This window comes from Pseudarthrobacter cremeus, assembly GCF_051857465.1.
Classification (GTDB): Bacteria; Actinomycetota; Actinomycetes; order Actinomycetales; family Micrococcaceae; genus Arthrobacter.
Genome location: NZ_JBPZHC010000001.1, coordinates 1 through 57,671 on the forward strand (window position 1 = coordinate 1; position 57,671 = coordinate 57,671).

43 protein-coding genes and 2 pseudogenes (1 of these 45 running past the window's edge) are annotated in these 57,671 nt (G+C 66.6%); 21 read left to right on the plus strand and 24 right to left on the minus strand.

The window, feature by feature from the left end:
- Positions 1-205 precede the first annotated feature (205 nt).
- Together ACS5PJ_RS00005 and ACS5PJ_RS00010 are read right to left on the minus strand one after the other, a co-directional pair.
- A complete protein-coding gene (locus ACS5PJ_RS00005) occupies positions 206-1,279 on the minus strand; it encodes a DNA polymerase IV (RefSeq protein WP_500690887.1) in 1,074 nt (357 codons plus the stop codon).
- A gap of 84 nt (positions 1,280-1,363) precedes the next feature.
- Entirely contained in the window at positions 1,364-2,044 is a 681-nt protein-coding gene (locus ACS5PJ_RS00010; protein WP_439432897.1) for a VOC family protein, read from the minus strand.
- 54 nt (positions 2,045-2,098) lie between these two features.
- On the opposite strand from ACS5PJ_RS00010, the gene ACS5PJ_RS00015 reads away from it, so the two are divergent.
- Both ACS5PJ_RS00015 and ACS5PJ_RS00020 read left to right on the plus strand, forming a co-directional pair.
- Complete coding sequence (locus tag ACS5PJ_RS00015) at positions 2,099-2,407, plus strand: hypothetical protein (protein WP_439432898.1); 309 nt, start codon at positions 2,099-2,101, stop codon at positions 2,405-2,407.
- A complete protein-coding gene (locus ACS5PJ_RS00020) occupies positions 2,404-3,093 on the plus strand; it encodes an NAD(P)/FAD-dependent oxidoreductase (protein ID WP_439432899.1) in 690 nt (229 codons plus the stop codon). Before ACS5PJ_RS00015 ends, ACS5PJ_RS00020 begins: the two co-directional genes overlap by 4 nt.
- A gap of 94 nt (positions 3,094-3,187) precedes the next feature.
- Here ACS5PJ_RS00020 and ACS5PJ_RS00025 read toward each other — a convergent pair whose 3' ends face one another.
- Both ACS5PJ_RS00025 and ACS5PJ_RS00030 read right to left on the minus strand, forming a co-directional pair.
- Positions 3,188-4,048 carry a hypothetical protein gene (locus tag ACS5PJ_RS00025; protein ID WP_439432900.1) on the minus strand — a complete coding sequence of 287 codons (861 nt, stop codon included), beginning with the start codon at positions 4,046-4,048 and terminating at the stop codon, positions 3,188-3,190.
- 134 nt (positions 4,049-4,182) lie between these two features.
- A pseudogene (locus ACS5PJ_RS00030) lies at positions 4,183-4,548 on the minus strand (3-hydroxyacyl-CoA dehydrogenase family protein); the annotation flags it as partial.
- 17 nt (positions 4,549-4,565) lie between these two features.
- Between ACS5PJ_RS00030 and ACS5PJ_RS00035 the strand changes: the two are divergent.
- The 3 genes and pseudogenes from ACS5PJ_RS00035 to pntB form a co-directional block, all read left to right on the plus strand.
- Positions 4,566-4,994: pseudogene (locus tag ACS5PJ_RS00035) on the plus strand (3-oxoadipyl-CoA thiolase); the annotation flags it as partial.
- 153 nt (positions 4,995-5,147) lie between these two features.
- Entirely contained in the window at positions 5,148-6,704 is a 1,557-nt protein-coding gene (locus ACS5PJ_RS00040; RefSeq protein WP_439432901.1) for a Re/Si-specific NAD(P)(+) transhydrogenase subunit alpha, read from the plus strand.
- Entirely contained in the window at positions 6,701-8,176 is a 1,476-nt protein-coding gene (gene pntB, locus ACS5PJ_RS00045) for a Re/Si-specific NAD(P)(+) transhydrogenase subunit beta (protein ID WP_439432902.1), read from the plus strand. The genes ACS5PJ_RS00040 and pntB overlap by 4 nt, the downstream gene beginning before the upstream one ends.
- A gap of 81 nt (positions 8,177-8,257) precedes the next feature.
- Here pntB and ACS5PJ_RS00050 read toward each other — a convergent pair whose 3' ends face one another.
- From ACS5PJ_RS00050 to ACS5PJ_RS00060, 3 genes are all read right to left on the minus strand, one after another.
- On the minus strand, positions 8,258-10,786 hold the full coding sequence (locus tag ACS5PJ_RS00050; protein WP_439432903.1) for a glycoside hydrolase family 2 TIM barrel-domain containing protein: 2,529 nt from the start codon (positions 10,784-10,786) through the stop codon (positions 8,258-8,260).
- 94 nt (positions 10,787-10,880) lie between these two features.
- The gene (locus ACS5PJ_RS00055; RefSeq protein WP_439432904.1) at positions 10,881-11,879 is read right to left on the minus strand and encodes a LacI family DNA-binding transcriptional regulator; all 999 of its coding nucleotides are present in this window, start codon (positions 11,877-11,879) and stop codon (positions 10,881-10,883) included.
- 117 nt (positions 11,880-11,996) lie between these two features.
- The gene (locus ACS5PJ_RS00060) at positions 11,997-13,031 is read right to left on the minus strand and encodes an AAA family ATPase (RefSeq protein WP_439432905.1); all 1,035 of its coding nucleotides are present in this window, start codon (positions 13,029-13,031) and stop codon (positions 11,997-11,999) included.
- Positions 13,032-13,387: 356 nt separating this feature from the next.
- Here ACS5PJ_RS00060 and ACS5PJ_RS00065 point away from each other — a divergent pair, with 356 nt between their 5' ends.
- The gene (locus ACS5PJ_RS00065) at positions 13,388-14,095 is read left to right on the plus strand and encodes a P-loop nucleotide/nucleoside kinase family protein (protein WP_439432906.1); all 708 of its coding nucleotides are present in this window, start codon (positions 13,388-13,390) and stop codon (positions 14,093-14,095) included.
- 565 nt (positions 14,096-14,660) lie between these two features.
- Here ACS5PJ_RS00065 and ACS5PJ_RS00070 read toward each other — a convergent pair.
- The 10 genes from ACS5PJ_RS00070 to ACS5PJ_RS00115 form a co-directional block, all read right to left on the minus strand.
- A complete protein-coding gene (locus ACS5PJ_RS00070; RefSeq protein WP_439432907.1) occupies positions 14,661-15,593 on the minus strand; it encodes an aminoglycoside phosphotransferase family protein in 933 nt (310 codons plus the stop codon).
- A gap of 159 nt (positions 15,594-15,752) precedes the next feature.
- Positions 15,753-16,946, minus strand: a complete 1,194-nt coding sequence (locus tag ACS5PJ_RS00075; RefSeq protein WP_439432908.1) for a VWA domain-containing protein — start codon at positions 16,944-16,946, stop codon at positions 15,753-15,755.
- Positions 16,943-19,291: a DUF5682 family protein gene (locus ACS5PJ_RS00080; protein ID WP_439432909.1), complete on the minus strand. Its 2,349-nt coding sequence runs from the start codon at positions 19,289-19,291 to the stop codon at positions 16,943-16,945. Before ACS5PJ_RS00080 ends, ACS5PJ_RS00075 begins: the two co-directional genes overlap by 4 nt.
- A 4-nt stretch (positions 19,292-19,295) precedes the next feature.
- Positions 19,296-20,402 carry an ATP-binding protein gene (locus tag ACS5PJ_RS00085; protein ID WP_439432910.1) on the minus strand — a complete coding sequence of 369 codons (1,107 nt, stop codon included), beginning with the start codon at positions 20,400-20,402 and terminating at the stop codon, positions 19,296-19,298.
- On the minus strand, positions 20,399-21,850 hold the full coding sequence (locus tag ACS5PJ_RS00090; RefSeq protein ID WP_439432911.1) for a DUF5691 domain-containing protein: 1,452 nt from the start codon (positions 21,848-21,850) through the stop codon (positions 20,399-20,401). Before ACS5PJ_RS00090 ends, ACS5PJ_RS00085 begins: the two co-directional genes overlap by 4 nt.
- Positions 21,847-23,145 (minus strand): SWIM zinc finger family protein, encoded by a 1,299-nt coding sequence (locus tag ACS5PJ_RS00095; RefSeq protein WP_439432912.1) that lies wholly within the window; start codon positions 23,143-23,145, stop codon positions 21,847-21,849. Before ACS5PJ_RS00095 ends, ACS5PJ_RS00090 begins: the two co-directional genes overlap by 4 nt.
- 59 nt (positions 23,146-23,204) lie before the next feature.
- On the minus strand, positions 23,205-24,455 hold the full coding sequence (locus tag ACS5PJ_RS00100; protein WP_439432913.1) for an ABC transporter permease: 1,251 nt from the start codon (positions 24,453-24,455) through the stop codon (positions 23,205-23,207).
- Position 24,456: 1 nt separating this feature from the next.
- Positions 24,457-25,392 carry an ABC transporter ATP-binding protein gene (locus tag ACS5PJ_RS00105; RefSeq protein WP_439432914.1) on the minus strand — a complete coding sequence of 312 codons (936 nt, stop codon included), beginning with the start codon at positions 25,390-25,392 and terminating at the stop codon, positions 24,457-24,459.
- Between the two features lie 125 nt (positions 25,393-25,517).
- Entirely contained in the window at positions 25,518-25,940 is a 423-nt protein-coding gene (gene arfB / locus ACS5PJ_RS00110; protein WP_439432915.1) for an alternative ribosome rescue aminoacyl-tRNA hydrolase ArfB, read from the minus strand.
- A gap of 30 nt (positions 25,941-25,970) precedes the next feature.
- A complete protein-coding gene (locus ACS5PJ_RS00115) occupies positions 25,971-26,975 on the minus strand; it encodes a hypothetical protein (RefSeq protein WP_439432916.1) in 1,005 nt (334 codons plus the stop codon).
- A 124-nt stretch (positions 26,976-27,099) separates the two neighbouring features.
- Here ACS5PJ_RS00115 and ACS5PJ_RS00120 point away from each other — a divergent pair, with 124 nt between their 5' ends.
- The 5 genes from ACS5PJ_RS00120 to ACS5PJ_RS00140 all read left to right on the plus strand — a co-directional run bounded on the left by ACS5PJ_RS00120 (position 27,100) and on the right by ACS5PJ_RS00140 (position 35,697).
- The gene (locus ACS5PJ_RS00120) at positions 27,100-27,681 is read left to right on the plus strand and encodes a dihydrofolate reductase family protein (RefSeq protein ID WP_439432917.1); all 582 of its coding nucleotides are present in this window, start codon (positions 27,100-27,102) and stop codon (positions 27,679-27,681) included.
- 98 nt (positions 27,682-27,779) lie between these two features.
- Positions 27,780-31,109, plus strand: coding sequence for a DUF5107 domain-containing protein (locus ACS5PJ_RS00125; RefSeq protein ID WP_439432918.1), 3,330 nt, complete (start codon positions 27,780-27,782; stop codon positions 31,107-31,109).
- On the plus strand, positions 31,106-32,425 hold the full coding sequence (locus ACS5PJ_RS00130; RefSeq protein WP_439432919.1) for a cellulase-like family protein: 1,320 nt from the start codon (positions 31,106-31,108) through the stop codon (positions 32,423-32,425). Before ACS5PJ_RS00125 ends, ACS5PJ_RS00130 begins: the two co-directional genes overlap by 4 nt.
- 11 nt (positions 32,426-32,436) lie before the next feature.
- Positions 32,437-34,776: a beta-galactosidase gene (locus ACS5PJ_RS00135; RefSeq protein ID WP_439432920.1), complete on the plus strand. Its 2,340-nt coding sequence runs from the start codon at positions 32,437-32,439 to the stop codon at positions 34,774-34,776.
- 51 nt (positions 34,777-34,827) lie between these two features.
- Positions 34,828-35,697 carry a helix-turn-helix domain-containing protein gene (locus ACS5PJ_RS00140; protein WP_439432921.1) on the plus strand — a complete coding sequence of 290 codons (870 nt, stop codon included), beginning with the start codon at positions 34,828-34,830 and terminating at the stop codon, positions 35,695-35,697.
- A gap of 15 nt (positions 35,698-35,712) precedes the next feature.
- Here ACS5PJ_RS00140 and ACS5PJ_RS00145 read toward each other — a convergent pair whose 3' ends face one another.
- Positions 35,713-36,981, minus strand: coding sequence for a D-arabinono-1,4-lactone oxidase (locus ACS5PJ_RS00145; RefSeq protein ID WP_439432922.1), 1,269 nt, complete (start codon positions 36,979-36,981; stop codon positions 35,713-35,715).
- 175 nt (positions 36,982-37,156) lie between these two features.
- Between ACS5PJ_RS00145 and ACS5PJ_RS00150 the strand changes: the two genes are divergently transcribed.
- Positions 37,157-38,593 (plus strand): short-chain fatty acid transporter, encoded by a 1,437-nt coding sequence (locus ACS5PJ_RS00150; RefSeq protein ID WP_439432923.1) that lies wholly within the window; start codon positions 37,157-37,159, stop codon positions 38,591-38,593.
- Positions 38,594-38,998: 405 nt separating this feature from the next.
- Here the strand turns inward: ACS5PJ_RS00150 and rsgA are convergent, their stop codons facing one another.
- From rsgA to ACS5PJ_RS00165, 3 genes are all read right to left on the minus strand, one after another.
- Positions 38,999-40,177: a ribosome small subunit-dependent GTPase A gene (gene rsgA / locus ACS5PJ_RS00155; protein ID WP_439432924.1), complete on the minus strand. Its 1,179-nt coding sequence runs from the start codon at positions 40,175-40,177 to the stop codon at positions 38,999-39,001.
- Positions 40,178-40,505: 328 nt separating this feature from the next.
- Complete coding sequence (locus tag ACS5PJ_RS00160) at positions 40,506-41,090, minus strand: protein kinase family protein (RefSeq protein ID WP_439432925.1); 585 nt, start codon at positions 41,088-41,090, stop codon at positions 40,506-40,508.
- A gap of 13 nt (positions 41,091-41,103) precedes the next feature.
- Complete coding sequence (locus ACS5PJ_RS00165) at positions 41,104-41,787, minus strand: histidine phosphatase family protein (protein WP_439432926.1); 684 nt, start codon at positions 41,785-41,787, stop codon at positions 41,104-41,106.
- Positions 41,788-41,904: 117 nt separating this feature from the next.
- Between ACS5PJ_RS00165 and ACS5PJ_RS00170 the strand changes: the two genes are divergently transcribed.
- Positions 41,905-43,293 (plus strand): sigma 54-interacting transcriptional regulator, encoded by a 1,389-nt coding sequence (locus tag ACS5PJ_RS00170; protein ID WP_439432927.1) that lies wholly within the window; start codon positions 41,905-41,907, stop codon positions 43,291-43,293.
- Positions 43,294-43,321: 28 nt separating this feature from the next.
- On the plus strand, positions 43,322-45,325 hold the full coding sequence (locus ACS5PJ_RS00175) for a vWA domain-containing protein (RefSeq protein WP_439432928.1): 2,004 nt from the start codon (positions 43,322-43,324) through the stop codon (positions 45,323-45,325).
- On the opposite strand, the gene ACS5PJ_RS00180 is transcribed toward ACS5PJ_RS00175, so the two are convergent.
- Positions 45,322-45,942, minus strand: coding sequence for a TetR/AcrR family transcriptional regulator (locus ACS5PJ_RS00180; RefSeq protein ID WP_439432929.1), 621 nt, complete (start codon positions 45,940-45,942; stop codon positions 45,322-45,324). The genes ACS5PJ_RS00175 and ACS5PJ_RS00180 overlap by 4 nt on opposite strands.
- A gap of 178 nt (positions 45,943-46,120) precedes the next feature.
- Between ACS5PJ_RS00180 and ACS5PJ_RS00185 the strand changes: the two genes are divergently transcribed.
- Complete coding sequence (locus ACS5PJ_RS00185; protein ID WP_439432930.1) at positions 46,121-47,383, plus strand: glycoside hydrolase family 1 protein; 1,263 nt, start codon at positions 46,121-46,123, stop codon at positions 47,381-47,383.
- A 33-nt stretch (positions 47,384-47,416) separates the two neighbouring features.
- Here the strand turns inward: ACS5PJ_RS00185 and ACS5PJ_RS00190 are convergent, their stop codons facing one another.
- The gene (locus tag ACS5PJ_RS00190) at positions 47,417-48,256 is read right to left on the minus strand and encodes an SDR family NAD(P)-dependent oxidoreductase (RefSeq protein ID WP_439432931.1); all 840 of its coding nucleotides are present in this window, start codon (positions 48,254-48,256) and stop codon (positions 47,417-47,419) included.
- 147 nt (positions 48,257-48,403) lie between these two features.
- Between ACS5PJ_RS00190 and ACS5PJ_RS00195 the strand changes: the two genes are divergently transcribed.
- Entirely contained in the window at positions 48,404-49,309 is a 906-nt protein-coding gene (locus tag ACS5PJ_RS00195) for a helix-turn-helix transcriptional regulator (RefSeq protein ID WP_439432932.1), read from the plus strand.
- Between the two features lie 23 nt (positions 49,310-49,332).
- On the opposite strand, the gene ACS5PJ_RS00200 is transcribed toward ACS5PJ_RS00195, so the two are convergent.
- The gene (locus ACS5PJ_RS00200; protein WP_439432933.1) at positions 49,333-50,160 is read right to left on the minus strand and encodes an IclR family transcriptional regulator; all 828 of its coding nucleotides are present in this window, start codon (positions 50,158-50,160) and stop codon (positions 49,333-49,335) included.
- 231 nt (positions 50,161-50,391) lie between these two features.
- Between ACS5PJ_RS00200 and ACS5PJ_RS00205 the strand changes: the two genes are divergently transcribed.
- The 5 genes from ACS5PJ_RS00205 to ACS5PJ_RS00225 form a co-directional block, all read left to right on the plus strand.
- Complete coding sequence (locus ACS5PJ_RS00205; protein ID WP_439432934.1) at positions 50,392-51,948, plus strand: ABC transporter substrate-binding protein; 1,557 nt, start codon at positions 50,392-50,394, stop codon at positions 51,946-51,948.
- Positions 51,949-52,010: 62 nt separating this feature from the next.
- The gene (locus ACS5PJ_RS00210) at positions 52,011-52,964 is read left to right on the plus strand and encodes an ABC transporter permease (RefSeq protein WP_439432935.1); all 954 of its coding nucleotides are present in this window, start codon (positions 52,011-52,013) and stop codon (positions 52,962-52,964) included.
- Entirely contained in the window at positions 52,961-55,048 is a 2,088-nt protein-coding gene (locus ACS5PJ_RS00215; RefSeq protein WP_439432936.1) for a dipeptide/oligopeptide/nickel ABC transporter permease/ATP-binding protein, read from the plus strand. The genes ACS5PJ_RS00210 and ACS5PJ_RS00215 overlap by 4 nt, the downstream gene beginning before the upstream one ends.
- On the plus strand, positions 55,045-56,052 hold the full coding sequence (locus tag ACS5PJ_RS00220) for an oligopeptide/dipeptide ABC transporter ATP-binding protein (protein ID WP_439432937.1): 1,008 nt from the start codon (positions 55,045-55,047) through the stop codon (positions 56,050-56,052). The genes ACS5PJ_RS00215 and ACS5PJ_RS00220 overlap by 4 nt, the downstream gene beginning before the upstream one ends.
- 11 nt (positions 56,053-56,063) lie before the next feature.
- Positions 56,064-57,671, plus strand: partial view of an alpha-L-rhamnosidase gene (locus ACS5PJ_RS00225; protein ID WP_439432938.1) — the 5' portion only. It continues 1,080 nt past the right edge of the window; the window shows 1,608 of its 2,688 coding nt (coding positions 1-1,608); it begins with the start codon at positions 56,064-56,066; its stop codon lies beyond the right edge, outside the window.

Sequence of the window (57,671 nt, forward strand, 5' to 3'; positions counted from 1 at the left end):
TTCACCGACACCCCCTGCCGCAGAAGCGAAAAGAACTCATCCTTCAGCGCATCGGGCGCCCGAAAACCACTCGGCATGGCAACCTCCAGAAATCAGATGTTGCAACGACCGTATGATTCTGCCACGGTTTATCGGGCGCAGAGTGACCCCGCGTTGCTCTATTCTGGGCCTTCTCGGCGTCGGTGAAGTTGGAACGACGACGGCGTCACCAACCACCGCGCGTCGGCGTATGTCCCTTGCGGGCATCGTCGGGCATGGCCATTTCGGCGCGGAGGCCGAGGAGCCGGATGGGCCGGCCCGCCTCGATTCCGCCTGCGAGGTCCAGGGCCCGCGTGAGGATTTCGTTCCGGTCGAATGTCTCAGGAATCTTCTTTGCGTGGGTTTTGGTGAGGAAAGGCGCGTACCGGACCTTGAGGGTCAGCCCGATCACCGGCCGTCCTTCCGCGACGACATCCTCAAGGACACGGGCCGTCAGCTCCCTCACGGCGTCGTCCACCTGGGCGGGCTCGGTCAGGTCGCGCTGGAAGGTGGTTTCCCGGCTGTGCCCGCGGGCAACCCACGGGGTGTCGTCCACCACGCTGGCGCCGTCCCCGCGTCCGAGCTCCGCATACCAGGGACCCATCCGGGGGCCGAACTCCGGAACGAGGTCCTGCGGGTCCGAGGCGGCGAGCTCGGCCACCGTGTTGATACCGATCTTGGCCAGCCGGCCCGACACTTTGCTTCCGACGCCCCACAGGTCCTTGGTGGGCCGGCTGCCCATGACCTCGAGCCAGTTCCCGGCCGTGAGGCGGAAGACGCCGGCCGGCTTTCCGAAACCTGTGGCGACCTTGGCCCGGACCAAGGTGTCGCCGATGCCCACGCTGCAGTGCAGCCGCGTCCGCTCCAGGACGGCTGCCTGCAGCTGCCGGGCGTAGGCTTCCGGATTTTCTGTCTCGGTGCCGACAAATGCTTCATCCCAGCCCAGCACCTGGACGGTGGCTCCGGGCTGCGCGCGCAGGGTAGCCATGACAGTCTCTGAGGCCTCGAGGTAGGCCTCGTGATCGACGGGAAGGATCACAGCGTCCGGTACTTTCCGGGCCGCGATGCGTAAGGGCATTCCGGAACCTACGCCGAACGCCCTCGCTTCGTAGGAGGCGGTGGACACCACAGCCCGTTCGGTGGGGTCGCCACGGCCGCCGACAATAATCGGCTTGCCGGCAAGCTCCGGCCGCCGGAGCACTTCGACCGCCGCGATGAACTGGTCGAGATCGACGTGCAGCACCCACCGGATTCCGCTCACGCCACCAGTCTGCCCTAAACCCCGTCAACGTGGATCCGATAACTTCGACAGATGCCGATGCCGCCGGTTTTGGCCGGTCACGGCTCAGTCTTCGGTGCGCCAGGCATCGATTATTACTGTGCCGCGCGGCGAGTTCAGCGTGGCGCTCAGCGGCGCGGGGCGGGCAGGCCCGGCAGGGGCCGCCGTCACTTCGGGCAGCTTCAACACCTCGACCGCCTCCTGGGGCACCCCACGCAGCACCAGGCCCTGCAGCGCCAATGGCGTCTGCGGCAGGTGCACACATGGATGCGCTCCCGACCACTCGATGAGCGTCGGCAACGCGCCAGCGCACCCGGTACGGCCGTCGTCGCGTACTGTGATGCGCCACTTCAACAGGCCGTGCTCTGTCTCGCGTTCTGCTGCCAGCGGTACACCTGGGTCCAGGGCGCAGTTGGCCAGCATCTGCCGCAGCACTTCGATCGTGTCCGTCCGCGCGACTGCATGCACCAGCCGGGGCAGCTCACGCACGGCCTCGCGCAATGCCGGCTGGTCCAGCCCGAACCATCGGGGCCGGCCCGGCGCCTTTGCTTCAGGATCAATGGCGATGATCTCCAAATAGCACTGTGGGAAGCGCGCCGTGCTGATGTTCATCACGCGGTTATAGGTGCCCATGAACGCGTGTCTGCCGCCACTGGAGGGCTGGACTCCGAACGTGGCATCGCACCAGGCCGCGCCCTGTTCCAGCGAATCCGCGGCGATCACCAGGTGATCGATGCGCGCGTTCACAGCAACACTATAGCCCGGCACCACCCGGCCGGCACATGCAGAAAAACAGCGGAAATGCGCCCGCAGTACAGCATGCCGGTGGGCAACACGACGGTAACGCCGGAGTACGTGGCCGCGGTCAAGAAGGACTACGCCAAAATCTGGGAACAGGTCCGCGGTTCCGGCGTCGCCTTCGGGTTCGAGGAAAGCACCGTTCCGGCCATGAGCGTGTCCGAAGAGGAACGCCGGGCCGTGTTCCAGAAGGCCTGGGAAGAAGGCGGCGGGTTCCGCCTTATGTTCAACACCTTCGGCGACATCGCCATGGACCGGGAGTCAACGAAGCTGCTGCAGCCTTCGTCCGCGGCAAGATCGCCGAGATCGTGAAGGACCCGGAGACGGCACGCAAGCTCACTCCCACTGACCTCTACGCCAAGCGCCCCCTGTGCGACATCGGCTACTACGCAACCTTCAACCGGGACAACGTGGAGCCCGTGTCCATCAAAGAGACGCCCATCGTCGAAATCACGCCGCAGGGCATCCGGACGTCCGACGGCCTGGAGCACGAAATCGACGTCCTGATCTTCGCCACCGGCTTCGACGCCGTGGACGGCAACTACACCCGGATCGACCTCCGCGGCCGTGCCGGCCAGACCATCCAGGAACACTGGCAGGACGGACCCACCAGCTACCTCGGTGTCACCACCGCCGGCTTCCCGAACATGTTCATGATCCTGGGCCCCAACGGCCCCTTCACCAACCTGCCGCCGAGCATCGAGGCCCAGGTCGAGTGGATTTCCGGGCTGATCAAGGATGCAGAGGCCGGCAACGTGGCCTCGCTGGAGCCGACGGCAGAGGCGGAAGAAGCCTGGACCCGGACTTGCCAGGAGATCGCCGACATGACGCTCTTCCCGAAGGCTGACTCCTGGATCTTCGGCGCCAACATCCCGGGCAAGAAGAAGACGGTCATGTTCTACCTCGGCGGCCTCGGCAACTACCGGAACAAGCTCGCCGAAGTCCGCGAAGCGGGCTACGAGGGCTTCGAACTGAAGGTACTCGCTCCGGCGGAGTAACGAAAAGACGCGGACGACGGCGGCTGCCGCACCTTGGGGGTGTGGCAGCCGCCGTCGCTGTTCCTGGTTCGGGACGGCCCAACCGACAGCCGGGTCAGTCGCCCCCGTCAGTATGCTGGCTGGCCGGCGCGGCCCAGGCCTCCTGCGGGTCAGTGGCCAGATACAGCGGAAGTCCCCAGCCCGCGAAGAACCCCAGCGCTTCAACCCAGGACGTGTTTTCTGCAACCCCGGCCGGCGCCCCCTGATCGGTCATCGAAATCGTGAGGTGCCGCAGCCGGCTCCGCACATCGCCCAGCCGCGCAGCAACCTCGGTCCGGAGCCGCTGATGAACCGGGTGGCGGCGGGCCAGGTGGTAACGGCACAACAGCGCCGGGTCGCCGGTACCGTGCGGGACGGCGGGGTCACACTCCGGACAGACCCGGTCACGCCAGATCCCCACCGTTTCAAAACACCACGTTGTGGTGTGGATCAGGGCATTGGCTTCGGCGGTCAGGGCTTCGGTGTTGGAGTTGGCGTAGCCCATCCTCAGGCCGGACAGCTCTCCCGACGAGGTGTCCAGGCAGACCCGGCACGGCCCGACAGGAACAAGCACCTGGTCCGGATGGCGATGAAGCAGGGAAGTCCCGCGGTCCAGGCCCTCCGCGATGTGGCCCAGCAAATCCTCATACAGGATGCTCACGTCGAAGGGCTGATGGCCGCCGCGGGTGCCGGCACCGGCCTGCCACAGCTCGATCTCGACCACCGCATACGCCCAGGTGTGCCGGGGGCACAACCCGAGCGAGGACCGCAGCAAACGGCGGATGCTCCCGTGCATGATGTCCCCATGGATGAAGGACCACAGCTGGCGCACTTCCTCTGCGGACAGCTGCAGCGGGCCAACGGGTACCAGGACGCCGGTGAGCCTGTCCCGCAACGGCACGCCTGATCGACCGGGAGCGTGTGGAGTACCAGCCATGGGGGACCATCCGGGCCTTCGTGAAAAACCGTCGACATGACAAGGCTAGTCCCGCCTTAACGAATACTGGACCAGCCGACGTCGTTGTCAGCGGATCCAGAGTATTTTCGGCCGTTGAGCCGGGTCCGTGGAGTTCAGGAGTAGTCGTAGAAGCCCTTGCCGGACTTGCGTCCGAGCTCGCCGCGGGCCACCATGTCGCGGAGGATCTGCGGCGGGGCGAAGCGGTCGCCGAGGGTTTCGTGCAGGTATTCGGCGATGCCGAGGCGGACGTCCAGCCCCACGATGTCCGTGGTGCGAAGGGGGCCGGACGCGTGCCGGTAGCCCAGTTCCATGGCAGCATCGATGTCCCGGGCGCTGGCCACGCCTTCCTCCAGCATCCGCATGGCCTCCAGGGCGATGGCCACACCAAGCCGCGAGCTCGCGAAGCCGGGGGCATCGTGGACCACGATCGGTGTCTTGCCGAGCCCGCGCACCCATGCTGTGGCCGCGTCCGCGAGTTCACGAGCGGACCGTGGGCGGCGCCTCCGCGGCGTGGATCGGGTCCGAGAACGCGGCCGGGATCCTGGGCCTGGAGCCGCTGGCCCGGATCGCGGGCCGTGGCGCGCACGCCAATGACCCGCAGTTCTTCGGCTACGCCCCGGTGGAGGCGGCGAACAAGGCCCTGGCGAAGGCGGGCATCGGCTGGGACCAGGTGGGCGTCGTCGAACTTAACGAGGCGTTCGCCGCGCAGTCCCTGGCGTGCATCAACGCCTGGGGCATCGACCCGGGAATCGTGAACCGGCACGGCGGCGCGATCGCGATGGGCCACCCGCTGGGCGCGTCCGGGACCCGGATCCTGGGCACCCTCGCCCGGTCCCTGCAGGCGTCCGGCCAGCGCTGGGGCGTCGCCGCGATCTGCATCGGCGTCGGCCGGGGCCTCGCCGTCGTCATGGAGAACGTCACATAACGGCATTAGGGCATACTGAAAAAGAGTTTTAGGGACCCGTCGGCTTTTGGCTGACGGGTCCCTGCAATGTCCTTGAAGAAACGAACCAATGTGGGTTTGCCTGGCGGCGGTTTACGCGCGCCGGGCTTTTTGTATGGATAAAGGAGAGTGAACGTGACGCGTATTGGCATTGTGGCCGAGTTGGGTCGCGAGACACGGGTGGCGGCGACGCCTACCACGGTGAAGCAGTTGTTGGGGTTGGGCTACGAGGTTGTGGTGGAGAAGGGTGCGGGGGAGTCCGCGTCGTTCCGTGATGAGGCCTATGTTGAGGCGGGCGCCCTGATTGTGGGCGCCGATGAGGCGTGGGGGTCTGAGGTGGTGCTGCGGGTCAATCCGCCCACCGGGGAGGAGATCGACCGGCTGGCTGAGGGTGCGACGCTGATCGGGTCGTTGAGCCCGGGCCTGCGTCCGGAGCTGGTGGAGGCCCTGGCGGCGCGTCCGATCACAGCGTTGGCGCTGGATGCGGTGCCGCGTATTTCGCGGGCGCAGTCGATGGATGTGCTGAGTTCGATGGCGAATATTGCCGGGTACCGTGCGGTTATTGAGGCCGCGCACGAGTTCGGCCGGTTTTTCACCGGTCAGGTGACGGCGGCGGGCAAGGTCCCGCCGGCGAAGGTCCTGGTGGCCGGTGCCGGTGTTGCCGGGTTGGCGGCGATCGGTGCTGCGTCCAGTCTCGGCGCGATCGTGCGGGCGACGGATCCGCGTCCTGAGGTTGCCGACCAGGTGAAGTCGATCGGGGGGACCTACCTCAAGGTTGAGGTGGAGGAGGAGATGAAGTCTTCCGACGGGTACGCGAAGGCCACGTCCGAGGCGTACAACGCCCGGGCTGCGGAGATCTACACGGAGCAGGCGGCCGATGTGGACATCATCATCACCACCGCTTTGATCCCGGGCCGTCCGGCCCCGAAGCTGCTCACGGCCGAGGACGTCGCCGGGATGAAGTCCGGCAGCGTGATCGTGGACATGGCCGCGGGCCAGGGCGGGAACGTGGAAGGCTCGGTTGCCGGGGAACGGATCGTGACGGAGAACGGTGTGGTCATCCTGGGTTACACGGATCTGCCGGCACGGCTCCCGGCCCAGGCCTCCCAGCTGTATGGGACGAACATGCTGAACCTCCTCAAGCTCCTGACCAAGGACAAGGACGGGGTGCTGCGGATCGATTTTGATGATGTGGTGCAGCGTTCGGTGACCGTGGTCCGGGACGGGGAGAAGACGTGGCCGCCGCCCCCGGTCCAGGTCTCAGCCGCCCCCGCGGCCAAAACACAGGCCGCGGCCGCCGAAAGCACCGTGCCAAAGAGGAAGCAGGGACTCAGCACCTCCGCCAAGGCCGGGCTGTTCGCCGCGGGCATCGCTGCGCTGTTCCTGGTCAACGCGGTGGCGCCGGCGCCGTTGCCGCAGCATTTCACGGTGCTGATGCTCTCGGTTGTGGTGGGTTTCTACGTGATCGGGAAGGTCCACCACGCCCTCCACACCCCGCTGATGTCCGTCACGAACGCGATCTCCGGGATCATCGTGGTCGGCGCGCTGCTGCAGGTCACCTCGGAGAACGTGGTGATGCAGGTCCTTGCCGCCGTCGCGGTGCTGCTGGCCAGCATCAACATCTTCGGCGGGTTCGCTGTGACCCGGCGGATGCTCGCGATGTTCTCCCGTGGAGACGGGGCCCGTAAATGAGCGCCGTACCCGAAGCAGCAGCCCGAATCGTCTCGAGGAGCCTTACCGTGTCTGACACCGTCTCCGGTCCGTTGACCGCCGACACCATCGCCGGAGCCGCGTACATTGTCGCGGCCCTGCTGTTCATCCTCAGTCTCGCCGGGCTGAGCAAACACGAAAACGCCCGCGCCGGCGTCGTCTACGGCATCACCGGGATGGTCATCGCCCTCGCCGCCACGGTCTGGCTGACCGTGCAGGGCGCCTGGGGCACCGGCCACGGCCTCACCGGCCTGGTGCTGCTCTTGGCCGCGGTGATCGTGGGTGGGGCCATCGGGCTCTGGCGCGCCCGGGTGGTGGAAATGACCGGCATGCCCGAACTGATCGCGCTGCTGCACAGCTTCGTGGGCCTCGCCGCCGTGTTGGTGGGCTGGAACGGGCACCTTGAAGCCCCGGCCCTGTCAGCGGAGCTGATGGCCGTCCACCACGCCGAGGTGTTCATCGGCGTGTTCATCGGTGCGGTGACCTTCACCGGTTCGATCGTGGCGTTCCTGAAACTCTCCGCCCGGATGAAGTCCTCACCCCTGATGCTGCCGGGCAAGAACGCGATCAACCTCGGGGCGCTGGCCGCGTTCATCGCCCTGACCGTCTGGTACGTCAACGATTCCCAGCTCTGGCTGCTCATCGTCGTCACCGTCCTGGCCCTCGGGCTGGGCTGGCACCTGGTGGCCTCCATCGGCGGCGGCGACATGCCCGTGGTCGTGTCCATGCTCAACAGCTATTCCGGCTGGGCCGCGGCCGCCGCCGGGTTCCTGCTGAACAACGACCTGCTCATCATCACCGGCGCCCTCGTGGGTTCCTCCGGTGCGTACCTGTCCTACATCATGTGCAAAGCCATGAACCGGTCCTTCATCTCCGTGATCGCCGGCGGCTTCGGCATCGCCGCCCCCGCAGCGGCGGACGCCGAACACGGCGAGCACCGCGAAATCACCGCCCAGGCCACCGCCGAAATGCTGACCAACGCCTCAAGTGTGGTCATCACCCCCGGCTACGGCATGGCCGTTGCCCAGGCACAGTACCCCGTGGCCGAACTCGCCCACCAGCTCCGGGAAAAGGGCGTGAACGTCAGGTTCGGCATCCACCCGGTCGCCGGGCGCCTGCCCGGACACATGAACGTCCTCCTCGCCGAAGCCAAAGTCCCGTACGACATCGTGCTGGAAATGGACGAAATCAACGACGACCTCGGTGACACCTCCGTGGTCCTGGTCATCGGCGCGAACGACACCGTCAACCCCTCCGCCGCTGAAGATCCGGGAAGCCCCATCGCCGGGATGCCCGTCCTGCGCGTCTGGGAAGCCGAGAACGTCATCGTGTTCAAACGCTCCATGGCCGCCGGCTACGCAGGAGTCCAGAACCCCCTGTTCTACCGCGACAACTCCCAAATGCTCTTCGGCGACGCCAAAACCCGAGTCGAAGACATCCTCAAAGCGTTCTGACTGTCACTGCGCTGAAGACAGCGGGCGACGGCGGGAGATTCCCGCCGTCGCCCGCTGTTCCTTTTACGGGGGTACCGGTTATCAGGCGGGGACGGTGACCCCGGCCCGCTTTTCGGAGGTTTTGGGGGCTGTGGCAGTCAGGCTGACGGTGACGGGTTCGAAGCCGTCGGCGCTGACATGGACGGTGATCTCACCTTGCGCGGTGGGCCGGACGACGGCGAGCACGCGCCCGTCGAAGGACGTGTGGCTCTTCGACGTGTACAGCTCCTCGGTGTCGGGCCGGGCGCTGCCCAGGCCCTGGAGCACGCCAGCCCCTTGGACCGTCACGGTGACGCTGTGTTCGACATTCGAGGCCAGGGTGCCGCTTGCATCGCGGAACTCGATGGCCAGGTAGCTGAGGTCTGAGTGGTCGGCCACCAGTTCCGTGCGGTCTGCGCCGGCGGTGAGGTGGATAGCTCCCGTTGCCGTGCGGAGCGTGGTGCGGGCCTGCTCCACCCCGTTGATGTAGCCCACAGCCACCAGCTCACCGGGCTCATAGGTCAGCTCGAAGTGTGCGCGGAACCGGTGCGCGGCTCCGGCCGGAGCCCTGCCCACGGCGGAGCCGTTGAGGAGCAGTTCCACCTCATCCGCGTCACTGTAGACCTCAACCCTGACCGGGGAACCCTCGGCGACGTCCCAGCTCCAGCTGGAGATGCAGTCCGTCCAGGTCCACGGCCCCATCCCGTGTTCACGGGCGTAATTCTGCGGGCGCTGGACAGCGATGTACGGCTCGTGCCGCAGCCCGAAAACCGTCTCGCGGTAGTAGGAGGCGGGCCGGCGGTAACCGGTGATGTCGATGTCACCGCACCAGGCGAGCAGCCACGGGTACGGCGCCCCAAGAGCGGGTTTGCCGTCGGTCCCATCTGTGTACTGCACGCGGCCGATGCCTGCTTCGCCGAGGTAGTCCCAGCCTGTCCAGGTGTAATCGCCGATCACGTGCGGGTTTTCTTCCACAAGCTTCCAGAGGACGTCGATCCGGTCGGGGAACGTTTCGGTGCCGACGATGATCCTGTTGGGAAAGAGTTCCCTGTCCATCACATAGCGGCCGTCACCGTAGTTGATGCCGGCAACGTCCACCGCTGCGTGGGATTCGGCAGTCCGTTCCGAGACAAGCGGGGAGGCGCTGATCCGGCCCATCGCTTCGCCGGCCCCGCTCATCATGGCGTTGACGCCCTGGCTGTCGTTGCCGGCGCCGGCCTCTTTCATCATGGCGTTGACGCCCTGGCTGTCGTTGCCGGCGCCGGCCTCTTTCATCATGGCCGCAGCATCCGCGATCACGGAGACGAAACCGTTGATCCCGTTGGTGGTGTAGCGGGTGGAGTCCATGGACCGGATCTTCTCCGCGATCTGGCGCCCCCACCCGGAGCCGAGGCCGCTGCCGGTTTCCGGGATCTCGTTGCCGATGGAGTAGAGCACCACGGACGGGTGGTTGAAGTCCTTGGCCACCATGGCCTCAACATCGCGTTCCCACCATTCGGGGAAGGACAGGGAGTAGTCGAACGCGGATTTTCCTTCGGTCCACACATCGAAGGTTTCGTCCATGACCAGCATGCCGTGCTTGTCGCAGGCGTCCAGCATGGCTTGGCTGACCGGGTTGTGTGCGCTGCGGATGGAGTTGAAACCGGCTTCCTTCAGCAGCTGCACGCGGCGCTCGTCCGCGCGGGCAATGGTGGCTGCGCCGAGGATGCCGTTGTCGTGGTGGATGCAGGCGCCGCGGAGCTTGACGGTCTCGCCGTTGATCTGAAGGCCGTTGAAGGGGTCCAGCTGGAGGGACCGGATGCCGAAGGTGGTGCTGTCCGCCTGCAGCACCTCCAGTTCGTCGCGGAGCTCGGTCCGGGCCGAATAAAGGTGCGGGCGCTCCAGTCCCCACAGCAGGGGTTCGGTGACGTACAGGCGCTGGCGGACGACGGCGGTGCTGCCCGCCTTGAGCGTCACGGGGGCGGAGCCGACGGCGACAACCGCGCCGTCGCCGTCGTACAGTTCCGTTCCTACCGTCACCGTGGCGGTGGACAGGCCCTCGTTCTCCACCGTGGTGGCGACGTCCACGACGGCACGGCCGGCGGTGATGTCCGGCGTCGAGATCCGGACGCCGCTGGGCGCGAGGTGTACGGTCTCGGTGACGGTCAGGAACGTGTCGCGGTAGATGCCGGCGCCCGAGTACCAGCGGGAATCCTGGTGGACACGCGCATCAACGCGGATGGTGTTCTCCTGGCCGTACTTCAGGAACGGATCCAGCCGGATGGTGAAGGTGGAGTAGCCGAACGGGCGTTGGCCGGCGAAGTCCCCGTTGACGAAGACCATGGCATCCCGGTAGACGCCCTGGAACTCGAGGGAGACGCGCTTGCCCCGGTAATCTTCGGGCACCTCGAACGTCTTGGAGTATTCGAAGGTGCCATCGGGGGAGTAGCCGGCGTGTGAACCCTGGGCGGAATCGGCGGACCGCGGGAGGCCTATCAGTGCGTCGTGCGGCAGAGTGACTGGCTGCGGTGGACTAACCGGTCCGTCAAACTCGGCGAAGAGGCTGACCTTCGGCCGTACCGCCCATCCGGCATTGAAAGAAGTGCGCGTCATTGAGGTTCTCCCTGGATCTAGTATCACGTGTCACAACAAGGAGATCACGGTGAGGTGACACGTGTCAATGAACCGTTGGGTTCCGGCCGGAGGGCTAGGCCGTTTCTCCAGGCACAACGGCGACTTCGGGCAGGGAGGCGGGCTGCGGTGCGGAGGCCTCGGCGCGGCTGAGGGCGGCAAGTTCCGCGGCGATTCGCTCCATGAGCGGTGCATTGTGGATGCGGATGGTGGTGAGCCGGGGTGAGACAAGCTGCCCGATGGCCGTGGCATCGACACCCACCACTGAGAGGTCATCAGGGATCCTCAGCCCAAGCGCCCTGCCGGCGGCCACCACGGCGAGCGCGACGTCGTCGTTGTAGCAGCCCACAGCAAGCGGGGCGTCCTTGGTTTTGACGGCAGCGAGGGCTGCGGTGGCCCGTCCGAGCTCAAGGGGAACCTCAAGGCGTTCGGGTTCCGGCAGGCCTTCAGCGCGGGCCGCTGCCTTCATGCCCTCGTAGCGCCCCGGCCCAAAAGGGTCGAGCCGCTCATCCAGCAGGGCAGCATAGGCCAGTTGCCTCGGACCGTTCCGCAGCAGCGCCTTGGCCATGGTCCGGCCGATGACATGGTTGATGTCGTGGGCGGGGTCCTCAGCCGCATGGATCCGGGGAATGACCGCTGCCCCGGAATTCTGGAGGACCTCACGCTCGTCCGCCCCGAGGATTCCCATGTCCACTACGGCAACGGGCCGGAAGTGCAGGATGGCGGCGAGTGTTTCGCCGGGGTTGCTGCCGGCGAAGCGGACCACCACGCTCAGGCCGTGCGCGGATGCATGGCGTGTGACGTTGTCAACGAGATCCTGGAGGTTGCTGCCGAACGTGGTGTTGGGGACGAGGATCACCAGAATGTCACTCCGGCCGGTCACCAGCGCACGGCCGGCGGGGGAGGGCTGATAGTTCAGTTCCTCGGCGGCTTTCAGGACTTTGGCACGGGTCTCCTCGGGGAAGCGGGAACCCTGGCCGTTCAGGACATGGCTGACGGTTGCGCGGGATACACCAGCCCTCTTGGCAACATCAAAGCTGGTGGGGCGCTTGGTCGGTTTCGTTTCCGCTGTCACCTTTTGATCATCGCACAGGGTGGGTTGACACGTGATACTCATGCTGTGAACCGCCAGCAGGTGACCCTGTTCAGGATGTGTTGACTGAGGGGCAGAGCGACGCCGCGGTGACGCTGTTCAGACGAGCCAGCGCCACCAGCGTGGCCGCTCGGGTTCCGGCGACGGTTCCGGTTCCGGCTCCTCGCCCAAGGCCAGCGCGGCCTTGATGATGTCGTCCGCGGTGAGCGTCATGACAGCCTCACGATCGAGCGCGTCGAGACTTTGTTCCCCGTCGAGCGACAGCCGCAGCGCCTGACGGTTGAGCGCCTGCTCGAACAGTGTGCGCGCGAACCGTGCGTTGCCGGAGTCCTCGCCCGCGTGAAGCCCGGTGAAGATGCGACGCAGCATCTGGTCCGCATCCGGCTCCAGCCTGTACTCGTGCTGGGCCAGCATCCGGTGGAAGATCGTCTGGAGTGCGTCTACGGAGTAGTCGGGGAACGTGATTTCGCGGGCGAACCGGGAGCGCAGTCCGGGGTTCGAGAGCAAGAAGGACTCCATCAGCCGCGGGTACCCGGCCACGATCACCACCAGGCGGTGGCGGTGGTCCTCCATCCGCTTGAGCAGGACCTCGATCGCCTCGGGGCCGAAGTCCATCCGGCCGTCCTCCGGGGCCAGCGCGTAGGCCTCGTCGATGAACAGGACGCCGTCCAGCGCACGCCGGATCACCCGGTCCGTCTTGATGGCAGTCGTGCCCACGTACTGCCCCACCAGGCCCGAACGGTCCACCTCCACCAGGTGGCCTTTCTGCAGCAGACCGACCGCCCGGTACATCTCGGCCAGGAGCCTCGCCACGGTGGTCTTGCCCGTGCCCGGGTTTCCGAGGAACACCAGATGCTGTGACGTGGCCACCTCCGGCAGGCCGTGCGCCTTACGGCGGGCCTGGACCTGGAGCAGTGCGACGAGCGCCCGCACCTGTTCCTTCACTGTCTCCAGTCCGACCAACGCGTCGAGCTCGGCCTGCACCTCGGACAGCGGCCGGGCCGGCCCGGGCCTCGCAGCGACGAGATCGCCCACCAGGTCGTCGACGCGCTCCGAACCGGGCAGCTTGATCTGATCGGCCAGACGGCCGATGGTTTCGCGCAGGTCATCGAGCGGATTGCGGCTGGCAGCCATGCATCCACTGTAGTACTCGATTCCCGACCGGGATGGGGCTGGCCTTACCAGCACCAACTCCCTTTGAGAGTCGTACTCACGCGTACAAACTCGCTCGACGATCGGCAATCCGGTCAGCAGCAAAATCATGAGCAAAGCCAATGACTGCGACAACCACAACTCCGAATGTCGAAAGGGTGACACCGAGGAATAGCCGCAACTCATAGTCCAGCTCATCCGCGTCCCACTGGGTCCTGTGCGAACTACAACAGACTTGGTGTTTCGAAATGCCCGCGCCTCGAAACCCAAGCGTTTTGAGACGATTTGATGTGTAGCGTTTAGGGCACCTTCACCGGACAGTTTTGCGGGCGGGTCTTATGGGAATCATCGAGGGCCCGGATGCCGCTCTCCTCAAAGAAAATCACCTATCTGCCGAACTGACCCGGCTACGGACCGGCTTGCGGGCGGCGCGAGAGCGCCGGGTTACCCAGCCCGGATCATCTGCGCGTACGGCCATACTTCGTGGTGCTAAAGTAGCTCTTCACAGTCCAGGGAGTAGTCGGTCCGATTTGGATATATATATATATGGATTTCAGAAAAATATGATTCAACGACCGGTGCTTATGCTCTTTTGTGGTTTACCCGGTTCCGGCAAGACAACTTTTGCGCGCGAGCGAGAAAGAGAGACGGGTGCCATCCGGTTTAGTACCGATGAATGGATGGCAGATCTAGGCATCGACTTCTTTGATGAGATGCGCGACAAACTACAGGTACGACTAAATGAACTGTGGAAAGAACTGCTCGAACATGGGCAGAGTGTCATTTTAGAAGACGGAACCTGGAAACGAGAAGAACGTGATGCACTCCGCCGAGTCGCGAAGAGGCTCAACGCCATTACCGAGGTACACTATTTCGACGTTCCGTTCGCTGAACTTTGGCGACGCCTTGAACTCCGCAATGCTAATCCGACGTACGGAACAGTACCGATAACAAAAGAATTGCTAGAAGAATCGCTGCGTAGGCTCCAGAGACCTGATATGGGCGAGCTATCACTATTTGATCGATGTGTTGTACATAGTTGGTAACCCTTGGATGGCCCAGACGGGTGCTCACGGAGCCGGCGACGACACTCTGGATGGCTCGTCGGAGTTCTGGAGAAGTTCCCACCGCGGTCCAATCGGCGACGCACGTGACCCACCGGACGTTAGGCCCACCGGCAAGGTTTTCGGTAAAGGACCCCTCAGCGGACGCCAATAGGTTCAGCGCTGCGTTTCAAGGTCAGCGCGATAAGCACTTCGTCTCTATCGCCTCCGGGTAACCGGAGGGCTTCTGGCCATCGTCCGATTTCGCGCCACCCGCACGACTGGTAGAAGCCCTCGAGCCCCACCCTCGCACGCACTTCGGGGCGCAGCTGTTCCAGTGCGAGATTCCCGGTCACCGTCCGGCCACCTCCTCCATGAGCGCACGCCCGACGCCGCAGTTTCGGAAATCCAGGGGCTGCCGTGCTCGCGGGCTTCGGCCCTGGAGTCTGCACACATCTGTTTGATGGCGGGCGCGAGCTCCCCGCCGAGGTAATGGCGGTTGTCTGCTCATACTTTGTCGACGCAATCTCGTGAAAGCGCCTCTTTCCGGCGTCCGGTAGAGGATCGGCTAACGGGCACCTGGGCTAGCGGAGATAAACGCCGAAAGTACTGGGTCACTGAGGATACGCGCCAAGGTGGTCTTCCCGATCGTGCTCATCCCTGGGTTCGTCTCCCGGTAGTACCACACCAGGCCCATCGCCTGCTGGAATGCCCACGCGGCTCCACGCCACCACTCAACGTCACCGCAAGCCAGCTCACTGCGGAGGACTGACCTCCTTTCGTCATCGAGCATGTGCCATGCGGCGACAAGATCGAGTGATGGGTCAGCCGGAGCGAAACCCCCGCCATCCAGCACGCCAACCAATCGGTCGTCCTCGACGAGGAGATTGCCGGGAATTAGATCACCGTGCGTCATCACCTCGGGGGCAACCTTAGGCAAGCTCCGGAATTCCGCCCAGAGTGCGCGGAGCCGATCGACCGGCAGTAGTCCATCACTTTCTCGGAAACAGACTTCCATCCACCCCTCGGAGTCGTGAAGGTCTCCACCACGTCCAGAGCCGGCGAAGTGGCGTCCCTTCGTGCCGACAGCGCGAAGCGAGCGTACGAGGTTCACGAGGTCATGGGCAAACATTTCGGAGTGCGCTAAGCCCTGGGGTGTTGCAACAGCCCCCTGTATCCAGGTCTGAACAGTCCACGGCAAGGGATAGCCGTCACCCGGATCGCCCACGGCAACAGGCGCCGGTGTCGCGACCGGGCAATATGCGGCCAACTCGCGCATTGCCGCGGCTTCCCGGGAGAGCTCCGCCCTCATTTCGGTTGGATCGGCGGAGCGCAGCGGGAATCGTGCCGAGAGGTCGGCGCCGATTCGAAAGATAGCGTTCACTGTGCCGTCTGTTGTGATGCGACGGACACACTCAAGGCGCCATTCCGGAAACTGGTCGACGATCAGCCGACGAGCGACTTGCTCGTCAATGTGCAACTCATCGCTGTGCATAGCCATGCTGGCTACGTTAGCTGCTTTGCGCGGCTGTCCCAGTGGAGGTTCCCGGCTGAGCGGGTGACGGCTCTCTCTGACTGCAAGCGGATCCGCAACCGGGCAGTGCGGTCAGACGTGTGAAGGGCGGCTGAGTTTGGTCCGGTCCCTCGCGGGCAGCCGTGGCTACCCTTCGTGGGTCGTCGGAATGTCCTGGGACGCCGCCCATTCACCCACGTCGCGGCGCTCGATGGCGGCGGCCATAAGGTCCGGGAACAGGTCCGGCGTGCAGGCGAACGCCGGGACGCCGATTCCGGCCAGCGCCGCAGCATGGTCCGCATCGAACGATGGATGGCCGCTGTCGCTGAGGGCGAGGAGCGCGATCATGGTGGTCCCGGCTCCCACGATCGAGGCCGCCCGCCGCAGCATCTCCTCGGCAATCCCGCCCTCATAGAGGTCGCTGATCAGCACCAGAATGGTCTCGGTGGGCTGGGTGATCTGGTCCTGGCAGTACGCCAGGGCGCGGTTGATGTCCGTGCCGCCGCCCAGCTGGACGCCGAACAGCACGTCCACGGGATCGTCCAGCTCGTCCGTCAGGTCAACCACCGCAGTGTCGAAGACCACCAGACGGGTGCGCACCGACCGCAGCGAGCTGAGGACCGCCCCGAAGACGCTGGAGTACACCACGGACTCGGCCATCGAGCCGGACTGGTCGATGCACAGGATGATTTCCCGCTGGATCTCGGTGCTGCGCCGGGCGTGGCCCACCAAGCGCTCGGGCACGATGGTCCGGTACTCGGGCTGGTAGTGCTTGAGGTTGGCCGCGATGGTCCTGTTCCAGTCGATGTCCCGGTGCCGCGGCCTTCGTGTCCGCGCGGCCCGGTTTAGCGCTCCGGACACGGCCTGGATTGTCCGCGCCCGCAGTCGCTCTTCGAGCTCATTGGTCACCTGCCGGATGACGGCCCTGGCCGTCTCGCGTGACTGCTCGGGGATCACCCGGCCGAGGCCTATCAGCGTACTGACAAGGCCGACGTCGGGCTGTACCGTGCGCAGCATCTCCGGCTCGAGCAGCAATTGCCGCAGTCCGAGACGGTCCATGGCGTCGGCCTGCATCACCTGCACCACCGTGGACGGAAAGTAGCTGCGGATGTCGCCGAGCCAGCGGGCCACCCGCGGGCTGGAGGCGCCCAGGCCGCCGCGGCCGTTCTTGTCCTCCCCGTACAGGTCCTCCAGCGCCTGGTCACGGCGGGCATCCGCGGCGGAGAGCTCCACGCTGTTCCCGTCCGCCGTGATGCCGTCGGCCTCATTCCCGCCGAGCACCAGCCGCCAGCGGCCCAGCCGGCTGCGGCCGTTGCCGCTATCAGGGTACGTAGCACTCACGCGACCGCCTCCCATCCGAGGTACCGGGCCATGGTCCGGATGGCAGGGCGCGCGGCCGCCAGATCCAGGGTGGACTCGCCGGCTACTGGGGAGGCATCGCCGATGCGGCTGACCTGCTCGCCGATCTCCCGCCGCTCCGGCCGGCTGAACGCCGAGAAGGTCCTGCGCAGCAGAGGCAGGACGTCGTCAAAGATCTCGCTGGCCACGCCTGCGACCCACTCGTCGACGATCTCCAGGAGCCGCCGATCATAGACCAGCAGCGTGGCGTCGCCGGAGAGAAGTCCGTCCAGCCAGGCAGCGGCTTCCCGCGCCGGCGTGGCGATCGAGAGCCGGCGGCTGAGGCTGGCCGCGACGTCGTCCCCGTCAACCAGGCCGGCGTCCAGCAGCAGCCGGGTGGCCCGCCCCGCCACCGAGCCATGGATCCGGTCCGACCCCGCGACGGCGGCGAGCGCCCGGTGCCAGTCATCCAGCGGCAGGTCAGGCAGCAGGGACATCCCCTGCTGGGCGGAGTCGACCGCGCGCCGCATGGCCCCGGCGGCTTCATCGTCCAGTCCGGCGCAGGCCGTGGGCAGTCCCACGCAGGCCCGCACCACCGTGGTGTCCAGGATCTTCCGAACCCCCGTGACATCGACGCCGCGCACGTTGCCGTACCGGCAGGTCCGGGCGAGCGGCGCGATGGTTTCCAGCAGCGGCGCCACATCCTGCTGCAGCGCGGTGCGCTCGGCGAGGACCGAGACGACGGCGCCGATGCCGTCAGGAAGGTCCGCCAGAAGGCAGCCCGCCAGCAGCCCGCTGAGCTCCGTCAGGCTGTCCGCATCCTGTGCCTTTTCGGTGACGTAGGCAGCGGCCGCCGAGGCAACCGTGGTGCCGTAGCGGCTGGCCTCCACTAGGTCGAGGGCCAGCTCCGGCTGCCACTGGAGCGTCCACACCTCTTTGAAAGTGCCCGTGGTCCGGCCGGTTTCGGTCTGCGCCCCCCACCCCACTCCGAGCAGCACCAGCCGGTGCAGCAGGACCGAACGGGCCAGCTGGTTCGGCTTGCGCAGGTCCAGGGTAAGGACCTCTTCCATGGCACTGGGTTTCCAGCGGAGCCTGCGCTGGGTGGCGGCGAGGTCGGCGGCCAGGGGCAAGGTCGGCGCGGATTCGGGCACGTTCCCCAGCTCATGTCCGACCGTGAGTTCGCGGTGCACCAGGGCCAGCGGAAGGGGTGAGCCGTCGCACAGGACCGCCTGCGCGGCGTCGTCCAGTTCCGGCAATCCAGGGCTGGGCCGCCCCCTTACGGCCGCCAGGGCTGCTGCCATCCGGCTTGCCTCCACGATGGACGCCGTTGAGGCGTCGAGGTCTTCGCGGCGGAGGGCGTGGGCCACCCGGACCAGCCAGGTGGTGGCCACATCCGTGTCCGCATCCTGGGCCATCCAGTGGGCGAAAAGATGCTGGTACCAGCCGGGTGCCGTGACACCGGCGCCGTATCCGCTGCGCAGGCTGAGCCTGCCGGAGGTCCACGGGACCCAGGTGACGGCCACCTTGGCCTTCGGCAGGCCTGCAAGTACTTTGTTGTCGGCGGCCACCGACGGAAACGTGGAAGGCACCAGCGCGGGGGCGTGATAGGCACCGCACACCACGGCGATCCGTTCATGGCCCTCACGCATGGCCGCCCGGATCAGGCGCCGCATCCAGGCTTCCCTGCGGTTGTTCTCCAGGACATCAGGATGGTGGTCCGGCCTGTCATCAACTGCCCGGATCTCCGCAATGGCCTCGGTCAGCGCCGCGAAACGCTCCACCGGGTCCGTGTTCCGGTGCTCCACGGCGTCCTCCCACCACCGCTCCGCGTCGCTGTACCCTGCGGCGCCGGCCAGTTTCCCGATCGCGTCGGGCCGGTAGGGCTGCGGCGGCAGGGCGGGAGGTTCCATTCCCTCGGCGGGGGTGCCGCCGTCGGCGTCGGATTCTTCCCCTTCCGCGTCCGCTGTCGACGGACCGGACGACGACGGACCGGACGGCGGCGGCCCTGCAGTCGAGGCGGCCAGCTGAAGTCCCAGGGTGTGCGCTGCGGGCAGATCGATCGCCCGCACCTGGGCGCCCGTGGACAGCGCCCAGCGGATCGCCACCCACTCCGGTGAAAAGCCTGCCATCGGGTAGAAGGAAGCCAGCCGGGGTTCGTCCGCCGCGTAGATCAGCCCGGCGACGGGCGGAACCATCTCCGGATCGGACAGCAGCGGGATCACCTGGTCAAGTTCCGGCGGGCCCTCCACCAGCACCAGGTCCGGGCGGAGGAGTGCCAGGGCTTCGGCAACGGAGCGTGCCGAACCCGGGCCGTGGTGCCGGATCCCCAGGACGTGGACGTCGGTCATGGTCTCAGTTCGGGGATTCGAGGTCGCGGCAGGCCCGGTAGAGGTCCTTCCACTCCGGCCGGTTCCGGACCACGGTCTCCAGGTATTCCTGCCAGACCACCCGGTCCTGCACAGGATCCTTGACCACCGCTCCCACCAGGCTGGCCGCCACATCGTGGGCCCGGACCGTGCCGTCGCCGAAGTGGGCGGCCAGGGAAAGGCCGTTGGTCATCACCGAGATCGCCTCCGCAGTGGACAGGGTCGCCGAGGGCGATTTGATGGTGGTTCGCTGGTCCTGGGTCACGCCCGACCGCAGTTCGCGCATGACCGTGACCACCCGGCGGATCTCGGAGAGCGCGGCGAGGTCTGCCGGAAGTTCCAGGGCAGTTCCGAGGCTGCGTACCCGGGTGGTGACGATTTCGACTTCCTGTTCGATGCTGTCCGGAAGCGGCAGCACCACGGTGTTGAAGCGGCGGCGCAGTGCGGAGGAGAGATCGTTGACGCCCTTGTCCCGGTTGTTGGCCGTGGCAATGATATTGAAGCCCTTGCGCGCCTGCACTTCCTCATTGAGTTCCGGAATGGGCAGGGACTTCTCACTGAGGATGGTGATGAGCGAGTCCTGCACATCGGACGGGATCCTGGTGAGCTCTTCCACCCGGACCAGGCTTCCGGTCTCCATGGCGCGCATCACCGGGCCCGGCACCATGGCCGCCCGGGACGGGCCGTCGGCGAGCAGGCGGGCATAGTTCCAGCCGTACCGCAGCGCCTCCTCCGGGGTGCCGGCTGTGCCCTGCACCACCAGGGTGGAGGTACCGGACACGGCCGCGGCGAGGTGCTCTCCGAGCCAGGTTTTCGCCGTGCCCGGCACACCCAGCAACAGCAGGGCGCGGTCTGTGGCGAGCGATGCCACGGCGATTTCCACCAGCCGCTCGGAGCCCAGGTATTTGGGCGTGATCTGGACCCCGTTCGGCAGGGTGCCGCCGAGGATGTAGGTGGTCACCGCCCACGGGGACAGCCGCCAGCTGGGCGGGCGTGGCCTGTCATCCGCGGCGGCCAGGGCGCTGAGCTCGTCGGCGTAGGCGTTCTCGGCGTGGGCCCGCAGAACATCTGTGCCGGGCTGGGTATCGGTCATGGGAAAGCCTCCGTCAGGGATTGTCGGAATGAGTGGTATTGCACGGCATCGCGCAGGACACGGCGGCGCCCGGCGTCGGCGTCGGACTGTTCGAGCATGCGCCGTGCCTGTTCGGCAGCCTCGGGCGGCAGCGCGGCAGGAAGGACGTCGGCAAGCATGCCCGCCAGACTGCTGCCGTTCTTGGCGAAGAGTTGATCCAGCACTGTGCCCGCCAGGTGAAGACCCCAGGGCTTCGGCAGGGCACGTAGCGGTTCGACCAGGCTGAACGGGTGGTCCGTTCCGGCTTTGATGTGCCGGATCAGGATGTCTTCGCGCTCATTCCGGGGGAGGCAGTTCAGCAGCCGCAGGTCCGTGCGGATGTCGAGCAGCGCGCGCACCCAGTCAAGGTCGGCCCGCAGGGCAGCAGTGGAAAGGATCGTCTCGAGGACCCTGGTTTCGCCCTTGAGCAGGGCAAGGGTTGCCGCCGGGCTCCGGCCCGAGGCAGTGGTCCAGACCTCGAGCGGTGCACCGCGGACGACGGCGTCCAGCCGGGCCAGCCGGTCCGGTTCACCTGTGCGCCGGTCAGCCGGGATCCCGTCGCGCAGCGCAGCCCCGTCCGGTTCGGGCGGGAGGCCGATCTCGAATTGTTTGCGCAGCACACCCTTGAGGTGGAGCAGTGGACGCAGCCGCTCAGCCATCCGGCCTGCACGGGCGCTGGCCGGCAGGCTGTCGAGCAGGCCCGCGGCGACGTCCCGCACGCTCTTGGCCTTCTCATCCAGCGCACGCTCCAGCAGCTCCTCATCCTCGTCACCGAGGTTTGTGGCGAACGTGGCCAAATGCGCGGCGCGCTCCCGGGCGGCGAGGGTGTCCCAGTGCGAGGCAAGTTGTTCGCGGGCGGCTGCCGGATGTTCGCGGCGGAACCGTTCAAGCTCCGCGGTGGCGTCAGCGCTCTTCAGTGCGGTCCAGTCAGCGGATGCCGGGCTGTCCGGGGCGGGGACACCGGACTTCAGGTCCTCGAGCCAGCGGCCCCGGACACCGATGGCAGGATGCAGGTGCTCCGCCACGGCGGACCTGCTGTCTGCCAGCTCAAGCAGCTTCGGGAGCAGCCGGTGCGGAACCCGCTGTCCGGCCGCCTCCGCGAACCGGAGCCAGTCGGCCACCAGCTGGTTGCGCAGGTCCAGTCCAACAGACGGCTGGGTGAGCAGGAGGTCCAGCAGGCGTGCAGCGTCCCCGGAGGCCAGCGGAGCGTCGTCCGGTGGGGCCGGCTCCGGAATATCGGCAGGGTCCAGGGTGGTGGCGCGGCGGGCGGCCCGGGTGGCGGCGTCGGCAAGGGCCGCCTGTTCCAGCAGCGATTCCTCGCTGGAGAGTCCGTCCGGCGGGAGGACTCCCAGTTCCACGGGCGGCGCCGGTGCCGGATGCCGCGCGGTTCCGACGAGCGCGGCGGTTCTGAGCTCGCTCAGCCACGTCATGGCGTCACCACCGCCCCGCCGATGACCGCGGAGAGCGGCCGCACCCGTCCTTCTTCCAGCTCGCCGAACAGGTCAACGGGATGGCCACCGGTGAGGGCCAGCAGCGAGTCCAGGGGTGCGTCCACCAGGGGGAGGGCAGCGCCGGATCCATCGCGAAGCCAGCCCTGCCCGCCGGGGGAGACGCGCACGCCGCCGAGCAGGACCGGGTGGCGCTCCCGCCAGGGGGAGAGCGCAACAGCAGCCGATTCGGCTTCGAGTGCTTCCTGGATGCCGACGCCTTCGCCCAGGTCCGTTGCCATGCCGAGGGATGCCGCCGGACTGGTGAACAAGGCACGCTGAGGTGCGGAACCGGGGTACCGCGCGACGGTGGTGTCCAGCAGCACGCCTGCGAGCTGCGGCGTCGCCAGTGACTCACTCTGGGCGGCAAAGTCGAGGACGACGACGACCGTTCCGTCGGGTGCCCGCAGCCAGGTCCGCTGCTGCTGGAGCCGTCCGTCGTCGCTGCGGTGGGCGCCCAACACCAGCCACGGACCTGGCAGTGCCTCGGTGCCCTGGATCTCCGCCGTCGGGACTGCCCAACCGACGGCCACCCTGAGGTCGGCCAGCTCGGCCGGGGTCAGGGTGTCCCGCCTGCGCCAGGCCCTGGTCACCGCCCACCACCGGCCGGCCCGCAGCAGCAGGTGGTTGGCCCAATCCGTCCTGGCGTGCACCTCCGAGCCCATGGCACGCACCTGCTCGGCCAGGCCGGGAAGCTGTGCGTCAACCAGCCGGGCAGCGACGCCGTCCCACCAGGCATACGGCTGCGCGCGGGCGGCGGCCAGGCCGGTCCGCACCAGGTCCGTCAGCCACCGGGAAAAGTCGTCGATCCCGGCGTCCATCAACGCCATCCGGTCCGCGAGCCGCTTGGCCTGGGCCGCCGGATCAGCCGGCTGGTCACTCCGGCGCCGCTCCCGCACCGTGGCCCGTTCCGCCCGCTGCGCCGCCCATTCCCGGGCGAATCCGGCGGTCTCCGCACCGCCGTCGGCCGCTTCCCCCCGGGACCACAGCAGGAGCAGCGCGAGGGCGTGCTTGCAGGGAAACTTCCTGCTGGGGCAGGAACACCTGTAGGCGGGGACGGCCGTGTCCACGCTCACCTGGTAAGGGGTCTTTCCGCTGCCCTGGCACTTGCCCCAGACCAGGACGTCATTGCTGCCGGTATCGGACCACGGGCCCTGCCGTGCGAGCTTGCGGGCGGCCGCCAGGGAGGAGGCGTCGGGCGCAGCGCTGACCACCCGCTCCTCGCTCCAACGCCCCATGAAGCACATTGTGCCCGAGGTCTCAAAAACTGCCAAGGAGGCGGGGCGGTGTGGCGGCCTCAGCCGGCCTGCCCTCCGGCAGCCTTGACGCGGCGGCCGCTGCTGAGGGCCGTCCTGATGTTCACTTTCGAGGTGTAGGAGATGGACCCGTACTGGAAGAGCCGGACGGCAAGGTAGAACATCAGCACAGCCCCGATGTAAACGATGGCGATGACGACGGCTCCCTCGCCCACGGTGAGCGAGCCGAGCCCGTTACGAAGCAGCGCGGTGACCGGGGCGGTGAACGGGAAGTAGGTGAACACCTGCACGATCAGTGCCTGGGGGTTGGAGAAGATCAGGGTAACGGCGTAGAACGGCACGAAGATCATGATGATGACGACGGCCATGAAGTTTCCCGCTTCCTTGGCGGTCGGCATCACTGCTCCGATGGCCACCAGCGTGGTGGTGAACAACGCGAAGCCGCCAACGAGGATGAGGAAACCGGCGATCATGGGGAGCGGTTCAAAGACCAGGGCTGAAAGATCGACGTCGGGGATGTTGATCTGGTCCCGGAAGAACAGGTAGGCGATGAGGAGAGGGGATGCGAACACCACGATCTGCACCAGTCCGACGGCGAAGAGCGCCAGGACCTTGCCGCTGATCAGCGTGGTCGGTTTGAGCGTCGTCAGGATCATCTCGGTGACCCGGTTCTCCTTCTCCTCCAGGGTGGAGTTCAGCATCTGCCCCGACAACAGGATGACCAGGCCGTAGAAAATAACCACGTATGACAACGGCGGCACGGCGGACATGAACCCTGCGGTCTCCACTCCGCCACGGTAGGTCTTCGTATCGATGGTTGCGTCCGAACGGGCCAGCGCTGACAGCCCGGGGGAGCCGATGCGGGCGCTGACTGCCTGGGTCAGCATCGCCTGGGCCACGGCGGAGTACTTGTTGTTCTCGAACAGGCCCCGGTCCGCACCATAGACCTTCACTTTTTCGGTTGCCGGGTCGGCGGGGAAGTCGAAGAATGCGTCGATGGTTCCGGCCTGGACAGGGCGGATGCCCTCCTCCGGGGACGGCGCCCTGGTGGCCCTGAAAACCTTCGCCTGTTCCGGCGTGATGAGTCCGGACGCATCCGTATACGAGATGGTGAACTCGGCGCTTTTCTGGGCGTCCGCGGCGGTGTCGGTTGCAGACCTGGAGAGGTAGAGCAGGCCGAAGACGACCGCAAGCATGAGCGGCACGGCCAGGGTGGCCGCCCAAAAGCGTTTCTTGGTGACGGTGCGGATGAACTCGAAGCTGACGACGGTCCTGAGGTTATGCTGTGCCATTTTACGGCCCTGCCAGCTGGTAGGCGGCTGCGTCGGCCCTGTTCTGATCGCCGTAGACCCGGATGAAGATTTCCTCGAGGGAGATCTTGGTGGTGGTGAAGCTCCGGACGGCCACACCTGCGGCGACGAGTTCCCTGAGGATGTCTGCCTCGTCAGTGTCATCGGTGATGGACAGTTCGGAGTAGTTGGTTTCATTGAGCGTTGCGGTGTAGTGCGGTGAGGCAGGGATGGGACCGGTGTGCTTGAGCCGGATGATGCGGCCGCCGTACTGGTCCTGGACCTCGTCGATGGTTCCGTAAGCCTCTGAGGTCCCGTTCTTGAGCAGGATGACCCGGTCGCAGAGGCGTTCGACTTCCTCCATCTGGTGGGTGACCATGACCACCGTGGCGCCCTTGGTCTTCTGGCCGTCGATGATGTCCATCAGCAGGCGGCGGTTGACCGGGTCAAAGCCTTTGGTCGGCTCGTCCAGGATCAGGAGTTCGGGTTCGTTCATGATGGTGACGCCGAGCTGGACTTTCTGCTGCTCCCCGCCGGAGAGCTTATCCAGGAGCAGGCCCGCCTTGTTTGCCAGGGCCACGCGCTCCAGATAGGCGAGGGACCAGCGCTTGGCGGTGTTCCGGTCCATGCCCTTGAGGCGGCCGAAGTAGGTCATGACGTCGATGACCTTTTCCTTCTTGTACAGGCCGCGCTCCTCGGGAAGGTAGCCGAGGCGCTCGCCGGCTTCGGGACGGAAGGGTTTACCGTCGATATGCAGGATCCCGGCCGTGGGCTCGTAAATCCCGAGCAACGCCCTGATGGTGGTGGTCTTGCCGGATCCATTGCTGCCGAGGAACCCGAACGTCTCACCCTTGTGGACGTCGAAGGATAAATCCCGGATGACTGTGGTGTCCCCGAACTCCATCCGGAAGCCGTCAATGTGGACCAGTGCTTCGCTCATGGCCGTTCCCAAGAAATCTGTGAGCTGCTGACAGGTTTGAGCCTACCGACGCGATGCACGCTCACCTATGGCCTTAAGACCCCCGATTCTGGTGTCCGGGGTCCACCCTTCGGGCCGGCGCGGTGCTATTCGGCCGGCGGCCGCTGCCTTTGCTGTTTGGTGGCCGATCGCTGTTGCTTTGCGGCCAGGCGCCGCCGGTCCGAGCCGCGGGTGGGTTTTGTCGGACGGCGCCGTGGCGGGGCCGGAGCAAGGCCCTCGATAACGAGTTCGGCGAGTTTACCCAGGGCGATCTCGCGGTTGCGGAGCTGGGACCGGTGTTCGGAAGCGGTCACGGTAAGCATTCCGGTGATGAGGCGCTGTCCCAGACGGGTTTGCAGCAGCGTCCGTTGCTGGTCCGAGAGCACCGCCGAGCGGGCGATGTTCCACGAGAGTTCGACGCGGGTGTCTGTGGTGTTGACGTGCTGGCCGCCCGGGCCGGACGAGCGTGAGAACCTCCAGTGGAGTTCCGTGGCGGGAATCGTGAGCATTGGCGACACCTCAAGATCCATGAAACAAGTGTTGCACGTATGCCCCGATGGCTAACCTGCACTGCTTTTCTGGTCCCACCAGGACAGAACCCGGAGACAGCGCAGCGTGGCGATGCGGCTCCGACCGGGCGGTTCGAGCGGGAACCACTGCTTTCCGGGATACGGGGGATAGCGCTTCCAGGTTCCGTCCGGACCACGGGCTGAACGGACCCGGGCCACAGCGTCGGCGAGTTGTGGATCCTGGGCAGCCCCGCTGGCCCTGAAGTATTCGAGTCCGCGGAGGATATCGAAATGCCACTGTGGCGGGAAAGGGAAGCGGACGAAGTCCTGACGGGCGATCCGGCCGGTGGTGTGGGAGCGGTATAAGCGGTGGAGGAGGAAGAACGTCTTCCCCCTTTCGGCGGCCTCCCGGACATCGATACCACCACCAGCAAGGCCATAGGCGAGGAGGGCTTCAAGCACTGTGATGGTGGTGTGGAACGAGCCGTGGCAGGAGCCTGTCCTGATGGCGCGGCAGTTCCAGCCGCCGTCGGGTAGTTGGTCACGGAGCAGCCACGAAACCGCCTCGTCAATGCGGGAGTCCCTGTACCGGAGGTGGGAGCCGAGCAGGACGAGCATCCCCGTCACACACGTTTCCGGGGACCGATAGGCCAGATTGAGCCCGCCGTCGGTGTACGTGGCGCCGTCCCACAGGCAGCCGCAGGCGCGCAGGGCCTGGGGGTGTGCTGCCGGAAGCCCGAGCCAGCGGAGAAGCAGGAGGGTGTAGGTGGTCGACGTCCATTTGGGCAGGTACAGACCCTGAGCCCAGGTACCGGCCGCATCCTGGGCTGCCAGGAGTTGGGAGACCCATCCCTCCTCCGCCACGCGCTGCCGTTCAGCCGATACCTCGGCCGTGGACGCGGCCGTCAGGTCCTGAAGAACCTGCCACCGCAGGGCCGGGTCCCCCTCGAGCAGCCAGGCGATCACCTGTGGACCGGGCACAGGATCTCCCGGTCCTGCCGGGTCCAGCGGCGTGGAATGTTCTGTCATGGTGGTGCAGTTCTGAGTTGGTGCCATGGAGCGGTTCCCTGCCAACATTCCCAGCCGTGCTCCGTGCCCGTAAGGGACAAAGGTCCTTGACGCCGGCTGGTCCCGCCGCAAGGCTTGCTGCCATGGGCCCTGGACCCCGAAAGGACCGGAAATGGGCAAGGTAATCGTGATGAACCACGTGACACTGGACGGGGTCATACAGGCGCCCGGGCGTGCGGACGAGGACACCCGGGACGGCTTCGCGCACGGCGGCTGGGCCGTCCCGCGCAGCGATGAGTCCATCGGGGCGAAGATGGGCGGACTCATGGGCGCCGAACACGCGTTTCTGTTCGGCAGGCGCACGTATGAGCAGCTCCTGGCGTCGTGGAATGCCCAAGGCGGACCTTTCAAGGAAGCGCTGAACAGCACGGCCAAGTACGTGGCTTCCCGCAACCCTGAGGCGCAACTGCAGTGGCCAAACTCCACCCTCCTGGGCGGCGATGTTCCGGAAGCCGTGAAGGACCTCAAACGGGGCTCGGACACGACTTTGGTGGTCATGGGCAGCGGTGTCCTGATCGGCTCCTTGATGGCCGCCGGCCTGATCGACGAGTACTTGCTGATGATCCATCCGCTGGTGCTGGGCACCGGCCGCCGGCTGTTTGCCGGCGATACCCCCGCGTCCCTTCGGCTGGTGGACAGCTCCGCCACCGCTTCCGGGGTGTTGATGGCCACCTATGAGGCAGTCCGCGGATAGCTTCGCGCTGCCGGCGAGGCCCGGCATTACACAATCGTCCATATACTCGCGCTTTTCTGCCATGGGACCGGGGCCTCCTGGTTCCTAGACTTGCATGCGTGATCAACGCCGATGAGCCCCAGAGCCAAATCATCCTTCCCGACGCGCCGCCGGATCAGCAGGCCATCCTGGCCGGGGGCGGCGTTGCCTGCTGGAGCGAGCCAGTCTCCATCGATACCTATGCGCCGGGGGAGCCGGACCGGTATCCGCTGTTCCTGGACCGGCGTGTCTACCAGGGTTCCAGCGGCAAGGTGTATCCGATGCCGTTTATTGACAGCATTGCCTCCACCAAGGAGCCGCGCCTCTGGCAGGCCATCCACCTGGAGAACGAATATGTCCGGCTGATGCTGCTCCCTGAAATCGGCGGCCGAATCCACATCGGGTTTGATAAAACGGCGGGCTACGACTTCTTCTACCGCAACAACGTCATCAAGCCGGGCCTGGTGGGGCTGGCCGGGCCCTGGATTTCCGGTGGTGTCGAATTCAACTGGCCGCAGCACCACCGTCCGGCGACTTTCCTGCCGGTGGAAACGTCGGTGGAGCGCGATGATGACGGCCTGGTCACCGTGTGGCACAGCGACCTGGATCCGTTGCAGCGGATGCGGGGCACCCACGGCGTCCGGCTCCGGCCCGGCAGTTCGCTGGTGGAGGTCGAGGCGAGGCTCTACAACTGCACGGACGTACCGCAGACCTTCCTGTGGTGGGCCAACGTGGCGGCCCGCGCCCACGAGGGGTACCAGTCCTTCTTCCCCACTGATGTGCACTACGTGGCGGATCATGCCAGGCGGGCCATTACCGCTTTCCCGCAGGCTGACCGGCCCTACTACGGTGTGGACTATCCGGCGCTGGCCGGGCACGGAAACCCGGATGGTGACCGGCTCGATTTCTACGCCAACATTCCCGTCCCCACTTCCTACATGATCACCGACACGAAGGACAGCTTCTTCGGCGGCTACGACCATGAGGCACAGGCCGGGTTTGTCCACTGGGCGGACCGGTCAATCTCCCCGGGCAAAAAGCAGTGGACGTGGGGCAACGGACCCGTGGGCCACGCCTGGGACGAGCACCTGACGGACGACGACGGGCCCTATGTGGAGCTGATGTCCGGCGTCTTCACCGACAACCAGCCCGATTTCAGCTACCTGGCGCCGGGCGAGACTCGCACCTTCAGCGAGTTCTGGTACCCGATCCGGGCCATGGGCCCGGCCCACCAGGCGAACCCGGACGCCGCCGTGGCCGTGCAGCTGGATGGGGAAGGACGGACGGCAGTGGTGGGCGTAGCCAGCACGGCCGACCACGAAGGGGCAACCGTCCTGCTCAAGCTCAAGGGCACCACGGTCGGGTCGTGGACAGTCCGGATCTCGCCGGCCCACCCCTTCAACGAGGTCGTGGACCTCGGAGCCCCCGCGGAGGCACCTGACCTCACCCTGCAGGTGCTTCTTGGCACCGAGGAACTGATTTCGTGGACCCCGCGCGAACCTGTGGAAAGCAGCAAGGCGGAAGAACCCTGGGTGGCCACGGAGCCGGCCCTTCCGGAGGCAACTGGCAGCCAGGACGAGCTCTACGTCACGGGAACCCACCTGGCGCAGAACCGGCACCCCACCAGATCACCGCTTCCCTACTTCGAAGAGATGCTCCGCCGTGACCCGCAGGACTCACGCGCCGCCACTGCGCTGGCCTCGGCCAGGTATACCACCGGCCATTACAGCCAAGCGCGTGAGCTGCTGGAGAAGGCCCTGGCACGGCTGACCCGCCGCAACGTGAATCCGCCCACCGGGGAGGCCAGCTACCGGCTGGGCCTGGTGCTGGAGCGGACCGGGCAGATGGAGGAGGCCGCAGAACGGTTCGGGAAGGCAGCCTGGGACCGTGCGTGGGCGCAACCGGCACAACTTGCACTGGCACGGCTGGCCCTGAGGTCAGGCCGGCCCGCAGAGGCACTCCGGCATGCCGAAGCCGCAGCCGCGCTGGACGCGGCGAGTCCCGAGGCGAGGCATCTGCAGGTCGTGGCCCTGGCCACGCTCGGACACAAGGAGGAAAGCTTGCGGCTCCTGCAGAACATCCTGCTCGCGGACCCGCTCGATCCCGTGGCCTTGGCGCTGGACGGTTCGCTGCAGGCAAGGGATCCCAAGACAGCCCTCGCCGTAGGCTGCTGGCTTGCCCGGGCAGGCCAGTGGCAGCTTGCACTGGACCTCACGGAGCAACCCGCCCCGTCAGCCCCAGTGTTCGGAAACCCCGGGCCCCTCCGCCACTATCTCCGGGCCAGCTGGCTGGAGGAGCTGCTCGAGCCGGAGGCTGCCTCTGCGGAACGGTCCGCGGCTCGGCGCAGTGACACCACCTATGCCTTTCCTTATGGGCTTGACGATTACGACGCTCTCCGCCGTGCCCTCGAAGCTGACCCGCGCGACAAAGTGGCGCACGGGCTGCTCGGGTGCTGGCTGCTTGATGCCGGCCGTAAGGAGGATGCGTTGGGTCATCTGGAAAAATCAATGGCACACGGTTCCGAGGACCCCGTGGTGTGGCGGAACGCCGCCCTCGCCATGGTCAACACCGGCGGTGACACGGCCACCGCCGACTCGTACTTCGCACGTGCCCTCGAACTAAGCCCGGACGACGCCCGGCTGGTGTTCGAGCGTGCCGTTCTGGCCGCCGTGCGGGGGCTGCCGGTCCTGGACCGGATCGCCGGGATTGAGCGCCACAGCCGCTCCGTCCTGGGCCGCGACGACCTGACCCTCCTCTATGCCAACCTGCTGACCGACGCCGGGCGGGCCGGCGAGGCGCTGGACATCATGGCCACGCGCAGCTTCCAGCCCTTCGAAGGCGGCGAGGGGATGGTCCTAGCCGCCTATGACCGGGCGGCAGTCCAGTGCGCCCGAACCCTGATGGGGCAGGACCCGACGGCGGCCATCACCTTGCTGCGCAAAGGCATGGAAGCGCCCGCGAACCTGGGCGAAGGGCGGCACCCGGCAAACAGCATGGCCGAACGGCTGGTCGCGCTGGGGGACGCCCTCGAACTTGCCGGGGACGGCGCGGCAGCAAGCGGGGCCTGGGACCAGGCCTGCCAGGAAGTAAATCCCCTGGCAGTCCAGGCCGCACCTGCCGGGCCGTCCGACTACTGGCGGGGCATCGCCCACGTCCGGCTCGGACGGCATGCAGACGCCGAAGCCAAATGGCAAAACCTGGAAACCCGCGCCGCTGAGCTGGAATCTTCACCCGCAGCGCCGGACTATTTTGCAACGTCCAAGCCTGAACTACTGCTCTTTGACACTGATACCGCCGCGGCACGGACGGAAACCGCGAGGTCCCTCCGCGAACTGGCCATCAAAGGCCGCTCGGAACAACGACGTGCCCGCCAGCAAGCTGAACACCGGAAGGAAGAGGCAACCCTGTGACCGAATCACCGAGGTATCTCGGATCAGGGACAACCCAAGCGGACTCGGCCTCCCTGACCGGTGCGCCGCCATCGCACCTTCCCTCCCGGCTGACCATCACCCTGTGGGACTTCTCCTGGTACACCCGGGCCGAGGACGGCGGGCCGTACGCCGATCTGGACGCGGCCTGCGCGAAGGCCGCTGACCTGGGCTACAACACCATCCGGATCTGCGCTGCGCCGCTGCTCCTCTTCGGCAACCTAGGCCTCGACGACCTGGCGGTGGACCTGGACATTGAAGGGCTCGGAAAAGCCCCCGACGGCGGCATCTACGGCCGGGGGACGCGCTGGTACGACGCGCCCGGCGGTTACCGGTTGAACCTGAAGGCGAGGCTTCTTGAACTATTCGAGGCCGCCGCACGGCACGGGCTGGTCATCATCCTTGCCAGCTGGGAGTACCAGCAGTCCACGGTGTTCGCCGGTTCCCCGCGTTGGTTGGAAGCCATCGATGCTGTCCCGCTGGACCGCAGGTACCGGGTCCTCGCGGACTCCTGGAACCGACTCCTCGCGGCACTCACGGCTGCGGGCCACCGGAACCGCATCGCCATGGTTGAGCTGCACAACGAGGTGGATTTCTCCATCCTGCCCGCGCTGGCGGAGGGAGGCAGCGAACAACTGCACCGCCTGCGGGAGCATCACCCTGACCTGCTGGTCACCGCCAGCTACGGCAAACCGCCGCACCTGGCCATGCACACTGTTCCCGACGGTCCGGGGGCAGCGCAGTTCCACGTCTACAGCTACGGCGTCCTGGACGCACTGCAGCAGCAGATCGACATCCGTTCCGAGGGAACCTCGGACTTCCCCAACCCGGCACTCGCTGCACTGCTGCGGCCCGCCGCACCGTCAGTAGCTGAATACGGGCGTCTCGCAGACTGGAAATACCGGGCAACCGTGGTCACCGCCCAGATGTTCTTCGGCTACGACTGGATTGACCCGGACGCCTGGGACACGTGGCTCTGCAACGAATACGGCCCCTACCGGGAAGTCATGCGGCGGGAGATCGACTCCCGCGTGATCGCCATCGCTGCTTGGGCCCGCTCGAAGAAGATACCGGCTGTCGTGGGGGAAGGCTGGATCGGCTACACCCCGCTCCAGGGAACCTTCGAGGAGGGCCCCATCGGACGGGACCTGGCCGAGCGCGGCATCCGGACAGCGCTGGACCACGGCATCTGGGGGATGGTCCTCTGTTCCAATGCCGCTCCGCATCACCCCCTGTGGGCCAACGAAGCGTGGCAACGCCGCCTCAACCACTTCATCCTCGCCGCCCCCGCCAACTGAGAGACTTGCCCATGCGCCCGGAACCAACCACCCTCGAACTGCTCTCCGCGACCCACCGGCCACACGAGTCGGCCCTGCACTCCCCGCCCATGAGCAACGCGGTGGATCCGCACGGCAGGTGGCGGCTGACCAGCCACTACATCGAGTGCGCCGGCGTGCCCGCGGTACCCGTGTCGGGCGAAATCCATTTCAGCAGGCTGCCCCGGGCGCGCTGGGAGGAACGGCTGCGGTTGATGAAGGCCGGCGGCATCACCGTGGTGGCCTGCTATGTCTTCTGGATCCACCATGAACGGACCGAGGGCGGGGCCCGCTTCGATGGCAACCTGGACGTAGCCGCCTTTGTCCGGCTCTGCGCCTCCATCGGCCTGGACGTCGCCCTGCGCATCGGGCCCTGGGCCCACGGCGAGGTCCGCAACGGCGGCTTCCCGGACTGGGTGCAGGCTGCCGCCGTCGGACACCGGACCAACGACCCCGCCTACCTTGCCCTGGTGGAGCGGTGGTTCCACCGTATTGGGTCCGAATTGCAGGGCCTCACGGGTCCGGACAGCAACGTGGTGGGCATCCAGCTGGAGAACGAACTCTACGACCAGCCCGGGCACATCACTGAGCTCAAGAAGATGGCCCGGGCAGCGGGACTCAGCGCGCCGCTGTGGACGGCAACAGCCTGGGGCGGGGCAGATATCCCCGAGGATGAGGTCCTGCCCGTCTTCGGCGGCTACGGCGATGGTTTCTGGGTGGACGCGGCGGCCCCGTGGGACCCGACCTTCCGGCAGCATTACTTCTTCAGCCACCAGTGGGATGACCCCGGCATCGGCGCCGACCTGCGGGAACAGCTGTCCGGGATCGACGCACTACCGCCCCGTTCCCCTTCCGCCCTTTACCCGCCGGCCACCTGCGAGCTGACCGGCGGCATGGCCACGGCCTACCAGCGCCGGCCCTGGCCGGAGGGCAAGGATGTTGCCGCCGTGGCCCACAACAAGATCGGCAGCGGCTCAGGCTGGCAGGGCTACTACATGTTCGCCGGCGGGACGAACCCTCCTGGCGGACTTCAGGAATCCCAGGCGACGGGCTACCCGAACGATCTCCCTGTTTTCGACTACGACTTCCATGCCCCCATCGGCGCCGCCGGGAGGCTTACGTCCGGCTTCGCCCAGCTGCGCAAGCAACACGCCTTCCTCGCCGCCTTCGGTGACCGCCTGGCCCCCATGCCGTCAACACTTCCAGACCTGCTCCCCGCCGGAGTGGACGATTCCGAAACCCTTCGCTGGTCCCTGCGCAGCGATGGCCGGTCCGGCTTCGTGTTCATCACCTGGCACCAGCCGCACATCCCGTTGCCGGACTATCCCGCCGCGCAGTTCAGGCTCGCACTGGCAGAGGAGGCGGTCAGCTTCCCGCACACGCCGCTGGCCATTCCCGCCGGAACCATCGCCCGCTGGCCCGTCAATCTGGAGGTGGCCGGTGTGTGCCTGCGCTGGGCCACCGCTTCGCCACTGACCGTTCTGGGTCCGGAATCATCGCAGACCCTGGTCCTCACAACCGAAGAAGGGATCGAAGCGCAGCTGTGCGTGCCCGAAGGAACTTCCGTTGACGGGGCTGTCACCGCTCTGGGCGGAAACACGTACGCCGTGGATGTCCGGGAGCCGGTCACTCTGGCCGCGACGTCGCGAGGTGGTTCACTGACAATCCTTCTCCTGCCCCCTCAGCTCGCTGTTCAGTCATGGGTCCTGGAAACGCCGCATGGACGCGGCCTGGTCCTTTCCGGGGACCCGGTGTGGCTGGGAGCCGACGGCGGCCTGGCCGGCAGGTCAGTTGCGTCACCGGATGTCCGGCGCTACTCCACCGGCTCCCGGCGGTTCGAAAAGGTGGCGGCGGCAGCTGTGGATCCCGGCCTGCCGCGGATCCCAGTGGCTGCAGAGCTGATCCGGGCAGCTGAGCCAGTTCCCGCGTCCTTCGGGTCGTTGGCGGGCCGGGCGGCCGCACCCACCGATGACGTGATGGACGGGTTGGCGGCGGTTTACCGCCTGGACCTGGCTGCGGCATCCGGGTCCGGAGACGGACATACGGAGCTGGAAATAGCCTGGTCCGGCGATGTTGCCCGGCTGACGGTTGACGGCGCCCTGGTTGCTGACATGTTCTGGGACGGCTCACCGTGGGTGATTGAGACGCACGACGCCGGGATCAGCGCCGGCGCGGAGGTCCTGCTCCAGATCCTGCCGCTATCCAAAGCGGCCGAGGTGGGGCTCCCGGCGGCGGCCCAGAAAAGGAGAGACAGCGTAGCGGGCGACCTCGCGTCCCTGGACGCAGTAGAACTGATCCGGTGGACCCGCTGGACTGAAAAAGGCGCCGGATAGGCGGTCCGTCCGTGGCGTAATATGGACATTCCGTCATGGAGGGAGGGCCGCGTGGAGCTGGCAACAGGGTTCCCGAACCAGCGCCTGGTGGTGGTGCCGCGTCCCCTGGTCAGGGCCGCCCTGGCACGCCCGGTCACGCGCCGCCTGGTGGTCACCGACGCCGGGGTCTTTCCCGTGGCGAAGGCCCACGGGCGGCGCCGTCCCGAAGGCGCCGGCGAGACGATCATCATTCTCTGCGTCGCGGGAACAGGCTGGATTGAAGCAGGAGGTGCCCGGTTCGACGTCGGCAAATCCACCGCCGTCGTACTCCCCGGGGGAACGGGGGAGGCCCATGCCTACGGCGCCTCACCCGATGACCCATGGACAATCTGGTGGTGCCACGTCCTCGGCTCCGACGCTGCCGAACTCGTTCAGGAAGCCGGGGTGCGTCCTGATCGTCCACTCATCCCGCTCGTGGCGGTGGACCGGCTGACGGCCATGCTGGACGAGATCATCACCGCCCTGGAACAGGACCAGTCACCGGCCCGGTTGGTGGCCACGGCCGGAATGGCGTGGAAGCTGCTGACCTCCCTGGCAGTGGACCGCCGCCTTCCCGGGAAGGGAACGCCCCTGCAGCAGGCCATGAAGTTTCTTGAAGACCGGGCCGACGGCGCCGTCCGGCTGCCCGATCTGGCCAAGGTGGTGGGCGTCTCTTCGTCGCAATTGAGCAAGCTGTTCCGGGAGGCAACCGGCAGGGGAGTGCTCGCCCATCACACTGCCCTGAAGATGGCCAGGGCCAGGCTCCTGCTGGACACGACGGATCTCTCGATCGCCGAGGTGGGGCGGGAGATCGGGCTCCCCGACCAATTCTATTTCTCCCGCCAGTTCCGCCGGCTGCATGGGGTCAGCCCCAGCGCCTACCGGGCGGAACGGAAGGGCTGAGGATGTGCCGGCCGGTCAGGTACCGAAAACAGTCCGGTCAAGGAAGCTGTTGCGGAACTTACCGGTGGGATCCAGCCGGTCAGCGAGGGCAGTGAAGTCGCCGAATCGGGGGTACAGGGGTCTGATGTCGGCGGCGCCGGCACTGAACAGCTTCCCCCAATGGGGCCTGGCCGTAAACGGTGCCAGTTCCTTTTCCAGCAGGGGGAGGACCGCCTCCACTGCTCCCTGGTCCTGGCGCCAGGTGAAGTGCAGCCCGATGCCATCCCGGCCGTAGTTGGGACTCAGCCACAGGTTGTCAGCTGCCATGGTGCGGACTTCCGCCACGAGCAGCAGGGGTGTGACCAGGCTGGAGAGGCGGCGCATGGTGATCAGCGCGTCCACCGCGTGCTCGCGGGGAATGAGGTACTCGCTCTGCAGTTCATCGCCCTTGCTGGGGTTGAAGTCCATGCGGAAATGGGCCAGCCTGTCCGACCATGGACCGGGCACACCCATTTGCTGGGTGCAGTTGCTGCCCGGCACGCCAGGCAGCGGATGCCTTGCCTCGACGGCGGGCGTGCCGCCGAACCTCCTGAGGTCCGCAGCGGCGCTGTCGGCTGAATCCATCCTTCGCTTCAGCCATGCCTGGCCGATGGTCTCCCCGCTCCAGTCCGTAAACAGGCTCACGCTGTAGGCAGCCGAGGTGACCTCGTCAAAACTGTCCAGCACCTCGTCCCAGGCGAGGTTTTCGAAGACGTTTTGACTGACGTCGTAGCTGGGTTCGATGTCCAGGGTCAGGCGGCTGACGATCCCGAGGGCGCCCAATGCCACCACCATGCCCTCAAAGCCGGGGTCGCCGCGGCGGGAAACGAGGACGTCACCGTTGGCGGTGACCATTTCAAGGCCGGCGACGGCGGCGGCCAGGTTGGGGTTTGCGTCGCCGGAGCCGTGGGTGGCGGTGGCTACCGCACCGGCTATCGAGATGTGCGGCAGTGAGGCCAGGTTGTGCAGGGCGTAGCCCTGGCGTTCCAGCTCCGCGGCGAGGGTGCCGTAGCGTGTCCCCCCGCTGACGGTCACGGTCATGGTGTCCGGGTCCACGCTGGTCCCGGGGTCCATGAGGTCAAGGACGGCCAACGTGCCCGGACTGTCTGCGATGTCGTTGAAGGAATGGCGGGAACCGAGGGCCCGGACGTGTTCGGAGCCGGCAACGAGCTGCTGCAATTCCTCCATGCTGGCCGGCCGGACCAGGCGCGGAGCGCCGTAGCTGTAGTTACCGGCCCAGTTTCGTGCTGGTTGGAGCTGATCCACGGCTTGTCCTCTTCGTCGGTTCAGGGCGAAGTTCCATTACACGGCAAAAGTTGTCCGTGGTGCATCCGGCGCGCTGCGGCGCGGAGTTGTCCGGGTGCATTGAGCCCGGACTTTGGCTGATCGCGGCTAGGCTCCTTGCGGTACTAATTCGCACTCGATGGAGAGGTAATCCTCTGTGGCAAACACAGTCCTGACCAATAGCGGAACCGAAGAACGTGGTCTCGCCCGCATAGCCCAACGGATGGCGGCGTGGACGGAGAAGTGGTTTCCGGACGCTTACATTTTCGCCCTCGCCGGCGTCGTCATCATCGCCGTTGCGGCCCTGGCCATCGGCGCATCACCGCAGTCGATCGCCGACTCCTTCGGCAACGGATTCTGGGATCTGACGGCGTTCACACTGCAGATGGCCATGGTGGTGTTGACCGGCTACGTCGTGGCCACTTCGCCGCCGGTGGCAAAGCTGATCAACCGGCTGGCGCTCATCCCTGCCACCGCCCGCACGGCGGTCAGCTTCGTGGCCGTGATGTCGATGTCCGTGTCGTTCCTGAACTGGGGGTTGAGCCTGATTTTCGGCGGACTGCTGGCCAGGGCCATCGCCCGCCGCAAGGACCTGTCCGTGGATTACCGTGCACTCGGCGCGGCCGCGTTCATGGGCCTCGGCGCCGTCTGGGCACTGGGGCTGTCCTCCTCCGCCGCCCAACTGCAGGCCACCGCCGCCTCGCTGCCCCCGGCCCTGCTGAAGATCACCGGAATCCTCGATTTCGGCACCACCATCTTCACGTGGCAGTCGCTTGTCACCCTGGTCATCCTGATGGCCCTGACCACTGTGATCGCACATTTCTCCGCGCCCCAGGGCGGCGCGATCCGCACTGCCGAGGACCTCGGCGTCGACCTCGACGACGAACCCAGCGAACCTGCCCCGCGCTCCCGGCCAGGCGAATGGCTCGAATACAGCATGATCCTGCCGATCCTCGCGGGCATCCTGACGCTGGGCTGGCTGGTTTCGCAGTTCTTCACCAAGCCGTTCCTGACTGTTGTCAGCAGCCTCAACGGCTACCTGCTGGTCTTCCTGATCCTGGGCCTGGTCCTGCATGGAACACCGCGGAACTTCCTGCAGGCCGTCACCAAAGCTGTTCCGGCGACCGCCGGCATCCTGGTCCAGTTCCCGTTGTACGCCGCGATGGCCGCGATCCTGACCAAGGCCACGGGCAGTGGCGGGATGACCATCTCCGCCCACCTTGCCGGGTTCTTCTCGGACATCGGCGGAAGCGGCGCGTTCGCCGTCGTCATTGCGCTGTACACCGCGGTGCTTGGCCTGCTGGTCCCGTCCGGCGGCGGCAAGTGGCTCGTTGAGGCGCCCTACGTGATGCAGTCCGCCACCGATGTGCAGATGAACCTTGGCTGGACGGTACAGATCTACAACATCGCCGAGGCCCTGCCGAACCTGGTCAACCCGTTCTTTATGCTCCCGCTCCTCGCGGTGCTGAGGCTGCGGGCCAGGGACCTCGTCGGGTTCACGTTCCTGCAGTTCGTCTTCCACCTGCCCGTGGTGCTGCTGCTGGTTTGGCTGCTGGGGATGACGTTCGAGTTCGTCCCCCCGGTCATCCCGTAACCGGAGCAACCCGGAGCACTGAACCCGCAAGGGGCACCTGCCTGGATCCAGGCCGGTGCCCCTTTTTGGTGCATTCGGGGCCGCTGACCCACCGAAACAGCGCCAACATTGCCCCAATCTTGACCCAACGTGACACGCAGGGGTGCCGGGGGCCGTTTAGGGTGGGCCTAATGATTCATGCAGCCGGATCAAACCACCAGCGTTCGGAGTGCAACAACGTGGCTGAGAAAAACGAACACCCGCCTTCATCGCAAAGTGAAAAAGAGCACGACGGACCGGGCACTGCCGTGGAATACAGCGAGCCCCCGAAGCTGCCCGAGCCAAAGGATGAGCCCAGGCCCAGGCCCCGGCTCTATGGGTATGACAAGGACCTGTGGCCCTGAGCCCTCAGCCGAGTGGTTCTCCTTAGCGCCGCTTCCGTTTAGACCGCTGTTCCTCCTGCCGTTCTGAGTACTCACGCTCAGCGGATCGCTGCGATTTCCCTGCTACCGTCACCTTCTGGTGCCACTCGCGTTGGTAAGCCCGGCGGGCGGCAGCATCGGTGCGCCGGGCAAGTGCGGCCACTTCGCGCTGCAGTTTCCCGAAACTGAGCCACCGGCGTTCCTCCAGCGTCCCGTCCGCCAGGGCAGCCTGCACGGCGCAGCCCGGCTCGCCCTGATGGGTGCAATCGGTGAACCGGCAGAGGGCTGCCAGTTGCTCCACATCGCTGAACATTTCCGTCAGGCCCTCGTCGGCGTCGAACAGCCCGAATCCCCGGACGCCGGGGGTGTCCATCAGGACGGCCCCGTTGGGCAGGGGCACCAGTTCGCGGGAGGTGGTGGTGTGCTTGCCTTTGAAGTCACCCGAACGGACTTCTCCGGTGTGCTGCACCTCGCGGCCCACCAGCGCATTGATGAGGGTGGACTTTCCGGCGCCCGACGGCCCGAGGAGGACCAGGGTGCCGTGCGGCGGCAGATGGCCCAACAGCGCGTCAATTCCATCGCCGTTCTCGGCCGAGGTGGTGACCACCTCCACACCCGCCGCCTGCAGAATGACCTTCCCGACGACGTCGTCCGCTATGTCAGCCAGGTCGGCTTTGGTGATGATCACCAGCGGGACCGCGCCGGAGTCCCAGGCTGCCACCAGCGTACGTTCCAGGCGGTTGTGCGTAAGGGGGCGGTCCACGGGCACCACCACGCCCACCACATCTATGTTCGCGGCCAAAACCTGTGCCTCGGAAGAGTCCTCAAAGGCCCGTTTCCGGCTGAGTTCGGACCTTCGCGGGAGGATCCCCGTGATCTGGCGGGGTCCCGCGCGGTTTGGCCCGATCCAGACCCAGTCGCCGGTTACCGGCACGGCGGCATCGAGCGGATAGGGCAGGTGGAGCAGTTCATTGCCCACGGCCACGAGGACCAGGCTGCGGTCCACCCGGACCACCCGCCCGCGTTCCCTATGTTGGGACGCTGCCTGGCTGGTCTGGTGTTCGGCGTGGTCGGCGTCGAAATGTGCGGAGACGGCGGGGGAGTACCCGTACCTTGCAGGACCGTCGTTTCCGGAGGTGGGTGCGGTAAAGCTGTCCAGGCTGAAGCCTGACGAATTGTTCAAAGTGAGTCCTTAGGGGTGGTCCCCAGGCGCAGGATTCCGCGCAGACACGCGGCAGGTGGTCCTGCCGGCGGGCGCTGTCGGCGGCTAAGCCGGGCCGTTGCTGGAGACGGGGGTGATGTGTTTGATGTGTGCTGTGCAGTCCGGGCGCGCGGCTATGGCAGTCATCAAAACCACCTCCCTGCCTCTTCCGGTGTCCGGTTCCGTCACGGACTCTCGGTTTCCGAGTCTAGCCACGCGAACGCCGGATGTGTAGGGCTTCAGGGACAGCCGCTGTTGCCGTTTATGAGCGTTGCGGACGGAAGCGCGGTGAAGGTCTCCCTTGGCGTATCTATACGAGCGGCCAGGGGTAACGCATGCCCGTCCGGTCCACCGGCAGAACGCCTTCGCGCAGGACGCGCTTTACCCGGCGCTGCAGGGCGGTGACCCCGGTGTCATCGAGGAGCCCGGCGACGTCCGGGGGTATCGCCTCCGCGAGCGGCGTGATGTCCTCCATCAGCGCATCGGGGATGGGCAGCCCGGCGAAGTCCCAGATCACGGTGCGGAGTTTGAAGGCTGCCGAGAAGCACAGCCCGTGGTCGATGCCCCACACCCGTCCGTCGTCGCCGCGCAGCACATGCCCGCTTTTGCGGTCGGTGTTGCTCGCGACGTAATCGAAGAGGGCGATCTGCGACAGGATGCAATGGGTGTGCGGCGCTTCGGCATACAGCGTGAAGTAGGCTGCGACTTCGCGGCGGTACAGCCCGGGCTCGAAGTCGGACAGCGGACGTTCCCCGGCCTCGGGCTTGTAGACGGCGCGCGCACTGTCTGCCCCGCAGGAGATCCGGACGAGGAACGTCTCATTGCTGCTGCGGAGGATGCGTCCGAGGACTTCGATGCGGCCCCCGCTGAGCAGTGTCAGCCCCCGCGAAGACACCGTTCAGCCCTTCTTATGACGCCCTCAGGCCACTCAGGGCGTCCGACGTCGAATTCACCATCATCACGGCAGGTGCCTGGCCGTCAACGCAGGAGATGACCGAGACCGAGCCAGGACTGATGGTAATCCGCTGGAACCGGTCCAACTGGGTGCCGAGGGCGTGGGCCACGGCGGCCTTGATCGGGTCGGCATGGGAGAAGCACACCACCACGCCCCCGGCGTGGGCGGCACACAGTCCTTCGAGGGCGCGGACCATGCGTTCCTGCATCGCCACGAAGCTCTCACCGGCAGGGAAACTGAATGAGGCCGGGCTGTGCTGCACGGTGTGCCATTCCGGCAGGGCCACCAGGTCAGCGAGCGCCGCGCCGGTCCACTCACCGAAGTCGCACTCAATCAGGCCGGCGTCCGGGGTCACTTCCAGGCCGGTCCGTGCCGCCGTCGGCTCTGCTGTCTCGCACGTACGCTCCAGTGGTGAGGAGTAGATGCCGTCGACAGGAAGCCCCGCCAGGCGTTCCGCGATCCGTTCGGCCTGCGCCCGGCCGCGGTCGGAGAGGTGCAGTCCCGGCGCCCGCCCCGGCAGCAGCATGCCCGTTGTGGGCGTTTCACCGTGGCGCACCAGCAACAGCAGCGTCTGGTCCCGTCCCGCTGGAGGGGCCGCTGGTGGTGTCGCTGGTGCCGACGGCGATTCTGCAGTCATCGGGGTCAAGCGTATCGCTCACCACCTCCCCGGGGGGCTCCATTAGTTCGGCTCAAAGAGCAGGAATTCGTGACGGTTTGCTCGATTCCGCGCTCGTTGGGGGTCTACCGTAGAGGGGTGAGTGAGCGCCCCGATATCTTCACCATTGGCGAACTGCGTGCCGCCGGCCACGTCCACAAGGACCTGCGGCACGAAATCCGCGACAACCTGCTGGCCGCCCTCGCGGCGGGCCGCGATCCCTGGCCCGGGATGTACGGGTTCAGCAAGACCGTCATTCCCCAGCTGGAGCGAGCCCTGATCGCCGGCCACGACGTCGTCCTGCTCGGCGAACGGGGGCAGGGCAAGACGCGGCTCCTGCGCACCCTGGTGGGACTGCTGGACGAGTGGTCGCCGGTGATCGAGGACTCGGAACTGAACGAACACCCCTATGAGCCGATTACCGAACATTCCCGTGCCCGGGCCCTCACCGAAGGGGACCGGCTGCGCGTAGCATGGCGGCACCGCTCGGAACGGTACGTGGAGAAGCTCGCCACCCCGGACACGTCGGTCGCGGACCTCATTGGTGACGTTGACCCGATGCGGGTGGCCGAGGGGCGCCGGCTCGGGGACCCGGAAACCATCCACTACGGCCTGGTCCCGCGCTCCAACCGCGGGATCATCGCCATCAACGAACTGCCGGACCTTGCCGAGCGGATCCAGGTTTCCATGCTGAACGTCATGGAGGAGCGCGACATCCAGATCCGCGGGTACGTCCTCCGGCTCCCGCTCGACGTGCTCGTCGTCGCGTCCGCCAACCCTGAGGACTACACCAACCGCGGCCGGATCATCACGCCATTGAAGGACCGGTTCGGCGCCGAGATCCGTACCCACTACCCGATTGAGCTGGAGGACGAAGTCGCCGTCATCCAGCAGGAGGGGCAACTGGTTGCCGACGTTCCGCCGGTCATCCTGGAGATCCTGGCCCGCTACACGCGGGCGCTCCGTCTGTCCCCGGCCATCAACCAGACCTCGGGGGTCTCCGCACGGTTCGCCATCGCGGGCGCCGAAACCGTCGCCGCGGCCGCCCTGCGCCGGGCCAGCGTGCGCGGGGAGGATGAGGCAGTGGCAAGGATCGTGGACCTGGAGTCAGCGGTGGACGTCCTGACGGGCAAGATTGAATTCGAATCCGGGGAAGAAGGGCGGGAACAGGCTGTCCTGGACCACCTGCTGCGCACCGCCACTGCCGAAGCCGTGCGGGCTCATTACCACGGCCTGGACCTTGGCCCGCTGGTGGCAGCGCTCGATGGCCACAGGACCGTCACCACCGGAGAGCATGTCACCGCGCGCGAGTTCCTTGAGAACCTCCCGTCCCTGAACGGGTCGAACCTCTATGACGAGATCAGCGGGCGCCTCGGTGCGAAGAACGACGGACAACGCGCCGCCGCCATCGAACTTGCCCTGGAAGGCCTCTACCTCGCCCGGCGGATTTCGAAGGAATCCGACGACGAGGAATCGATTTACGGCTAGCAACAGCGACAAGGACGGGACAGGGAGCATGGGCGTTCACCACCGGGCCCGTTATGGCCGTTACGCGGGCGGTCCGGATCCGCTCGCTCCGCCGGTTGACCTGGCCGAAGCGCTGGACGCGATCGCCGAGGACGTCATGGCCGGCTATTCCCCCCGGCACGCCCTGCAGGAGTTCCTGCGCCGTGGCGGCCGGAACCGGGAAGGGCTTGATGACCTTGCCCGCCGCGTCCAGCAGCGCCGGGGCGAACTGCTGGGCCGCCACAACCTGGACGGCACCCTCACCGAGGTCAGGAAGCTGCTCGACACCGCGGTGCTGGAGGAACGCAAACAACTGGCCCGTGACGCGATGATGGACAACACCGACCGCGCCTTCCGGGAGATGCAGCTGCAGAGCCTGCCGCAGTCCACGGCGGCGGCAGTCAACGAACTCGCCGCCTACGACTGGCAGTCCAGCACCGCGCGTGAAGCCTACGACAAGATCAAGGACCTGCTGGGCCGTGAGGTCCTGGACCAGCGCTTCGCCGGCATGAAGCAGGCACTCCAGAACGCCACCGAGGAAGACCGCGCCGCCGTGAACGGGATGCTGCGGGACCTCAACGGGCTGCTCGAAAAACACCGCCGCGGTGAGGACACGGCCGCCGACTTCCAGGAGTTCATGGCCCGGCACGGACACTTCTTCCCGGAAAACCCACAGACGGTCGAGGAACTCATCGACGCCCTCGCCCAGCGTGCAGCCGCTGCGCAGCGGCTCCTGCAATCCATGACGCCGGAGCAGCGGGAAGAGCTGATGCGCCTCTCCGCCCAGGCGTTCGGCTCGCCGGAGCTGATGGCCCAGCTCGATCAGCTTGACTCCAGCCTGCGCGCCCTGCGCCCGGGGGAGGACTGGACCGGCTCCGAACGTTTCGAGGGGCAGGAAGGCCTCGGCCTCGGCGACGGCACAGGCATGCTGCAGGACATCGCCGAACTCGACGAACTGTCCGAACAGCTGTCGCAGTCCTACAACGGCTCGAGCCTGGACGATCTGGACCTGGACGCCCTCGCCCGGCAACTCGGGCAGAATGCCGCGGTGACTGCCCGGACCCTCGCGGAGATCGAGCGGGCCATGCAGGACGGCGGCTACCTCCGGCGCGGGGCGGACGGTGACCTCCGGCTATCCCCGCAGGCCATGCGGCGGCTCGGCAGTGCTCTGTTGCGCGACACCGCCCGGCAACTCTCCGGCCGGCAGGGGCGCCGGGACACCCGGGTGGCAGGGGCGGCCGGCGAGCAGATCGGCGCCAGCCGCCAGTGGGAGTTCGGGGATGCGGAGCCCTGGGACGTGACGCGGACCATGACCAACGCGATCCGCCGCACGGTGGCCGACGGCGGTGATCCGGGCCGGGGGCTGCGGCTCGGTGCCGGTGACATTGAGGTTGCCGAGACAGAGGCACGTACCCAGGCCGCCGTGGTCCTTCTGGTGGATGTCTCGTTTTCCATGGCTGCCGAGGGACGCTGGGTACCGATGAAACGCACGGCTCTGGCCCTCCACCACCTCGTCTCCACCCGTTTCCGCGGGGACCGGCTCCAGCTGATTGCGTTCGGCCGTTACGCGCGCTCCATGGACATCGGCGAGCTCACGGCGCTGGCGTCGCGGCGGGAGCAGGGAACCAACCTGCACCATGGCCTGCTGCTGGCCAACCGCTTCTTCCGGCAGCACCCGTCAATGCAGCACGTCCTGCTGGTGGTGACCGATGGCGAACCGACGGCGCACCTGTTGCCGGAGGGCGAGTCGTGGTTCTCCTACCCGCCGGATCCGGAGACCATCCGGGTGACCATTGCCGAGCTCGACCGCCTTGGCCGGGCCGGAACGCAGTCCACGTTCTTCCGGCTGGGCGACGACCCCGGCCTGGCACGGTTCGTCCAGCGGATGGCACGCGGGGTGGATGGCCGGGTGGTGGCTCCGGAAGCCGGGGAACTCGGTGCCGCCGTCGTGGGGGAGTACCTCCGGGCCCATTTCCGTGGCCGCCCCTACGACGACGATGACTGGGCGTCCTAGCCCTGGGGCCCGACGCTGACCAATTGCAGGAAATCCCTGAGGGAACCGGCCATATCCACGGAACCGTCATAAAGCCAGGCAAGCTGCACGCCCTCGATGAGTGACGCCGTCTGGCGGGCCAGGACACCAGGATCCAGTTGCGCGGCCACCCGGCCGGCGCCGATTTCACGCTCGAACTCGGACCGCAGCGAAGCGATGATCTCCTGGTCGCGCCGCAGGATGAACGCATGGGCCGGATGGTCCGGGTTGACGGCTTCGGCCCGCAGCGTGGCGTCCAGCTGGATCACGCCGCGGATGCCCGCGTTGCGGCGCATGACCTCGGGCACGGTCTCCAGCAGGCCCTTCTCCTGGAGCAGGGTGCGGCGCCAGGGACCTTCACGTTCCTCGCGGCGGACAAGCACGGCCTCCAGCAAGGCATCCTTGCCGCCGAAGTGGTGCAGGAGGGAGGTGTGGCTCGTGCCGATCTCTTCAGCGATCTGGCGTACGGACAGACGCTGGAAGCCCTTCTCGGCAAAGACTTCGAAGGCGGCATCCACCAGTTCCGCGCGCTTGCGCTCACCGTTGACGTAGGGGGCGCGCCTTCCGCTGCGGGCCGGCTGCCGTGCCACTTCTGTCATCGTGCCCTCCTGGCGTTCGTCGAGCCAAGCGTATCAAGTTCCTTTTCCACCTTGGTTAAGATTGTCTGTTGAAAGTGTTCCAACCTGGAAAATGTTTGAGTATGGTTGAAACCAACCCAAGGGCAGGCGCCTCCCACGAAAGGCAGGCCCGGCCCAACGCAACCCTGAAAGGATTTCCATGACCGAGCTCCAGCACTTTCCTTCCAACTTCCTGTGGGGCGTTGCCACTGCCGCCCACCAGGTGGAGGGCAACAACACCAACAACGACACGTGGTTCCTTGAGCACCTCCCGGGCACCATTTTTGCGGAGCCGTCCGGTGACGCCATAGACCACTACCACCGCTACCGCGAGGACATCGCGCTGATCGCCTCGCTGGGTTTCAGCACCTACCGGTTTTCCCTGGAATGGGCCCGCATCGAACCCGAGGAGGGCCACTTCTCCGTCGCGGAGCTCAACCACTACCGCCGGATGCTTGAAACCTGCCATGAGTACGGGCTGACACCGGTGGTGACCTTTCACCACTTCACCTCGCCGCTGTGGCTCCTTGCTGCCGGCGGCTGGGAGGACCCGGCCACGCCGGAACGGTTCGCCCGGTACTGTGACCGCGCCACCGAACACCTGGGTGACCTGATCGGCGTCGCGTGCACCCTCAATGAACCCAACCTGGCCTGGCTGCTCAAAGCGCTTGGCATCGGCGGCGAACCGGCGGAACACCGCGGCAAGGTTCCGCTGTGGTCGGCCGCCGCGGAAGCCCTGGGCATCGACGCGGCCAAGGTGGCGCCCTTCCAGTTCACTGGTTCCGACGCTGCGTTCGACATCAAACTCGCAGCCCACCGTGCCGGACGGGACGCGATTAAAGCCCGCCGGCCCGAGCTGATGGTGGGCTGGACCCTTGCCAACTCGGACATCCAGTCCACCGAGGGCGGCCACGAGCTGGCGGACCAGGTCCGGCGCGAGGTCAACGAGCGCTTCCTCGAGGTCTCCCGCGGCGACGATTTCGTCGGGATCCAGACGTACGGGCGGACGGTTTTCGGGCCCGACGGCGTTGCGCCGGCCCCCGCCGGTGCCGTCACCAACCAGCTCGGCGAGGAGATCTACCCGCAGGCGCTTGAGGTCACAGTCAGGGAGGCCCACCGGATCGCCGGAATCCCCGTTATGGTCACCGAAAACGGCCTGTCCACGAACGACGACACCCAGCGGCTTGAGTACTTCAAGACGGCGCTGGCCGGGGTGGAATCCTGCCTCGCCGACGGCATTGACGTGCGCGGCTACATCGCCTGGACCGCCTTCGATAACTACGAATGGATCTTCGGTTACGGTCCCACATTCGGAATCATCGCCGTCGACCGCGCAACCCAGATCCGCACCCCCAAGCCGAGCGCCTACTGGCTCGGCGGAGTGGCCCGGCAGGCGCGGGAGCGCCTGAGCGCGGTGGGCTGACCGTCAGCCGGCCCCTGCCCGTGGGATATCCACCTAGCCGTTCTCGAGGGCCAGGGACGAGGAGAGGGCGCGGTGGGCATCGACCTGGTCCAGGAGCAGCCGGGCCTTGTGCTCGACGCCGGCGACGACGTCCGCTCCGGCGACGAAACGCAGGGGAGGCGTTTCCAGGGCTGCGATGGTGACCAGGGCCGCGCCAAGCTTGGCGGGGTCGCCGCCCTGCCGGCCGTTCATGCTCTTCCACGCGGCAATGGTCCGGGCGGTGCGCTCGGTGTAGTCATCGATCGCCAGCTCGGGCCAGCGGGAGGACGCGCCCTCGACAAGGAGTTCGGTGCGGAAGAACCCCGGTTCGACGGTCGTGGTGTGGATGCCGTAGGGCGCAACGTCGAACTGGAGGGACTCCATCCAGCCTTCGAGCGCAAACTTTGATGCGGCGTAGGCCGCGCAGAACTCCTGGCCGATGATGCCGGCAGCCGAGGTGATGGTGATGACGTGTCCCCTGCGCTGCCTGCGCATGACGGGCAGTACCGCGCGGGTGACGTTCAGCGGGCCGAAGAAGTTCGTCTCCATCTGCGCCCGGCACTGGGCGTCGCTGATCTCCTCGAAGTAGCCGGCATAAAAGTTGCCGGCGTTGTTGACGAGGACGTCGATGCTTCCGAAACGTCCGACGGCGGCTTTGGCCGCTGCAGCCGAGGCGGCGGCGTCGGTGATGTCCAGCGAGAGGGCGAGAAGGTTCTCGTGTCCGCCCAGGGCGGCGGTGACGTTGGCTGCGTCGCGGGCGGTGGCGACGACACGGTGGCCGGCGTCGAGGGCGGCCTTGGCCAGGTCGACGCCCATGCCGCGTGCTGCTCCGGTGATGAACCAGACGTTCGTCATGATGATGCCTTTCACGAGTCCATGCCGGCCCGTCCGGGCGGCTGATGGTTCAAGTCAACAGGGCAGCGCGGTGCCCAGCGAGACCCTGCTGAGAGGTTCCCCGGCAGGACCCCTCTGGAGTTCCCGATCCGGGGTACCGTCGATTCCATGGACAACCAGGACGACCTCAGCCAGTTCCTCAGCTCCCGCCGGGCGAAGCTGACGCTGCAGGACGTGGGGCTGCCCGACTTCGGTGGACGGCGCCGGGTTCCCGGCCTGCGGCGGGAAGAAGTCGCCCTCCTGGCCGGCATGAGCTCCGAGTACTACAAACGGCTCGAACGGGGCAACGCCAAAGGAGCGTCCGAGGGCGTGATCGATGGGGTCAGCCGTGCCCTGCAGTTGGATGAGGCCGAGCACTCCCACCTCTACGAACTCATCCGCTCAGCCAACGCCGGCGCCCATCCACAACGCAGACGCCCGGTACGCAAAACGCACATCATTCCGACCCTGCAGCAGACCATCGACGCCATGTCGACTGTCCCGGTGTTCGTGCAGAACGGCCGGTTGGACGCCGTGGCCACCAACCGTCCCGGCAGGGCTCTCTTCTTAGAGATGTTCGACGACGGCGGGCAGCCGGTAAACGCCGCTCGCTTCGTGTTCCTTGATCCCAGGGCTCAGACGTTTTACCAGGACTGGGAATCCAACACCCGACAGGTCGTTGCCCTCCTCCGGGTCGAAGCGGGCCGTTCCCCCTTCGACCGCCGGCTCAGCGACCTCATCGGCGAACTTTCAACCCGCAGTGACCTCTTCCGGAAGCTGTGGGGAGCCCACGATGTCCGCGAACACCGCACCGGCATCAAAAGCATCCACCACCCCATCGTGGGCGACCTCGACCTGAACTACCTCGGACTGGACCTCGCCACAGACCGCACCCTGCAAATGCTGGTGTTCTCCGCCGAACCCGGGTCCGCGTCCCACGACGGGCTGCAACTGTTGGCGAACTGGGCGGACACGCACGGCAGCGGGTTGAAAGCCCCCGGGCCGGAAGCCTCTCACCACATCGCCGGAGAGTGACAAGGCAAACGGCCGGCGGGGCACTACGCCCGCATGCTCACGCTGTCGCTCGGTCCGCTGTTGTAGCCGAGGTTTCGCGATACCGCCCTGGCCGTGGCCTGGACCGCGGGTGCCAGCACGTTAGGGGGAGTGGCGCCATCGGGCACCACGATGGACAGCGCGGCCACGACCGCGCCCTGCGCATCAAATATCGGCGAAGCAACAGAAACAGTCCGGGACGGCGCAGACCTGCGGATCATCGCGACGCCGGTTCGCCTGACGTCGGAGAGCGTCCGCCGCAACTGTCCTTCAGGCATGGCGTCCACGCCCGATTCCATGTCCGGAGGCTGCCTGATGACCGCCTCCTGGAACCCTGCGTCCGCCCCCGCGAGCAGAACCAGGCCCACCGCCGTCGATCTCAACGGCGCACGCCCACCAACACGGTAGGCCACCTCTGTGGCCTGCTTTGATGACAGGCGCTCGATGATGACGGCCTCGTTCTTGTCCCGGACGGCCAGCAGGACGTGGTGGCGGGTCACGGCAAAGAGGTCCTCCAGGTAGGGGAGGGCAATCTCGCGCACGCCGTGGCCGCGGGGGGAGAGTGAGGCGACTTCCCAGAGCCGGACTCCCACCACGTACCGGCCGTCGTCAAGGCGTTCCAGCGCACCCCACTCCACCAGCCTGGCGATCAGCCGCAGCGCTGTGGGTGCAGGCATTTCAGCCAGCCGTGCCATTTCAGAAAGAGTCAACGCACGACGGCGGTCGCTGAACACTGCGAGGAGGCTCAGCGCCCGGTCAATCACCGGTTCGCCCTGCTTGGGGCGCTTGCCGCGCTGCGGTTTTGCCGCGTCCCCTTTAACTTCAACCGTCACGCCGGTACTCCTTTGCCATTCGTGTCAGGTGATCCCCACCACAATACTGTTTCAACCAATGAAATTCGCGTGGGGAGCCGGTACCCGTTCCGGCGATTGTTGAAGAAGCCGGTTACCGGGGCCATCTGACGAGAGGGCACCGACGGATCGGCCCGTAACGGTCACAGCCGACCGGACGGGCCGCCGGTCCCGGACCTACTCACGATTCCCATCACGAATGCGAAGGCGCACATGAAACTCCTGACCTCCCCCGCACGACGGAGCGCGGCCGTTCTGGCCGGGGCCCTCGTCCTTGGCTCCCTGACCGCCTGCGGCGGCGGAACCAGCCAGACGGCCGCCAAAGCTGACACCAGCACCCTGACCCTCGCCATCGACAGCGACTCGGCGTCGTTCGGCTACGACCCCTTGCGCGTGTCGGCTGCCCAGCGGCAGTTCTTCGAAGGCCTCTATGACAGCCTGATGGTGCTCAAGGCTGACGGCTCCGCAGCTCCGGGCCTGGCCAGTGCTTTTGAATACAACGCTGATAACACGGTCCTGACGCTCACCCTCAAGGAAGGCGTGACCTTCACAGACGGTTCAAAGCTGGACGCCGAACTGGTGAAGGCAAACCTGGACCGCCGGTCCGATCCGGCCTTGAGCGCTTACTCCGCAGTAGCCAAGGGCGGCGCCCAGGAGATCACCTCCGTGGACGTTGTCAGCCCCACCAAAGTATCCCTGACCTTCGCCAAGGCACAGCCGGGGTTCGAGAAGAACCTGGCCTCCACCACCGGCATGATCGTCGGCAAGGCGGGCGTCACCGATACGGCCAGCTTGGCTGCGACTCCAGCCGGCTCCGGGCCCTACATCATTGACCCTTCCACGGTGAAGGGCAACAAGTACGTGATGGTGAAGAACGACAAGAACCCGGACGCCTCAAAGTACCCGTTCAGCAAGGTCATCTTCAGCGTTGTCCTTGACCCCCAGGCCCGTGCCAATGCTTTGGTTTCAGGCCAGGCGGACGTTGCCATGCTGACGTCAAACACTGTGGACTTCGCCAAGTCCAAGGGAGTAGGCGTGTCCCAGATCGGCGGCACCGTCAACACCATGATCTCCTTCGACAAGATCGGCAAGACCGCCCCGGCGTTCGCCCAGGAAAAGGTCCGCCAGGCCATCCAGCACGCCATCAACCGCAAGGCTCTCGTGGACGCGCTGCACAAGGGTGACATCCCGGCCTGGAACGCCCTGCCCAAGGATTCCGCAGGCTTCACTCAGGATCTGGAAACGAAGTTCGCCTACGACCCGGAGAAGGCCAAGAGCCTGTTGGCTGAGGCCGGCTACGCCAACGGCTTCGAATTCACCATCATCGCGGGCGCCCAGACCCAGACTGACCTGCAAGCGGTCCAGAAGGACCTTGCCGCGGTCGGAATCACCATGAACGTCAAGATGGCCGCTTCCACCGATGAAGCGTTCGCCGCCGTAGCCACCACCCCGCTCGGCTACGCCCCGCTGAACTGGGACAACCCGGTAGGCGTCATGTACGGCGCCATCCTCAGCGGCTTCACCAACGTCCAGAAGGCCACCGACGAGCAGTTGAGCGCAGCCACGGGCGAAGCCGCAGCCGCGAAGGACGATGCCGCCAGGAAGACCGCCCTCACCAAGCTCAACACCCGTCTGGTCGAGTCCGGCTGGATGATCCCGCTCTATGAAGCCCTCACTAACCAGGGCTACAACACCAAGAAGATCAAGCAGGTGGAGTTCGCCGGTACCAACGCATACCCGCTGCTCTCTTCCTACGCGCCGGCCAGCTAATACCCGAACCGTTCCGGGCGGCCGCCCCAACGCGGGCCAGGCCGCCCGGAACGTTCTGACCGATGGAGGTCAACATGGCACTATTCATCACCAAACGCCTGCTGATGGCGTTGGCCACCGTGCTGGTGGTCGCGGTGCTGGCATTTCTGCTGGTGCACGCAATGCCCGGCAGCCCCGGCGCGGTATCGCTCGGAGCCGGCGCTTCCCAGGAAGCGATCGACGAGGTCAATGCCCGTCTCGGCTGGAATGATCCGCTCCTGACGCAGTTTGTCCGCTGGCTCGGGGACGCTGTACACGGCGACCTGGGGATCTCCCTGATCGATGGCCGTTCAGTCTCCGATGACCTGGCGAGCAGGTTGCCTGTGACCGCTTCGCTGGCGGCCGGCGGTACCGTCCTGAGCGCCGTGCTGGGCATCGCCCTCGGCGTCACAGCAGCGGTACGGGGCGGCGCAGCGGACCGGATCATAGGCGGCACCTGCGGCCTCGCCGTGGCGCTTCCCGCCTTCTGGATCGGCATTATTTTCGTCTACCTCTTCGCAGTCCAGTCCTCCGTCTTCCCGGCCACAGGGTACGTTCCCTTCGAGGTGTCCCCGCAGGACTGGGCTCTATCCCTGGCCTTGCCGGTGATCACCATCGCTGTTGGCGGTGCAGCATTCATCGCCCGCCAGACCAGGGCTTCCATGCTCGAAGCGCTGCAGCAGGAACACATCCGCACCCTGCGTGCCACGGCCACCCCCACGTGGAAGATCCTCTACGTGCATGCCCTGCGCTACGCCAGCCTGCCCATCGTGGCCGGCATCGCGCTCCAGTTCATCGGCCTGTTCGGCGGCTCGGTCATTGCGGAGCAACTGTTCGCCATGCCCGGCCTTGGCCAGGCAGTCCAGAGTTCCGTCAGCACCCATGACGCCCCTTCCGTTCAGGGCGTCGTGGTCATAGCCACTGTGGTGGTGGTGGCCGTGAACCTGGTACTCGAACTGGCCACCAAGTTCCTCGACCCGAAGTTGCGTGCCTCATGATTCCCAATGTTGCCCCCGCGCCGGCTGACAGCACTGCCGCAGCGGCCGCCGTGCCCAAGTCCGGCCCCAAGGCTGCCATCACCAAGCTTTCGGCCCACCGCCTCTTCGCCTCTCCAGGCGGCGTGGCCGGTGTGGTGTGGCTGGCGGCATTGGTTGCCGCCTCGCTGACCGCGCCCTGGTGGCTTCCGTTCAAGACGGAGGACCAGGATTTCACCGCCGTGCTCTCCGGCCCCACTGCTGCCCACTGGCTGGGCACGGACGAGTTGGGACGGGACCTGCTCAGCCGCATCTTTGCCGCAGCGGCCGGCACCCTGGGCACGTCCTTCATCACGGTGCTCGTCTCCGTGGGACTTGGAACCATCCTTGCGATGGCCGCGGCCGCCCTGGGCGACAGGGTTGAAGGCGTCATCAGCCGCATCACCGAAATCATGATGTCGGTGCCCGGCACCGTGATCATCCTGGCCGTCATCGGCGCCGTGGGAACCAACATCCCGGTGATCATGGCGATCCTTGGCATCCTCATCTCGGCCGGCATTTACCGCGTGATCCTGGGCCAGGCCAAGTCCCTGCAGTCCCAGCTCTACGTGGACGCAGCAAAGGTGGACGGCGTCAGTACCTTGGGCATCAGCCTGCGCCACGTCCTGCCCGGACTGACCAACACCATAGTTGTCCAGTCCGCCCTGATCTTCGCCGTCGGCATGCTCATCCAGGCCGGCCTGGCCTTCATCGGCTTCGGGCCGCCCATCCCGCAGCCCAGCTGGGGTGGCATGATCCAGGGTGCGTCCCAGCACGTCTACGACGCGCCCTGGATGATGGTCCCCACCGGCGCCGTGCTGGCCCTTACAGTCCTCGCCGCCAACGCCATCGGCAATGCCCTGGGCAAGGCGCCCAACGCCACCGCCTCACACCTTCCGTCCGCTGCAGCCCGCCGTCAGCGAGCCAAAGCTGTCGCCGCCGTCGGGGCTGCCCCCGTTGTTGATGTCGCGGACGTCTCACCTGCGCAGGGCCAGCTCAGCGTCCGCGGCCTGTCGGTAGGGGTCGACGGCGGCCCCCGCCTGGTCACGGATGTCTCCTTCGACGTCGAGCAGGGAACCGTGCTGGGCCTCGTGGGAGAGTCCGGCTGCGGCAAGACCATGACCGCACTGTCGCTGCTGGGTCTCCTGCCCTCCGGGGTGGTTGCTACCGGTGGTCAGATCCTCTGGAACGGCAAGAACCTCGCCGCCGCCTCCGACAGCGGGATGGAAGCCATCCGCGGCCGTGAAATCGCCCTGATCTCCCAGGAACCCATGCGGGCGCTGGACCCCATGTTCACCGTGGGCTACCAGCTCACTTCCGCCATCCGGCGGCTCCGCAAACTGGGCAAGGCCGAGGCCCGGAAGGAAGCCCTCAGCCTGCTGGAAAAGGTGGGCATTGTGGATGCCGCCCGCATCCTCAAGACCTACCCGCACCAGATCTCCGGCGGCATGGCCCAGCGCGTCGCCATCGCCCTGGCACTCTCCGGCAGCCCACGCCTGCTGGTGGCCGATGAGCCCACCACCGCCCTTGACGTGACTGTCCAGGCCGAAATCCTGTCGCTGCTGCGGTCCCTGGTGAAGGACACCGGGATGTCCGTGGTCATGGTGACCCACGACCTCGGCGTGGTGGCCGACATCTGTGACCACGTGGCCGTCATGTACGCGGGCCAGGTGGTGGAGAACGGCAAGACCACCACCATCCTGGACAACCCCCGGCACCCCTACACGCTGGCACTTCTGGCCGCAGATCCGCACGCCAATAACGCAGCAGACATGCCCGAACGGCTGGCCACCATCAGCGGCCAGGTTCCACAGCCCAAGGACTGGCCCTCCGGCTGCCGTTTCATGGCCCGCTGCCAGTTCGCCGGCTCAGCCTGCGCCGCCCCTGTACCGCTGCTGCCCTCCGGTTCGGATGAAGGACTGGTCCGCTGCGTCAAGGCCGACGAACTGGCCATCGAAGGCCTGGAATGGGTGGCTACCGAGGTCCCCACCCAGCGCCTGCTGGACATCACCCCCACACCTCTGCACCGGGTTGAACCGTTGAACATTGTTGAAAAGGACATGGCATGAGCATCGCGACCCATTCCCGGCAGGAAGCACCCGACGCCGTCCTGGACGGACCCATGCTCGAGGTAAGGGACCTGGTGGTCCGCTATGGCCGCGGCCGCAAGGCCGCAGCCGCTCCGGCCGCCGTCGACGGGGTCAGCTTCACCATCCGGCCCGGCGAGACCGTGGGCCTGGTGGGGGAGTCCGGCTCCGGAAAGTCCACCATCGGCAAAGCCATCCTGGGCCTGCAGAAGACGGCCGGCGGGACCATCAGTTACCAGGGCAAGGACATCACGCACGCAGGCGCAGCCGAGCGCCGCGCCCTCGGCGGGGAACTGCGGGCCGTCTTCCAGGACCCCAACTCATCGCTCAACCCGCGCCAGACCATCGGCGCCTCATTGGCAGAGCCGCTGCGCCTCCGCGGCGTCTCAGGCGGCGAAGCCCGGTCCAAGGCCGAGGCCATGCTGGAACGCGTGGGCCTGCCGCGCGACGCCGTGGACCGCTACCCCAGCCAGTTCTCCGGCGGCCAGCGCCAGCGTATCGCCGTGGCCAGGGCATTGATCTGCGAACCCAAACTTGTGGTCTGCGACGAAGCTGTCAGCGCCCTGGACCTCTCCACCCAGGCCCAGGTGCTCAACCTCCTGGCCGACCTGCGGGACGAACGCGGCCTAAGCTACCTGTTCATCGCGCACGACATCTCCGTGGTCCAGTTCCTGGCCCAGCGTGTGGTGGTCCTTTACCGCGGACAGGTCATGGAAAGCGGACCTGTCGCGGCCGTGACCGAATCACCCAAGCACCCGTTCTCGCAGGCGCTCGTGGCTGCCTCGCCGGTGCCCCGCCCTGCCGAACAGGCCGAGCGGAGGAACCTCCGGGAATCCATGGGCGTGCGGACGGCTTCCTCTGTTTCCGCGACGCCCGGCGGCTGCCCGTTCCGGCAGCGCTGCCCCCTGGCCACCGGGCTTTGCGCCGCCGAACGCCCGGCGCTGCGCACGGTGGGCCAGTCCGACGTCGCCTGCCACTACGCCTGAACGGAACCCCCTTGCACCAGCCCACCCGCCTCCGGACCGACAACCTCAGCCACGCCTTCGGCATCACCAACACCGCACCGCGCTTATGCTGGACGCCGCCGCTGGGCACTGTCCGGCAGACTGCCTACCAGCTGACCGCCAGCAACGGCTGGGACACCGGCCGGGTGGAGTCAGCTGGCCACAGCTACGTCCCTTACACCGGGCCGGACCTGGGGTCCCGGGACCGGTTCGAGTGGAAGGTCAGGACGTGGGACCGTTCGCCGGACGGCACCGGGATTGCGTCCGCCTGGTCCGAGCCGTTGGCCGTGGAGATCGGACTTCTCCGCCCCGAAGACTGGTCCGCCAAGTGGATCGGGCCGGACGAGCCGGTCATCCCCGCGCCGGAGGAGCGCCCGGCCTACGCCCTGCACCGGGACTTCACCCTCGACGCCGTTCCTGAGTCCGCGCGGGCCTATGCCACCGCGCACGGTATCTATGAGCTGTTCGTCAACGGCCGGCGCGTGGGGGACCAGGAGCTGACCCCCGGCTCCACGAGCTACCACAGCACTCTGCAGGTACAGGCGTTCGATGTCACCCCCTTCCTTCGTGCCGGCACCAACACTGTCAGGGCTGTCCTGACGGACGGCTGGTACCGCGGCACCTTCGGGTTCACCCGCGACGTCGACATGTACGGGATGCAGACTGCGCTCCTGGTTCAGGTGGAACTTGAGTCCGGGGGAGCCCGGACGGTAATCGGCACCGACGAATCGTGGCTGGTTTCTCCAACGGAGATTGCCGCCGCGGATCTGATGGCCGGCCAGCACGTGGACTTCCGCCTGCTGCGTGACGCAGGCGTCTCCGGCCACGCCGTTCCGCGGGAAGGCAGCTTCGATACCCTCAGTGGCCCGGTGGCTCCGCCCACCCGGATCGTGGAGGAGCTGGACCCCGTCAGCATCAGGCGCCTGCCCAACGGCAACCAGGTGGTGGACCTGGGCCAGAACATCAACGGCTGGGTCCGGCTGTCCAGGCTCGGCGCCCCCGGCCACAAGGTCACCCTGGTTTACGGCGAGGCCCTGGGCTCCGGCGGCGACGTCAGCCAGGACCATCTGCGCCCCGTCGACTTCAAAAACCCCGGGCATTTCCTTGCCGCCGGGCAGGTGGATGAGGTCATTGCGTCCGGCGCCGCCGGTGAAGTTTTCGAGCCCCGCCACACCCTCCATGGCTTCCAGTACGTCTCCGTCCAGGGACTTGCCGAGGACCTGCTTCCGGCGGACATCGTGGGCTGCATGGTCCAGACCGACCTGGAACAAATGGGCACCTTCAGCTGCAGCGACACCCGGCTGAACACACTGCACGACATCGTGGAGTGGAGCTTCCGGGACAACGCCTGCGAGGTCCCCACAGACTGCCCGCAACGCGAAAAAGCCGGCTGGACCGGCGACTGGCAGCTGTTCGTGCCCACGGCCGCCTACCTGTTCGACGTGGCAGGCTTCACCCGGAAGTGGCTCAACGATGTCCGGGCCGACCAATGGGAGAACGGGGTGATCGCGAACATCTCACCCTCACCCGGGCCCGACATCATCAGTGCAGACTTCATGGCTTTCACCAACGGATCTTCCGGCTGGGGCGATGCCATCGTG

Excerpts from the sequence above, each read along its gene's own strand:
- ACS5PJ_RS00015 (WP_439432898.1), top strand. The coding sequence starts at position 2,099 with ATGCGCCCGCAGTACAGCATGCCGGTGGGCAACACGACGGTAACGCCG.
- ACS5PJ_RS00025 (WP_439432900.1), bottom strand. The coding sequence starts at position 4,048 with ATGGCTGGTACTCCACACGCTCCCGGTCGATCAGGCGTGCCGTTGCGG.
- pntB (WP_439432902.1), top strand. The coding sequence starts at position 6,701 with ATGAGCGCCGTACCCGAAGCAGCAGCCCGAATCGTCTCGAGGAGCCTT.
- ACS5PJ_RS00050 (WP_439432903.1), bottom strand. The coding sequence starts at position 10,786 with ATGACGCGCACTTCTTTCAATGCCGGATGGGCGGTACGGCCGAAGGTC.
- ACS5PJ_RS00060 (WP_439432905.1), bottom strand. The coding sequence starts at position 13,031 with ATGGCTGCCAGCCGCAATCCGCTCGATGACCTGCGCGAAACCATCGGC.
- ACS5PJ_RS00065 (WP_439432906.1), top strand. The coding sequence starts at position 13,388 with ATGGGAATCATCGAGGGCCCGGATGCCGCTCTCCTCAAAGAAAATCAC.
- ACS5PJ_RS00070 (WP_439432907.1), bottom strand. The coding sequence starts at position 15,593 with ATGGCTATGCACAGCGATGAGTTGCACATTGACGAGCAAGTCGCTCGT.
- ACS5PJ_RS00080 (WP_439432909.1), bottom strand. The coding sequence starts at position 19,291 with ATGACCGACGTCCACGTCCTGGGGATCCGGCACCACGGCCCGGGTTCG.
- ACS5PJ_RS00085 (WP_439432910.1), bottom strand. The coding sequence starts at position 20,402 with ATGACCGATACCCAGCCCGGCACAGATGTTCTGCGGGCCCACGCCGAG.
- ACS5PJ_RS00090 (WP_439432911.1), bottom strand. The coding sequence starts at position 21,850 with ATGACGTGGCTGAGCGAGCTCAGAACCGCCGCGCTCGTCGGAACCGCG.
- ACS5PJ_RS00095 (WP_439432912.1), bottom strand. The coding sequence starts at position 23,145 with ATGGGGCGTTGGAGCGAGGAGCGGGTGGTCAGCGCTGCGCCCGACGCC.
- ACS5PJ_RS00100 (WP_439432913.1), bottom strand. The coding sequence starts at position 24,455 with ATGGCACAGCATAACCTCAGGACCGTCGTCAGCTTCGAGTTCATCCGC.
- ACS5PJ_RS00105 (WP_439432914.1), bottom strand. The coding sequence starts at position 25,392 with ATGAGCGAAGCACTGGTCCACATTGACGGCTTCCGGATGGAGTTCGGG.
- arfB (WP_439432915.1), bottom strand. The coding sequence starts at position 25,940 with ATGGATCTTGAGGTGTCGCCAATGCTCACGATTCCCGCCACGGAACTC.
- ACS5PJ_RS00115 (WP_439432916.1), bottom strand. The coding sequence starts at position 26,975 with ATGGCACCAACTCAGAACTGCACCACCATGACAGAACATTCCACGCCG.
- ACS5PJ_RS00120 (WP_439432917.1), top strand. The coding sequence starts at position 27,100 with ATGGGCAAGGTAATCGTGATGAACCACGTGACACTGGACGGGGTCATA.
- ACS5PJ_RS00135 (WP_439432920.1), top strand. The coding sequence starts at position 32,437 with ATGCGCCCGGAACCAACCACCCTCGAACTGCTCTCCGCGACCCACCGG.
- ACS5PJ_RS00165 (WP_439432926.1), bottom strand. The coding sequence starts at position 41,787 with ATGACTGCAGAATCGCCGTCGGCACCAGCGACACCACCAGCGGCCCCT.
- ACS5PJ_RS00175 (WP_439432928.1), top strand. The coding sequence starts at position 43,322 with ATGGGCGTTCACCACCGGGCCCGTTATGGCCGTTACGCGGGCGGTCCG.
- ACS5PJ_RS00180 (WP_439432929.1), bottom strand. The coding sequence starts at position 45,942 with ATGACAGAAGTGGCACGGCAGCCGGCCCGCAGCGGAAGGCGCGCCCCC.
- ACS5PJ_RS00185 (WP_439432930.1), top strand. The coding sequence starts at position 46,121 with ATGACCGAGCTCCAGCACTTTCCTTCCAACTTCCTGTGGGGCGTTGCC.
- ACS5PJ_RS00190 (WP_439432931.1), bottom strand. The coding sequence starts at position 48,256 with ATGACGAACGTCTGGTTCATCACCGGAGCAGCACGCGGCATGGGCGTC.
- ACS5PJ_RS00195 (WP_439432932.1), top strand. The coding sequence starts at position 48,404 with ATGGACAACCAGGACGACCTCAGCCAGTTCCTCAGCTCCCGCCGGGCG.
- ACS5PJ_RS00205 (WP_439432934.1), top strand. The coding sequence starts at position 50,392 with ATGAAACTCCTGACCTCCCCCGCACGACGGAGCGCGGCCGTTCTGGCC.
- ACS5PJ_RS00210 (WP_439432935.1), top strand. The coding sequence starts at position 52,011 with ATGGAGGTCAACATGGCACTATTCATCACCAAACGCCTGCTGATGGCG.
- ACS5PJ_RS00215 (WP_439432936.1), top strand. The coding sequence starts at position 52,961 with ATGATTCCCAATGTTGCCCCCGCGCCGGCTGACAGCACTGCCGCAGCG.
- ACS5PJ_RS00220 (WP_439432937.1), top strand. The coding sequence starts at position 55,045 with ATGAGCATCGCGACCCATTCCCGGCAGGAAGCACCCGACGCCGTCCTG.